The sequence below is a fragment of the Streptomyces durmitorensis genome, assembly GCF_023498005.1.
GTDB lineage: Bacteria > Actinomycetota > Actinomycetes > Streptomycetales > Streptomycetaceae > Streptomyces > Streptomyces durmitorensis.
The window spans coordinates 1,173,535-1,231,205 of the sequence record NZ_CP097289.1 but is presented as its reverse complement, the minus strand read 5'-3'; the positions used below and the strand labels follow the sequence as shown (position 1 = coordinate 1,231,205).

Below are 57,671 nucleotides of genomic sequence, written 5' to 3'. Positions count from 1 at the left end.
GGACAAGTACAACCCGCAGAACGAGCCCGACCTCATCGCCCCGTACACGTACCTGTCGACGGGTCAGCCGTGGAAGACCACCGACGTGGTGCACGCCGCGCTCACCCTCTTCACGGACACCCCGACCGGCATGACCGGGAACGACGACCTCGGCACCATGTCCGCCTGGAACGTCCTGTCCTCGATCGGCGTCTTCCCGGTCCAGCCCGGCACGGACACCTGGGGTCTGTCGACACCCGTCTTCGAGCGCGTCGACCTCACCCTCGACCGCCGCTACTACCCGAAGGGGCGCCTCACGGTGAAGGCGCCGGGCACGTCGGACACCGCCCGGTACATCCAGTCGGCGCGCGCGGACGGCGCCGACTACGGCAAGACGTATCTGACGACCGACGACATCCGTGACACCCGCGAGCTCTCCTTCACGGTGGGCGACAAGCCCTCGGAGTGGGGTACCTCGGAGCAGGCGGCGCCGCCCGCACTCAAGTGACGTACGCCGACCGACGGTGAAGTGACGTAGGACATACGCCACTTGCGCACCACAAGGCCCGCCCTTCCCAGAGGGGCGGGCCTTAATCTGTTGTTAACTGTGCGTAGCTTGATCGTACTTGACCGTAGTCGCGCAACGGCGATTGACTGCACGTTCACACCATCCCCCGCATCGTCCTCGACGCGAGAGCAGACCGTTGAAGCCGCTTAAGCCCGAGTCCTCCGACCTGCTCGCACCCCTCGACCTCGCCTTCTGGAACATCGAATCCGCCGAACACCCCATGCACCTGGGTGCCCTCGGCGTCTTCGACGCCGATTCGCCCGGCGCGGCCGAGCGAGCCGCCCAGCTCCTCGCCGCACGCGCTGCCTCCGTGCCCGGACTGCGGCTGCGGATCCGCTCGGTCTGGCTGCCGGTCGGCGGGGCCGTCCGCGCCGCCGCGTCCGCCTTCGACCCGCTGGACCACGTCCGCCTCGCCGAGCCCGTGCGGGACTTCCACGCGGCGGCGGGCGTGCTCATGCAGCGCCCTCTGGAGCGCGGCAGGCCGCCGTGGGAGGCGCATGTGCTGCCGGGCGACGACGGCACCTCCTTCGCCGTGCTGTTCAAGTTCCACCACGCGCTCGCCGACGGGCTGCGCGCCCTGATGCTCGCGGCGGCGGTCATGGACCCCATGGACCTGCCCGCCCCGCGTCCCGCGCCCGTGGGGCCCGAGGCCTCGGGGTGGTCCTGGCTGCCCGACCCGCGCAAGCTGCCGGGCCTTGTCCGCGCCACCGTCAGCGACGTGGGGCAGGCACTGGACATCGGCTCGTCGGTCGCCCGCGCCACCCTGGGCGTACGGTCGTCCGCCGCCCTCACGTCCCGGGCCACCGGCACGCGGCGCACCGCGGGGGTCCTGCTCGACCTGGACGACGTGCACCGCGTGCGCAAGACCGTGGGCGGCACCGTCAACGACGTACTGATCGCCGTGGTCGCCGGAGCCCTGCGCCGCTGGCTCGACGAGCGGGGCGACGGCAGTGAGGGCGTGGAGCCGCGCGCCCTGGTCCCCGTCTCCCGGCGCAGGCCGCGCGGCGCGCAGCCCCCGGGCAACCGGCTCTCCGGGTATCTGGTCCGGCTGCCCGTGGGCGAGCCCGACCCGGTCGCGCGGCTGCGGACGGTGCGGGCCGCCATGGACCGCAACAAGGACGCGGGCCCCAGCCGCGGCGCCGGCGCGGTCGCCCTGCTCGCCGATCACGTGCCGTCGCTGGGCCACCGCATCGGAGGACCCGTCGTCGCACAGGCCGCCCGGCTGCTCTTCGACATCCTCGTCACCAGCGTCCCGCTGCCCAGCCTCGGCCTGCGACTCGGGGGCTGCCCGCTCGCCGCCGTGTACCCCTTCGCGCCGCTCGCCCAGGGGCAGGCGCTCGCCGTCGCGGTGTCGACGTACCGGGGCCGGGTGCACTTCGGTCTGGTCGCGGACGCGGCCGCCGTACCCGATCTGGATGTTCTCGCGCGCAGCGTGCGGGAGGAGCTCGCGGGGCTCGTCGAGGCGTGCGTGAACCGTCCTCGTTTGGTAGAGGGGGCCCTCGCTACGTAAAGTTCTCTTCTTTGGAGCTTCCGCGGTCACCCAGACGAGCCGCGGCATGAGTGACGCGAGGACAGCGGCGATGACGGTGACAGAGGACAGCCTGGAGGCTGCCGGTTCTGCCGAGTATGGCCCCGGCATCGACCCCGACCGGCTCGCCGTCTGCCTCAGCGTGCTCGATGAACTGGACAAGCTCGACGTCGACCACCCCGACGCGATCGCGGTGCGCCGCGCCACGGCCGGGATCTACCGGACCGTGAAGCAGCGCCGCCGCCAGGAGCGGAGGGCCGCCAAGACTGCCCACGACAAAGCCGTCACTGAAGCCACCGCCACCGGCTCCGCCGAGCGGATCGACGACGAGACCGAGGGCCTGCTGCCCTCGTCGCAGACCGACGAGGGCCGGCTCGCGGGGATACTCCAGCGCCCGCGCTCCTGCTACACCTGCAAGACCCGGTACGTGGAAGTCGACTACTTCTACCACCAGCTCTGTCCGGACTGCGCCCGTCTGAACCGGTCCAAGCGCGACGCCCGCGCCGACCTCACGGGCAAGCGCGCGCTGCTCACCGGAGGCCGCGCCAAGATCGGCATGTACATCGCGCTGCGCCTGCTGCGCGACGGAGCCCACACCACCATCACGACGCGCTTCCCCAAGGACGCCATCCGCCGCTTCAAGGCGATGGACGACTCGGCGGACTGGCTGCACCGCCTTGAGGTCGTCGGCATCGACCTGCGCGACCCGGCCCAGTCCGTCGCGCTCGCCGAGCAGGTCGCCGCCGCGGGACCGCTCGACATCCTGATCAACAACGCGACGCAGACCGTGCGCCGCCTGCCCTCCGCGTACGCCGCCCTGGTCGAGGGCGAGAGCGCGCCGCTGCCTGCCGGGGAGCTGCCCGCGCACGCCGTCATCGGCGACTTCAACTCGGGAGCGGTGGGTGTTCTCGGCGAGAGCGCCGCGCTGCCCGCGGGCACCAGCGGCCTGGACGCGCAGCAGGTCGCCGACCTGGCCCTGGTCGCGGGCAACGCCAGCGTCGCCCGGCACCTGGACGGCACGGCCATCGACGCGGGCGGCCTGGTCCCGGACGTCGTCGACAGCAACACCTGGGTGCAGACCATCGAGCAGATCTCCCCGGTGGAGCTCCTCGAGACCCAGCTGTGCAACTACACCTCGCCGTTCATCCTCATCAGCGCGCTGCGCTCGGCGATGGCCGACGCCGCGAAGAAGGCGTCGAGCGGCCGTGCCTACGTCGTCAACGTCTCGGCGATGGAGGGCGTCTTCGGCCGCGGCTACAAGGGCGCGGGCCACCCGAACACGAACGCGGCCAAGGCCGCGATCAACATGGTGACGCGGACCAGCGCCCAGGAGATGTTCCAGACCGACGGCATCCTCATGACCTCGGTCGACACCGGCTGGATCACCGACGAGCGCCCGCACTACGACAAGCTGCGCCTCGCCGAGGAGGGCTTCCACGCCCCGCTCGACCTGATCGACGGCGCGGCCCGCGTCTACGACCCGGTCGTGTGCGGCGAGGCGGGCGAGGACCTGTACGGCGTCTTCATGAAGGACTACGCACCCGGCAAGTGGTAGCCGTCAGGCCTCGCCGGTCGCCGACGACCGCAGCCGGTCGTGCACGGCGTACGCGGCGGTGCCGGCCGCCGCGCGCACCCTGGTCCCGCCGTCGACGAGGAGATCGGCACCCGTCACCCATTCGGCCGCATCCGAGACCAGTCAGGTGACGGCCCGCGCGACGTCCTCCGGTGCGCCGATGCGGCCGAGCGGCAGGCTCGCGGCGAGCTGCTCCTCGGCGCCGTCCCACACGAAGCGGGCCATCTCGGTGCGGACGAGGCCGGGGGACACGGAGTTGACCCGCACCAAGGGTGCGAGTTCGCCCGCCAGTTGCGCGGTCAGGTGCAGGAGCGCCGCCTTGCTGGTGCCGTACGCGCCCACGTTCGGGCCCACATGGGATGCGCCCTCGGTGCAGATGTTCACCACCGCGCCGCCGTGCTCGCCCATCCAGGCCCGCCAGGCGAGCTGCGTCAGGTGCAGCGCGGCCTCGACGTTCACGGTGAAGGCGGCGCGCCACCGGGTGAGGTCGGCGTCCATCAGCGGGCCGTAAGGGGCGTTCGTCGCGGCGTTGTTCACCAGTACGTCGAGCCGCCCGAACGCGCTCATGGCGAGGGCCACGCTTGCCTCCGCCCGACCGGAATCGGCCACGCCGCCCGCGCATCCGAGGGCCTCGGCGCCGTCCGCGCGCAGTCCGGCCACCGCCGCCTGAAGGGCGCCAGGGTCGCGGGCGGTGATGACAAGGCGATGTCCGGACTCCGCGAGGGCCCGCGCGACGGCGAGCCCGATCCCTCGCGAGGCTCCGGTCACCAGAGCCACCGCGCCCTCCCGTGCCTGCGCAGAAGTCATCTCCGTACGGTCCCATGGAGGCCTGGAAAGGCCCATGGGCCCGACCCGTTGAGGAGATTCCGGCCCGTCGGCCACCCCCACACCGTCATCAACTGTCTGAAATCCACCCCTTCGGCGGAACCCATAGAGCGCGCGCCCGCTCATTTGGTTAATCTGAGGCCAACGGACGGCCTTCAGGGGATCCACAAGCGCCCCTCAGCCGCCCCGGGACAGGCTTGCAACCGTGGCCGCGATCCCGCCCGAACAACGGCGCCACCGCGACCGAAATGCCCTTGTCCTTCCGTTACGCGACACAAAGGAGTGCGCGGTGACACCAGATTTGACGAAGCAGGAAAAGCGACCGGCGGAACGAGGCGGCGAGCGGGCCGGCAGGCCACGCAAGCTCAGCAACCTGGACTCGTGGGCGAAGGCGGCACCGATCCGCCTTGCCGGCTACGAGGACGACCTCGCGGAGCCGCACATCCTCCCCGGTATCGACTGATCCCTCCGCTTCGCCGCGTGCCCCCTGCCGACCCCGGCAGGGGGCACGCGGCGTGTGCGGCGGTTGTGCGAGGAGTGGCGCGGGCCCGAACGCATGGCCGGGCGGATGCGGGTTACCCCGGGGAGTATGAACGGGACATCGGATGCCGAGCGCAGCGCGGACCGCGCGCCGGAAGAACTGACGCAATTGTCGAAGCGGTCCTGGCGGGCCGTGCTCACCGGCGTGATCCGCGAATTCCAGGACGACGAGCTGACCGACCGGGCTGCGGCGCTGACCTACTACGGCGTGCTGTCGCTGTTCCCGATGCTCCTGGTGCTGGTCTCCCTCCTCGGCGTCGTGGGGAAGTCCGCCATCGACTGGCTCCTCGAGACGCTAGAGGAGCTCGCGCCGGGTTCGGCCCGGGACATCATCGGCGACGCCGTGCGGCAGCTGGAGGGCCGGGGCGGCGTCGGCTCCCTCATGGCGGTGGTCGGCATCGTCCTCGCGGTGTGGGCGTCCTCCGGGTACGTGGGGGCGTTCATCCGCACCGCCAACGCCGTGTACGACATGCCCGAGGGGCGGCCGGTGTGGAAGGTGCTTCCGGTCCGGGTGGGCGTGACGCTGGTGCTCCTGACGCTGGCGGTCGTCAGCGCGCTCATCGTGGTGTTCACGGGCGGCATCGCCGAGACCGTGGGGTCGGCACTGGGCGTCGGGGACGCGGCACTGACCGCGTGGTCGATCGCGAAGTGGCCGGTGCTCGTCGTGCTGGTGACCTCCATGATCGCGCTGCTGTTCTGGGCGACGCCGAACGTGAAGGGCCGCGGTTTCAAGTGGATCACCCCCGGCAGCGTGGTCGCCTTGGTGATCTGGCTGATCGCGTCGGCCGGATTCGCCTTCTACGTGGGCAACTTCGGTTCCTACAACAAGACCTACGGCGCGCTGGCCGGAGTGATCGTCTTCCTCGTGTGGCTGTGGATCAGCAACATCGCGATCCTGCTCGGCCTGGAGTTCGACGCGGAGCTGTCGCGTCAGCGCGCCATCGCCGGTGGCCTTCCCCCTGAGGAGGAGCCCTACGTACCGCCCCGCGACACCAGCGCGTGGGACGAGCAGGACCGGCGGCGCATGGAGGAGTGAACACCGGCCGACACCGGCCGCCCCCGCCGTCCGGCAGGACCGCGCCCCTCGACCATGTGCCGATCCCGGAGATCGGGGTACCCGGCCGCAGAACAGACAGGAGGTTGATGACGATGGCCCAGACAGACCCGCACACCACAGGCCGCGACAGCGGCGGACGGACCGCCCCCGCCAGTGAGCCGGTGGGCGATCTCGTGCAGCGCGCGTCGCAGCAGCTGACGGAGCTGGTGCGCGGCGAGATGCGTCTGGCGCAGGCGGAGATGAAGGAGAAGACCAGGCGCTACGGCAAGGGCAGCGGGTTGTTCGGCGGAGCCGGTCTCGTCGGCTTCCTCACCCTGCAGGCTCTCGTCGCCACCGCGATCGCGGCGCTCGCCGTGCCGCTTCCGGTGTGGGCGGCGGGGCTGATCGTCACCGCCGTCCTCGGTCTGATCGCCGCGGTGCTTGCCATGACCGGCAAGAAGGAAGTCGGCCGGGCCGCCCCGCCGATCCCCGAGCAGGCCATCGACGGCGTGAAGGCCGACGTCGCAGAGATCAAGGAGAGTGCACAGCGATGAACCAGCCCGACAAGCACACGGCCGGCCCCGGGGAACTGCGCGCCAAGGTCGAGCAGACCCGCCAGGACCTGGGGGAGACGGTGGAGGCACTGGCGGCCAAGGCTGACGTCAAGGGCCGCGCGCAGGACAAGGCGGTCGCGATCAAGGGCCAGACGGCCACGAAGGCCGCGGAGCTCGGTGGGCAGGCGATGGCGAAGGCCACCGAGGCAGCCCATGTGCTGCAGGACAAGGTGCCCGACCAGGTCAAGGAGAAGGCGGCCGCCGCCACCGGGCAGGTGAAGGCCGCGGCAGGACAGGCGACGGAGGTGTGGCAGGACAAGGCACCGGAGCAGGTTCGCAGCCGCCGCACGGCCTTCCTCGCGGGTGGCGCGACGCTGGTGGTGGCGTACGTACTGGTGCGGCGCAGGCGCAAGCACGGGAGCGCGGTGTGAAGGCATCGAAGATCGCCTACAAGCCGGTCGGCATGGCGCTCGGCGCGCTGGCCGGTGTGGCCGCGGGCGGGCTGTTCAAACAGGCGTGGAAGGTGGCGGGACACGACGAGGACGCGCCCGACGCCACCGACGAGCACCGCAGCTGGGGCGAGATCCTGCTCGCGGCCACCTTGCAGGGCGCGATCTTCGCCGTGGTCAAGGCGGCCGTCGACCGCGGCGGCGCTGTCGCCACCCGTCGGCTGACGGGCACCTGGCCCGGCTGAGCGGCATTCGGCTCGACCGACAAGCGGCCCGGAATTCATCCGATGGGTCGGTGCGCGGCAGCGTAAATGTCCAAGTCTCTGCCGCGTGCAATGCATTGACACCCTCACGGGGCGCTTGAATCATCGGATGTCATGACTGACATGCGCATGACGCTCGCGCCCCGTGCGCGGCTCCGCAGGCTGAGAGGCGCCGCAGTGGCCCTGCTGCTGCTCGCGGCGCCCGTCCCGGCGGCTCAGGCCGCCGGGGCCCCGCAGCCCGCATCGGACCCGCCCCGCACCGTCCCCGCCCTCGCCGACTGGACGCCGGGCAAGGGGAGTTACACCTACGGGCCCGGCACCCGGCTCGTCGCACACGGGCAGGCGGCACGCGAGGTCGCCCGCACCCTCGCCGACGATCTGCGCGCCGCGGGCGAGGGCAGGGTGCCGGTCACCGGCGGCGCACCGCGCGACGGCGACATCGTGATCGACGTCGCTCCCGCGCGTAAACCCCTCGGCGCCGAAGGGTACGAACTGCGCGCGGGCGAACGCCTGGAGATCACCGGCGCGACGGAGACCGGAGCCTTCTACGGGACCCGTACCCTCCTCCAGCTCCTCGCCCGGAGCGACCGTATCCCGGCCGGACGCACGGTCGACGTGCCCCAGTACAAGGAGCGCGGGGTGGGCGTCTGCGCCTGCTACATCCACATCTCGACGCCCTGGCTGGAGAACCTCGTACGCGACATGGCGTACAACAAGCAGAACCAGCTGCTCCTCGAACTCAAGGTGAAGAGCGACAAGCACCCCGAGGCCAACAGCTGGGGCTACTACACCAAGAGCGAGATACGCCGTCTCGTCGCGCTCGGCGAGAAGTACCACGTCACGATCATCCCGGAGATCAACTCGCCCGGCCACATGGACCCTTGGCTGGAGAAGCGCACCGACCTCCAGCTCACCGACTCCGACGGCAAGTCGCAGCCCTCGCGCCTCGACGTCACCAAGGACGAGGCCTTCGCGTACTACACGAGCCTCATCGACGAGTACGCCGAGGTGTTCCCCGCGAAGTCGTGGCACATGGGCGCCGACGAGTACATGCTCGGCTCGGACTTCGCGAAGTACCCCCACGTCCTGGAGTACGCGAAGAAGAAGTACGGCGAGAAGGCGACGCCGCAGGACGCCTTCGTCGACTTCATCAACCGGGTGCACGCGTACGCGGCGGGCAAGGGCAAGCAGCTGCGCATCTGGAACGACGGTCTGACCGGCGCGAACACCGTGCCGGTCGCGGCGGGCACGAGCGTGGAGCACTGGCTCGACGTGAAGACGAAGCCCAGCCAACTCATCGGTCAGGGCTATCCGTTGCAGAACGCCGCCTACTCCCTCTACCTCGTCCGCGGCGGCTTCCACACCGACACCAAGGCGCTGTACGACAAGGCGTGGGACCCGCGCAGCTTCGAGGGCGAGAAGCTCGCGTCGTGGGACGGCATCACCGGGGCGAAGATCAGCCTGTGGCCGGACAACGGCAAGGGCGAGACCGAGAACGAGGTCGCCGCCTCCATGGCGATGCCGCTCAGCCATGTCGCCCAGGTCACCTGGGGATCGGCGCACCCGGACCCGACGTACGCCGACTTCAGCGCACGCGCCAAGTCCGTGGGACACGCCCCTGGTTGGCGGGACCTGACGAAGCCGTCGGTGGCGGACGGAACGTACACCCTGCGGGACACCAAGGGGCATGCGGAGCCCGCCGCCTACGAGGTGAAGCGCACCGCGGACGGCTACGTCACGCTGAAGTCCGCGGCGGACGGCACCTGCCTGGAGACCCGCAGCGGCAAGATCACGCTCAACGTTCCTCTGGAGCCCGGCAGTTCGGTCACGCGGGAGTCGTGCGACGCGGCCAACACCTTGCAGCGGTGGCAGCTGGAGAAGGCGGCGGGCGGATACCGGCTGACGAACGCGATCACGCGGATGTCCGTGCACGTCGCCGATGACGGGCGGCTCCAGCAGTACCCGGCGGATCAACGGACGCCGGCGACTTGGACCTTGACCAACGGCTGATCGGATCCCACACCCATGACTGTCAGCAGACGTCTCTTCGTGACCGCCGCCGTCACCACGGCGGTCGCCGCGTCGAGCAGTTCCCTCGCGCTCGCGGCACCCGGCCCCGCGGGCACGGCCGCCGCGGCCGCTCCTGAACCGCCCTACCGCATCCCGATCAGCTCCAAGGACTCCCCGGACGAGGTCGTCGCCAAGGCGTCCCAAGTCCGGCCGACGGAACGGCAGATCGCCTGGCAGCGCCTTGAGCAGACCGCGTTCCTGCACTTCGGGGTCAACACCTTCACCGGCCTCGAATGGGGCACGGGCGACGAGGACCCCGACGTCTTCCAGCCGTCGGGACTCGACACCGACCAGTGGGCGCGGGCCCTGCGCGACGGTGGCTTCAAGCTCGCCATCCTCACCGTCAAGCATCACGACGGCTTCGTGCTCTACCCCTCGCGCTACACCAGGCACAGTGTGGTGAGCAGCAGTTGGCGGAACGGAAAGGGCGACGTACTGCGCTCGTTCGCCGACTCGCTGCGCCGGTACGGCATCAAGGTGGGCGTCTACATCTCGCCCGCCGACGAGAACCAGTACCTGCACGGCGTCTACGCCAACGGCAGCGCGCGCTCGCCGCGCACCATTCCCACCCCGGTGGAGGGCGACGACCGGTCGGGCGCCGCCGCCGTGCGCTCCTTCACGCTCGACGCGACCGACTACGGCGCGCACATGCTCAACCAGCTCTACGAGGTGCTCACCGAGTACGGGCCGGTCGACGAGGTGTGGTTCGACGGGGCGCAGGGGCGCATCCCGCCGGAGAAGGTCGAGACGTACGACTGGGACAGCTGGTACGCGGTCATCCGCGCCCTGGCGCCGAACGCGACGGTCGCCGTGCGCGGGCCCGACGTGCGGTGGGTCGGCAACGAGGGCGGACTCGCGCGCGAGAACGAGTGGAGCGTCGTCCCCGTCAAGGACTCGGGGAACGGGAGCATCGACTACGCCCTGAAGTACGACGCGCCCGACCAGGGAAGCCGGGATGCGCTCGCCGATGCGCGAGCGGTCGCCCAGTACGTGCAGTGGTGGCCGGCGGAGTGCGACGTCTCGATCAGGCCCGGGTGGTTCCATCACGAGGACGAACAGCCCAAGTCCGTCGAGCAGTTGACGGACATCTGGTTCCGCTCGGTGGGCCGCAACTCCGTGCTGCTCCTGAACATCCCGCCGGACCGGCGGGGTCTGCTCCCGGATGCGGACGTCGCGCGGCTGCGGGAATTCCGTGAGCGGATCGGGCGTGAGCTGCCGGAGGACCTCGCGCGGGACGCGCGCGCCCGCGGTGACGGCCGCCGTCCGTCGTACGCGGTCGACGGCGACCCGGACACGGCATGGGCCTGCCCCGCGCCCTCCCGGGGGACGCTCACCGTCGACCTTGGCCGGGCGCGCGAGGTCGACCGGATCCGGCTCGGGGAGGACATCCGGCGGGGGCAGCAGCTGGAGCACGCGGTGATCGAGGCGCGGGTGACCGAAGGGGCCGGCTGGTCCGTCGTGACCGGGGTGGACACGGTGGGGGCGAGCCGGGTCCTGACGCTGGCCACGCCGGTACGCGCACGGGAGTGGCGGCTTCGGGTGACGGGGGCGCGCGGGGCGGTACGCCTCGCGGAGTTCGGCCTGTACCGGTCGCGGGTCTAGGGGCCCTCCGGGAGCCGCGCACGTCGACGACGGTCGCGGCTCCCGGCACCCCGGGGCTCCGAAGTCCCGTACACAGCAGCAGTGTTAGCGTCACGACCATGTCCAAGAGTGAGATCGACGCCGTGACCGCCGAGTTCTTCGGCGCCTTCGACAACGTGGGCGGCAAGGCAGCCGACGTGGCCCGCATCCGCCGCCTCGTCATCCCGGGTGGCGTGATCGTCATGACCGGCCCGCAGTTCACGGTCTACACGGTGGACGAGTTCATCGAACCCCGCCAACGGCTCCTGAGCGAGGGCCGGTTGGTGGAGTTCTCCGAGTGGGAGACCTCCGAACGGACCGAGATCGAGGGCGACATCGCCGCACGGTTCGGCGCGTACCGCAAGTCCGGGACTTTGGACGGCGAGCCGTTCGAGGGAGGCGGGACGAAAACCATTCAGTTCGTCCGCACCCCGGACGGCTGGCGGATCGCCGCGTTCTCCTGGTACGACACGCCCTGACCGCTGCCGCGACCGACACGGCTCCGTTTCCGCGGGTTCTCTAGGGCCACTCGACCTCGCCGTTCCGTACGGTCAGGGCGTCGGGCCGGTCCTCCTCGTGGAACCTGGTCCATCCGACGTGGACGGAACCGTCGAACCGCTCGTGGTGCCCCCGGGCCTCGGTCGCCAGCCAGGCGAGCAGCTCGCCGACGCGGTCGAAGCCGTCCGGGTGGATCTCCTGCCGAGCGGTCAGGGCCCAGCCCTCTTCGCGCCGGAGCAGCACGGAGGTGAGAGCGCCGCCCACCTTCAAGGCCGTGTCGTGACACCCCAGGAGCGGCCGAGATGCCACCGGAGTTCGGCGACCTCGTCCGCGGTGACGTCGTCACGCAGGTCCATCGCGATCGAGAGTTCGTAGATGTCCGCCATACCGGAACCCTACGGGCGGGGTACGACACTCGAGCCTGCCCACCGGACCGTGGCGGCTCAGGCCCCGGCGATCCGCCCGGTGCTCTCCCGTTCGATGAGTCTGGGCAGGGGTACCTGGACCGTGGCCGCGGGGCCGTCGTCCAGGAGGGACAGGAGTTCGCGGGCCGCGGTCCGGCCGAAGGATGTCGTGTCGCGTGAGAGTGCCGTCAGCCATGGGTGCACCATCCGGCAGAGCGCCGAGTCCTCCCACGCGATCACCGATACGTCCGCCGGCACGGTGAAGCCGAGCGAGGCCGCCGCTGCGACCCCGGCGACGGCCATCACGTCGTTGTCGTACACCAGAGCCGTCGGCGCTGACGCGGCACGGAGCACACGCCGTGTCACCGCGGCGCCCTCCGCGTCCGAGTAGTCCGTGGTCACCGAGCGGACCTCGGAGAGGTCGCGGCGCTGGGCCTCGGCCCGCAGCGTCCGGATCCGCCGCTCCGTGTGGGCGAGGCCGGGAAGGCCCGCGATGTGCACGATGCGGCGGTGCCCGAGGGCGTACAGATGGTCCACGATCGACGCCATCGCGCCCGCGTCGTCCGCCCAGACGGTGGAGAGGGCGGGGTGGTGCGCCTCCGGATCCGGCACGCCGCCCGTCACCACCGCGGGCAGGCCGAGATCGTCGAGGAGCGCGGGGCGGGGGTCGTCCGTGCGCGGGTCCACGACCAGGACGCCGTCCACCCGGTGCTCGGCCCACCACCGCTGGTAGACCGCGCACTCGGCGGTCACGTCCTCCACCACCTGGAAGAGCAGGCCCAGTTGACGCTCCGCCAGAACCTCCTGGATACCCGAGATCAGCTGGAGGAAGAAGGAGTCGACGCCCAGCGTCCCGGCGGGCCGGGCAAGGACCAGACCCACCGTCGCCGAGCCCTCACCGGACAGAGCGCGCGCCGCCGTGCTCGGGTGCCAGCCCAGCTGTTCGGCGACCCTGCGGACCCGGTCGCGGGTGACGTCGGAGACTCCGGGCCGGTCGTTGAGCGCGAAGGACACGGCGCTCTCGGAGACTCCGGCGCGGCGTGCGATGTCCTTCATGGTCGGCCTGCGTGCCGGGGACCGCTTGCCTTGCACCGGTGTTGCCCCTTTCCTGTGGTGCGCATACTAATGCGCTTGAGCCCGACCACTCTAAAGCGCATTAGTCGATCGCCGCAAGAAGTTCAACGTGCCGCTCTGACCTGCGCAGTTGATGGGGCCGATAGAGATTGTTCAACGAATCCATTGACTTTTTACCGGAGTTCCATGCAGGGTCTGCCTCACGCTGGGCCGAGCAAAGGAGCCGTTTCACCGTGCGCATCTCCCACCACCCCCGCATGCCCCGAAGGGCAGCCGCCGCTGCCGCCGTCCTCGCCGTGCTCCTGCCGCTGAGCGCCTGCGGCGACGGAGGTGACGGCGGCGGCTCGACCGACGCCTCAGGCAAGATCGAGGGCGAGATCACCTTCCAGACCTGGAACCTGAAGGCCAACTTCAAGTCGTACTTCGAGGACGTCGTCGACGGCTTCGAGAAGAAGTACCCGGGCACGAAGGTGAACTGGGTCGACCAGCCCGGCGAGGGCTACGCAGACAAGATCAGCGCCGACGCCGCGGCCGGCACCCTGCCCGACGTCGTGAACGTCTCGCCCGACCTGGTCGCCCCGCTCGCCAAGGCCGGTCTCGCGCTCGACCTCGACAAGGCCGCGGGCAAGTACGAGAAGGAGTACCTGCCGGGGGCGTGGAAGAGCCACCAGATACCGGGCACGGAGGGGACGTACGCCTTCCCCTGGTACCTGAACACCGGGCCGCTCTTCTACAACAAGCGGATCTTCAAGGACGCGGGTCTCGACGCCGACAAGCCCCCGACGACGTACGACCAACTCTTCGACGACGCGCTGACGTTGTCGAAGGAGAGCAAGGGCAGGACCGCCACGCTCGCGAACGTCCCCACCATCGAGGACTTCGGCCGCTACGGCGTCCCGCTGATGGACAAGGAGGGGACCAGGTTCACCTTCAACGGAGCCAAGGGCGTCGAACTCCTCACCAAGTACAAGAAGTTGTACGACGCGAAGGCCCTGGACCGGCAGGCCCTCACCGCGACGCCCGAGTCGACGGGGAAGAAGTTCCTCACCGAGGCCGTCGCCATGAACCCCGGAAGCGCCCTGGACCTCGGCAAGTTCAAGAAGGACGCGCCCGGTCTCTACAAGAACATCGGGATCACCCCGCAGATCACCAACACCGGCAAGGACAACATGTACGTGATGGGGGTGATGGTGAACACCCGCACCAAGCAGACGCCCGCCGCCGTGGCCTTCGCCCACTACGTGACGGACGCGCAGCACCAGATGTCCTTCGCCAAGAAGGTGGCGATCTTCCCCAGCACGCAGGGCTCGCTCGACGACCCGTACTTCACCAAGCAGGACGGCACCGATGACACGCGCGTGCGTGTCGCCGCCGCCAAGTCCATCAAGACCGCGGTGAATTACACGCCCGTGCTGTTCAGCGAGCAGATGAAGATCGAGCTGCGCAACGGCGTCGCGCGGGCGCTGCAGGGCAAGGAGAGCCCCAAGGAAGCGCTTGACAACGCTGTCAAGAACTGCGACCGGCTCCTGAAGCAGAGCTGAGAAGACGACACGGGACCACCGCCATGAAAAGCTCAAGCGCCGCCACCGTTCCCCGTGCCGCCGCCGAAGACGCCGCCGACGACCGCGGTCCTCGCCGCCGCATCCGGCGTCAACTGGCTTCCAGCCCCTGGCTGTTCGCCGCCCCCGGGCTGCTGGTCGTCGGCATCTTCATCCTCTATCCGTTCGTCAGCACGCTCATCAACTCCTTCACCGACAAGCGGACCCTGATACCGGGGGAGTACGTCGGCCTGGACAACTTCCGCGAGCTGCTGCACGACGACATGTTCTGGATCGGGCTCCGCAACTCGACGCTGTACGTCGTCGGGGTCGTCCCCGCGCTCGTCCTGCTGCCGCTGCTGCTCGCAATGCTCGTCCAGAAGCACATCCCCGGCATCACCTTCTTCCGGCCCGCCTTCTACACGCCGGTGGTCGCGTCCATCGTCGTGGTGGGCCTGATCTGGGTGTGGATGCTGGATGAACGGGGCCTGGTCAACGCGGTGCTTGAGGCGGTGGGGGTCGGCTCGGTCGGCTTCCTCAGCGATCAGTGGCTGCTCCTGTTGAGCGCCATGGCCGTCACGGTCTGGAAGGGCCTCGGCTACTACATGATCATTTACCTGGCGGCCCTGGCCAACGTGCCGCGCGAGCTGCACGAGGCCGCCTCGGTGGACGGCGCGGGCGCGGTGCGCCGCTTCTTCACGGTCACCGTCCCCGCCGTGCGCTCCACGATGGTCCTGGTCGCCGCACTCTCCTCGGTCGCCGCCTTCAAGGTGTTCTCCGAGGTCTACCTGATGGCCGGACCCAACGGCGGTCCGGCCGGCGAGGACACCACGCTCGTGATGCTGGTGCAACGCGTCGGCACCGGCCTGACCGGCCGCGTCGGGTACGCGTCGGCCATCTCGGTCGTCGTCTTCGTCGTCACCGTCGCGCTGATGCTGCTCGTGCTGCGCGCGGACCGGAAGGAGGACGCGTGAGCACCGCGACGGACACGCGCGAGACCGAGCAGACGGCCAAGTCGAAGGCGAAGGCGAAGGCGAAGGCGAAGGCGAAGGCGGAGGGCAAGGTCCGCAAGGCCGGGGCCCGCAAGCGGGGGCGGATCACCGACGAGAACGGCCGCCGGATGCCCGTGTGGGAGATCGTCCTGCGCTACGCACTCCTGCTCGGCGTACTGGCGCTGATGATCGGCCCCTTCCTGTGGCAGCTGTCCACCTCCCTGAAGGGCCCGCACGAGAACATCTTCAGCTCCCCGCCCAAGTTCCTGCCGGGCAGCCCGACCCTCCACAACTACGAGCGGGTCGCCGACACCATCCCCGTCTGGGACTACGCGCTGAACTCCCTGAAGGTGGCCGCCGCCAACGTGGTGACCAACTGCGTGGGCGCCACGCTCGCCGGCTACGCCCTGGCGCGCCTGCGCTACCGGGGCCGCAGGGCCGCCACGGTCGTCTTCGTCCTCGCCATGCTGGTGCCCGTCGAGGGCATCATCATCGCCCAGTTCACGACCATGCGGGAGCTCGGCCTGAACAACACCCTCATCGGTGTGCTGCTGCCCGGCTGCGTCTCGGCCCTGAACGTCCTGCTGATGCGCAACGCCTTCCTGAACCTGCCGTACGAGATCGAGGAAGCCGCGTTCGTCGACGGCGCGAACGTGTGGCAGCGGTTCCTGCGGATCGCCCTGCCCGCGGTCAAGGGCACGCTCGCCGTGGTGGCGATCTTCGCCTTCATGGGCGCCTGGGACGACTTCCTGTGGCCGCTGATCGTGCTGAGCGACCCGGACAGGTTCACCCTGACCATCGGCCTGAACTATCTGCACGGCACCTTCGCCAACGACGAACGGCTCGTCGCCGCGGGCACGGTCATCGCCGTGCTTCCGCTGATCGTGCTCTTCGCCTGTCTCCAGCGGTACTTCTTCCGTGGGGTGGGCGAGGGAGCGGTGAAGGGCTGACGCCGCCTTCCGCCGCCTCCCACCCGTCCCCGTACACACCCCCCGCACTCCCCCCGCCCCCCCCCGAGAACCAGGACTCGCATGCTTTCTGTGCCTTCCGTGCCTTCTGTGCCTTCCGAAGCGCCGCGCTTCGGCGCGAACTACACCCCCAGCCAGGGGTGGTTCCACCACTGGCTCGACTTCGACATCGACGCCGTGCGCGCCGATCTCGACGCGATCGCCGGGCTCGGCCTCGACCACATCCGGGTCTTCCCGATCTGGCCGTACTTCCAGCCCAACCGCACCCTCATCCGGCCGCGCGCCGTGGAGCAGCTCGTCGCCCTCGCGGACGCGGCGGCCGAGCGCGGGCTCGACGTCAACGTCGACGGACTGCAGGGGCATCTGTCGAGCTTCGACTTCCTGCCCGCGTGGACGCAGACCTGGCACCGGCGGAACATCTTCACCGACCCCGACGTGGTGGAGGGCGAGGTCGCCTACCTGAGGACGCTGGCATCGGCGCTCGCCGACCGGCCGAACTTCATCGGCATGACCATCGGCAACGAGGTCAACCAGTTCTCGGCGGGCCCGCATCCCGATCCGGACCGCATCACGCAGGAGCAGGCGGGGGAGTGGCTGCGGCGGGTGCTCGCCGCGTGCGAGGAGGGGGCGCCCGGCAAGCTGCATCTGCATGCCGAGTACGACGCCGCCTGGTACCAGGACGACCAGCCCTTCACCCCGGCCCAGGCCGCGCGGCTCGGTGGCGCGACCGCCGTGCACTCCTGGGTGTTCAACGGCACGGCACAGCGGCACGGGAGGGAGGGGGTCGCCACCGAGCACCATGCGGCGTACATGATCGAGCTGTCCAAGGCCTGGGCGGACGACCCGCACCGCCCGGTCTGGCTCCAGGAGGTGGGGGCGCCCGCTCCTCTCATCCCGGGGGAGCACGCGGCCTCCTTCACCGAGGCGACGGTGGCGGCGGCGCTGGACTGTGCGGATGTGTGGGGGGTGACGTGGTGGTGCTCGCACGATGTGTCGCGCGCGCTGTCGGACTTCCCTGAACTTGAGTACAGCCTGGGCCTGTTGACGAACGACGGGCGGGTCAAGCCGGGGGGTGAGGTGTTGGCTCGGCTCGCCAAGGAGTGGCGGGGGCGGGAGTACGCGCCTGCTGTGCGGACGAGTGCGGTGGTGGTCGGGGACTCGCCCTCGGAGCGGTCCGCGTGTGCTCCGGGGGGAGCGGTGTTCGAGGCGTTCTTCCGGCTGGTGGCGGACGGGGTGCGGCCCACTGCCGTGCTGGCGAGCCGGGCCGATGACTCGGGGCACTTGGCTGCGCGGGGCATTGTGGAGGTCGTGCGGCCGGGGGAGGTCGTCTAGGCCCAAGATCTGTCCCCAACCCCGCCCCTTCCCGAAAACTCGCTGGGCGCGAGGGCCTACCTGAGGCTCCGCCCCATACCCCGGACAAGATGTCCTCAATCGCCGGACGGGCTGAATCTTTCAGCCTGTCCGGCGATTGAGGACGAACTCGGCGGAGCCGGTGATGACGGCAACCAAGGCCCCCGCGCCGGAGCGGGTTTTCGGGAAGGGGCGGGGTCGGGGAAAGGAAACCGCCCATCCCGACCCGCACTCAACACACAAACGGAGAGCACCATGCACGACGACCGCACCCTCATCGAAGCCCGCCTCAAGCGCGTCCTCGACGAACGCATCCGCCCCGCCGTCTATCCGGAGTCCGTCCCCCTCGACGTCGCCGTCTGGACCGCTCCGGGTGAGCCCGTGCCCGTCGAAGAGGGGCTCGCGGCGCACCCCGAGCCGACGAAGGTCGGCGCCGCATGGGGCGCCCCCTGGGCCACCAGCTGGTTCCAGGTGACCGGCACCGTGCCCACGGAATGGGCGGGGAAGACCGTCGAGGCCATCCTCGACCTCGGCTTCGACGAGAACATGCCCGGCTTCCAGTGCGAGGGCCTGGTCTACCGCCCCGACGGCACCCCCGTGAAGGGCCTCAACCCCCGCAACCAGTGGGTGAGGATCGCCGCCCCGGCAACCGGCGGCGAAGACGTCCACCTGCACATCGAGGCCGCCTCCAACCCCGTCATCCTCGACTACCACCCCTTCCTGCCCACCCAGCTCGGCGACAAGGAGACGGCCGGCAGCGAGCCCCAGTACAAGCTCGCCCGCATGGACCTAGCCGTTTTCGACGAGAACGTGTGGCAGCTCGTCATCGATCTCGAAGTCCTCGGGGAGCTCATGCAGGAGCTCCCCGAGGACTCCGGACGCCGCTATGCCGTCGTCCGCGCCATCGGCCGCGCCCTGGACGCCGTCGACCTCCAGGACGTGAACGGCTCGGCGGCCGCGGCCCGCGCCGAGCTCGAAGGCGTGCTCGCCACCTCCGCCGAGCCCTCGGCCCACCGCATCAGCGCCGTCGGCCACGCACACATCGACTCCGCCTGGCTGTGGCCGCTGCGCGAGACGGTGCGCAAGGTCGCGCGTACGACGTCGAACATGACCGCGCTCATCGAGGACGAGCCGGACTTCGTCTTCGCCATGTCCCAGGCGCAGCAGTGGGCGTGGGTCAAGGAGCACCGGCCCGAGGTGTGGGCGAAGGTCAAGAAGGCGGTCGCCGACGGGCGGTTCGTGCCCGCGGGCGGCATGTGGGTCGAGTCGGACACGAACATGCCGGGGTCGGAGGCGATGGCCCGTCAGTTCGTGCACGGCAAGCGGTTCTTCCTTGATGAATTCGGTGTCGAGAACGACGAGGCCTGGCTGCCCGACACCTTCGGGTTCGCCGCCGGTCTGCCGCAGATCATCAAGGCGGCCGGCTCCAAGTGGCTGCTCACGCAGAAGATTTCGTGGTCGCAGACCAACCGATTCCCGCACCACACGTTCAACTGGGAAGGCATCGACGGCACCCGCATCTTCACGCACTTCCCGCCCGTCGACACCTACAACTGCTCGATGAAGGGCAGCGAGATCGCCCACGCGGCGAAGAACTTCAAGGACAAGGGAGTCGCCCGGCACTCCCTCGCACCGACCGGCTGGGGCGACGGAGGTGGCGGCACCACCCGCGAGATGATCGCGAAGGCGGGACGCCTGCGGAACCTGGAGGGCTCGGCGACCGTCGAGTGGGAGACCCCCGCGGCCTTCTTCGAGAAGGCCGAGGCGGAGTACCCGAACGCCCCTGTCTGGGTCGGCGAGTTGTACCTGGAGCTGCACCGCGCCACGCTCACCAGCCAGGCGGGCACCAAGCAGGGGAACCGCCGCAGCGAGCATCTGCTCCGTGAGGCGGAGCTGTGGGCGGCCACGGCTGCCGTGCGGTCGCCGGAATTCGCCTACCCCTACGAGGAGTTGGACCATATCTGGAAGACGGTCCTGCTCCACCAGTTCCACGACATCCTGCCCGGCTCGTCCATCGCCTGGGTGCACCGGGAAGCGCGCGCGACGTACGCGAAGGTCGCCGACGAGCTGAACGCGATCATCGACGCGGCCCAACGCGCGCTGGCGGGGGAGGGCGGCGGCACGGGCACCCTCGTCTTCAACTCCACCCCGCACACCCGTGACGGCGTCCCCGCGGGCGGCGCGCGGCCCGCTGCCATCGACGGCCAGTCGGCGATCGCCTCGCGCGCCGACGGCGGCTATGTCCTCGACAACGGCCTGCTGCGGGTCGAGATCGACGCGCGCGGTCTTGTCGTCTCGGCGTACGACATCGTGGCCGACCGGGAGACCGTCGCACCCGGCCAGGCGGCGAACCTGCCGCAGATCCACGCGGACTTCCCGAACATGTGGGACGCGTGGGACGTCGACGAGTTCTACCGGAACACGGTCACCGATCTCACGGAGGTGGATGCCCTTGAGCCGGGCGAGGACGGTGCCTCGGTCCGTGTCGTACGCAGTTTCGGTGACTCGCGGCTCACCCAGGTGCTGTCCCTGGCGCCCGGCTCCACGCGCCTGGACATCGACACGGAGGTCGACTGGCACGAGACGGAGAAGTTCCTGAAGCTGGCGTTCCCGCTGGACATCCACGCGGAGCGGTACGCGTCGGAGACGCAGTTCGGCCATTTCTACCGGGCCACGCACACCAACACGAGCTGGGAGGCCGCCAAGTTCGAGGCGTGCAACCACCGCTTCGTGCACATGGAGGAGCCGGGGTGGGGTGTCGCCCTGGTCAACGACTCGACGTACGGCCATGACGTGACACGCATGGTGCGCGCCTCGGACGCCGGTACGACCACGACGGTGCGCGCCTCGCTCCTTCGCGCCCCGCGCTTCCCCGACCCCGAGACCGACCAGGGCGTCCACCGCTTCCGGCACGCGCTGGTCCCTGGGGCCGGGATCGGCGACGCGGTGCGGGAGGGGTACCGGATCAACCTTCCCGAGCGGCGGATCACGGGCGGCGTAGAGGTGGCCCCGCTGGTGACGGTCGACAACGACGCCGTCGTCGTCACGGCGGTCAAGCTCGCCGACGACGGCAGCGGTGACGTGGTCGTCCGCTTCCACGAGTCGCGCGGCGGCCGTGCGAAGGCAACACTGGCCGCGGGCTTCCCGGTCGGCTCCGTCGAGGTGACGGATCTGCTGGAGCGGCCCCTGTCCGACGCGGCGGCGCCGGAGCGCTCGGGCGACACGGTCGCCCTGACGCTGCGGCCGTTCGAGCTGGTGACGCTGCGGCTGACGCGGGCGTGACGGCGATGTCCCGCTGAGCGGATGCCGTGCTCCCCGGTGAAGTGACGCCTGGTTTTGGACGGGTTGGAGGTCAGGGGGTGCCCCTGCCCGACCAGGTGTCACATGATGGGTCCCTGAGACTGCCGATCACCGGGGGGCACGGCATGGAGTCGACGGAACTCGCGGTCCTGGCGGTGGGGGTCGTCACGGCCGCGGCGGCGGGTGCGGCGACCGCGGTCGGCGAGGGAGCGGGCGCCGCGGTCGCCGAACTGGTGCGGGCCCGTCTGGCGGGGACCGAGCGGGGGCGCGTGGCGCTTGCGGGGCTCGACGGGGAAGGGGAGGGCGGGGCCGCCGAGGCGGAGGCGCGGACCGTGCTGCGGCAGGAGATCGACGCCGATCCGGAGCTGGGGCGCCGGTTGGCGCTGCATCTGGACGCACCGACGACGTACAACCGCGATTCGGTGATCATCACCGGCAGCCGCATCAATCGCAGCCCCATCGCGCTCGGACCTCTGACGGTCAACAACACCGCAGGTGGTCGGACCACCCTGGCCCTGGTCGGCGTACTGCTTCTGGCCCTGGTCGCGCTCGCCCTGTACGGCGGGACGCAGCTGATCACCGCCGACGACGACCCGAAGAGCGGCCAGTCGCAACAGTCGGAGGGCAAGGACGGCAAGGGCGGGGTGGACAGCGCTGCCGGGGAGGGCGACGAGGGGCGCAGCCGCACCCGTGCGCTGACGGTGGACGAGGCCCGCGAGACCCTGCCCACCCGGCAGGACATGCCGCTGGGCTGGACGCTCTACAACACCGCCGGGGCCAACAAGGCCGAGCCGGGCGCCTGCCACGAAGGGGGCACGGGGTTCGAGTCGAGGGACCCCGAGGCTGGAAACCTCAGGGCCGAGTTCCAGGTCTACGCCTGTACGTCGCCCGCCCAGGCCACCCGCTTGCACAAGGAGTTGGTCCGGCGACAGTCCGGCTACGACAAGACGACGCCGCTCTCCGCCCCGCCCCTCGGTGACCAGAGCACGGCCCTCACGTACTACAAGTCCCCCGAGGACAGCACCATGGCCTTCTCGGTGGTCCGCGTGGGCAGCACAGTGACCTGGCTCCGCCTCGGAGAGGTCAACGACCAGCCATCGTACGAAGCCCGCCTCGAAGACCTGACCCGCATCTTCGTCGAACGGACGGAGCGGATCCTGACCGGCTCATGAACCGGCCCCAGGCGGTGACGCCAACTGCCGGTCACACTGGTCCACATGCCTGCCTCCCTGCATCACATCGTCATCGACGCCCACGATCTGCCCGCCCTGGCCCGGTTCTGGTCCGAGGCCCTCGGCTGGCGGATCCTGTCCGAGCGGGAGCGGGAGGTCGTGATCGGCCCGGACGAGACCGCGCCGGTGGGGATCTGCTTCATGCCGGTGACGGACCGCAAGGCCGTCAAGAACCGGCTGCATCTCGATCTGACGTCCGCAGCCGAGGACCGGGACGCCGAGATCGAGCGCCTGCTCGCACTCGGCGCCCGCAGGGCGGCGGTCGGGCAGAGCGGTGCGGAGTCATGGACTGTGCTGGCCGACCCGGAGGGGAACGAATTCTGCGTGGTCCGTCCGAAGGAGACCCTCATCGGTTAGGGCCTGCGCCCAGGTGGGCCGCTCGGTGGTGGATGGACGCGTGCCTGATGGCCGAGCAGCCACCACCGCTACCCCTCCAACTGCCCCCGCAGCCACTCCTCCACCTCACCCACATGCGCCGCCGCCGCGGCCCTGGCCGCCTCCGGGTCCCTGGCCACCAGGGCCCGGTGGATGCGCGCGTGCTCGCGGCGGGTGCGTTCGAAGGCGCCCTCCTCCTGGTAGCCGCGCCATACCCGTGCGCGGAACGTGCGCGAGGACAGGCCCTCCAGGATCGCCGCCATCGTGTCGTTGCCCGCCGCGAAGGCGATCGTGCGGTGGAACGCCAGGTCGTGGGAGAGGATCTCCTCCGGATCCTCCGTGGCGTTCATCGCCTCCAAGTGCTTCTCGACGTCGGCCAGTTGGTCCGCCGAGATGCGCGCGGCCGCCAGCGCCGTCGCCGTGGACTCCAGGACCCGGCGCACCTCAAGGAGTTCCACGAGCCGCGGTCCGCGTGACAGGTCGGCCACGACGCCGAAGGTCTCCAGGAGGTCTCCGGCCTCCAACTGCGTGACGTAGATGCCCGAACCGTGCCGGGCCTCCAGGACCCCCATCACCGTGAGCGCGCGGATCGCCTCCCGCATGGAACTGCGCGAGATGCCGAGCTGGGTCGCCAAGTCCCGCTCCGTCGGCAGCCGTTCACCCGGTTCCAGACGGCCCTCGCCGATCATCGCCTTGATCTGCTCGATGGCCCGCCCGGTCACGGTGCCCTTCTGCGGGGCGGTCTGGTCCACGTAACGCTCCTCCACTAGCCGAGTGCGCCGCAGTCTAATCAGAGATGTGGTCGGACCACTACGGCTCAAAACAAGGAAAAATTGGCGACGAGGGGTGTTGTGAGCGCCAAGTGGTCTGATAAATATTCGCCCATCAGTCGCTGGGAACCGCTGGGAATCGCCAGAACTTCGTCCGATCACGCTCGATCCACGCTCGATCCATACTCGATTCACGCTCGATGAGGAGCCGTCAGATGGCCGGCAGTACAGTGCGCAACACGTCCAGCAGGGCGGGGATTTCGCGGGCGGCGCGGATCGCCGCCGCGGCGGCCTGCGCGTCCCTCGTGCTCACCGCATGCGGCAGTACGAAGGACAGCGCGGCGCCCGCGGGCGGCGAAGGCGGCGGAGAGGGCAAGGTCGGGGTGATCCTGCCCCTGCTGACCTCGCCCTTCTGGCAGTCGTACAACGACTACGTGCCGAAGATGGCGAAGTCCGAGGACGTCGACGCGCTCAAGACGGTCAACTCCAACAGCGACCCCTCGCAGCAGATCACCGACATCAACAACCAGCTCAACCAGGGGGTCAAGGGTCTCGTCGTCGCGCCCCTCGACAGCGCCGCCATCTCCGCCGGGCTCGACCAGGCCGAACGCAAGGGCGTCCCCGTGGTCGCCGTCGACGTGGCCCCCGAGAAGGGCAAGGTCGCGATGGTCGTGCGGGCCAACAACGTCGCGTACGGCGAGAAGGCCTGTGACTACCTCGGCAAGCAGGTCAAGACCGGCAAGGTCGTCCAGATCATGGGAGACCTCGCCTCCGTCAACGGCCGTGAGCGCTCCGAGGCGTTCCGCACCTGCGTGAAGAAGAAGTACCCCGAGCTCAAGGTCCTGGAGATCCCCGCCAAGTGGGAGTCCGACACGGCCGCGTCGAAGCTCGACACGCTGCTCAACTCCAACCCCGACATCAAGGGCATCTACATGCAGGCGGGCGGCGTCTACCTCGCGCCCACCCTGCAGACCCTGAAGTCCAAGAAGATGCTGAAGAAGACGGGCGAGAAGGGCCACATCACCGTCATCTCGAACGACGGCATCCCGCAGGAGTTCGACGCCATCCGCAAGGGCCAGATCGACGCGACCGTCTCGCAGCCCGCCGACGCGTACGCCAAGTACGGGATGTACTACATCAAGGCCGCGATGAACGGGAAGAAGTTCAAGCCGGGCCCGACCGACCACGACTCCACCATCGTGAAGCTGCCCAGCGGCATTCTCGAGGACCAGCTGCCCGCCCCGCTGGTCACCAAGCAGAACGTGGACGACTCCAAGCTGTGGGGCAACACGGTCAAATGAGTACGCCGATGACCAAGTCCCCTGCTCCGGGGCCGACGGCGCTCGTCGAAGCGACCGGCATAGCCAAGCGGTACGGACCCACCGTCGCGCTGCAGGACGGACAGCTGACCGTCCTGCCCGGTGAGTCCCACGCCCTCGTCGGCCGCAACGGCGCGGGCAAGTCCACCCTCGTCACCATCCTCACCGGCCTCCAGGCCCCGGACGCGGGCACCGTCCTCTTCGACGGCGAGCCCGCGCCGCCGCTCACCGACCGCGACGCCTGGCGCCGCAAGGTGGCCTGCGTCTATCAGAAGCCGACGGTCGTGCCCGATCTGACCGTCGCAGAGAACCTCTTCATCAACCGGCAGCCCGAGGGCCGCGGCGGCTTCATCAGCTGGCGCAAACTGCGCACGCAGGCCGCCGAGGTGCTCGACACCTGGGACGTGCGGGTCGACCCGGAAGCGCGTACCGCCGACCTCAAGGTCGAGGACCGCCAAATGGTCGAGATCGCACGGGCGTTGAGCTTCGGCGCGCGCTTCATCGTCCTGGACGAGCCCACCGCGCAGCTCGACAACCGCGAGATCGAGCGCCTCTTCACGCGCATGCGGGCGCTCCAGGAGTCCGGGGTCACCTTCCTCTTCATCTCGCACCACCTCCAGGAGGTGTACGAGGTGTGCCAGACCGTCACCGTCCTGCGCGACGCCCGCTGGATCACCACGGCCCCCGTGGCCGATCTGCCGCGCGCCGCCCTCGTCGAAGCGATGGCGGGCGAGGCCCTGCGGGAGAAGGAAGCCGCCGAGGAGTCCGTCGCGAGGGCCGAGGTCCCCGCCGACGCCCCGGTGATGCTCGACGTCACGGGCCTCACCAGCCAGTCGTACGAGGACATCGGCCTGACCGTCCGCAAGGGCGAGGTCGTCGGCCTCGCCGGATCCAGCGGCAGCGGCAAGATCAACCTCGCCGAGACCTTCGCGGGGCTGCACACACCGACCGGCGGAAGCGCCCGGCTCGACGGCAGGCAGCTCCCGTTCGGCGACGTGAGCGCCACGCTGCGGGCCGGCGTCGGCTGCGTCCCGCGCGACCGGCACGACCAGGGCCTGGTCTTCGGGATGACGATCGGCGACAACGCCACGATGACCGTGCTCGACCGGCTCGGGAAGTACGGCTTCGTCGGCACCGAGCGCAAGCGCGGCTTCGCCGAGGAGCTGATCGACCGCCTCGACATCCACGCCGAGGGGCCCGACCAGCCCGTGTCCGACCTCTCCGGCGGCAACGCGCAGAAGGTCGTCATGGCGCGAGCGCTCGCCTCCGACCCTCGGCTCCTCGTCCTCATCAATCCCACCGCCGGCGTGGACGTGAAGTCCAAGGAGTCGCTGCTCGCCCGGATGGACAACGCCCGCGAGGACGGCACCGCCGTCCTCGTCGTCTCCGACGAGCTGGACGACCTGCGGCGATGCGACCGCGTCCTGGTCCTCTTCCACGGCCGGATCGTCGCCGAGCACGCGGCGGGCTTCACCGACCACGACCTGATCGCATCGATCGAAGGGGTGGGCGAGACGGGCCCCGAACGGGGCAACGGCGCGACAAGCCCCCACCGGCCCGCAGCCAAAGAACAAGGAGACAGCCGTGGCTGACACGAAGGCCCCGTCGGCCTCGACCACACCGGACCTGACCGCGAAGACCGACAACGCCCGCGCCCAGGCGCGCTCGGTGCTGTTCCGCCGCGCCCGCGAACTCGCCCTAGTACCCGCCCTGTTGCTGCTCATGCTGCTCGGCGCCCTGGTGAACGACTCGTTCCTCACCGAACGCAACCTCATCTCCATCCTCGGCGCCTCCGCGGCCCTCGCGATGGTCGTGCTCGCCGAGTCGCTCGTCCTCATCACCGGCAAGTTCGACCTCTCCCTGGAGTCGGTCGTCGGCATCGCGCCCGCCGTCGGCGCGCTGCTCGTGCTGCCCGCCGCGCAGGCCGGATTCGGCACCGAGATGCCCGCCGTGGTGGCCCTGCTCGCGATCCTCGTCGTCGGCGCGGTCATCGGCGCCTTCAACGGCATCCTCGTGGTCAAGCTCAAGCTCAACGCGTTCATCGTCACGCTCGCCATGCTGATCGTGCTGCGCGGACTGCTCGTCGGCGCGACCGAGGGCAAGACGCTCTTCGGGATGCCCGGCGCCTTCTACACCCTCGCCACCTCGACGTTCCTGACCATCCCGCTCTCCGTGTGGCTCGCCGCCCTCGCCTTCGGCATCGCGGGCTTCGTCCTCAAGTACCACCGCGTGGGGCGCGCCCTGTACGCGATCGGCGGCAACCCGGACGCGGCACGCGCCGCAGGCATCCGCGTCGAGCGCGTGATGCTCGGGGTGTTCGTCGTCGCCGGTGTCCTCGCCGCCGTCGGCGGACTCATGCAGACCGGCTACGTCGGCGCGATCAACGCCAACCAGGGCCAGAACATGATCTTCACCGTGTTCGCGGCCGCGGTCATCGGCGGCATCAGCCTGGACGGCGGCAAGGGCACCATGTTCGGCGCCCTGACCGGCGTCCTGCTGCTCGGCGTCGTACAGAACCTGCTCACTCTCGCCCAGGTGCCTTCCTTCTGGATCCAGGCCATCTACGGCGGAATCATCCTGGTCGCCCTGATGATCGCGCGCGTCACCACCGGCCGTGCACAGGACTGACCCCGCTCCGGGTTCCCCGTCTCGTTGCCCCTTTCCGGAAAGGCCTCCTGTGTCCCCGACTCCCGCCCGCATCACCGCGGTCGACACCTTCGACGTACGGTTCCCGACCTCGCGGGAACTGGACGGATCCGACGCGATGAACCCGGACCCCGACTACTCCGCCGCCTATGTGGTCCTGCGCACCGACGCGGACGACGGCCTGGAGGGGCACGGCTTCACCTTCACCATCGGGCGCGGCAACGACGTCCAGGTCGCCGCGATCGAGGCGCTGCGCCATCACGTGCTCGGGCGGTCCGTCGAGGAACTCTGCGCCGATCCGGGGACGTTGAACCGCGACCTGATCGGGGACAGCCAACTGCGCTGGCTCGGGCCCGAGAAGGGCGTGATGCACATGGCCATCGGCGCCGTCGTCAACGCGCTGTGGGATCTGGCGGCCAAGCGGGCACGGAAGCCGCTGTGGCGGTTCCTGGCGGACGCCGAGCCCCAGTGGCTGGTATCCCAGGTCGACTTCCGCTACATCGCCGATGCCCTCACCCCGCAAGAGGCCCTGGCTATCCTCCAGTTGGGCAGGCGCGGAGCCGCCGAGCGCGAAGTCCTGTTGCGGGAGCGCGGCTACCCCGGCTACACGACGTCGCCGGGCTGGCTCGGCTACAGCGACGAGAAGCTGACCCGCCTCGCGCGCCAGGCCGTGGCCGACGGCTTCACCCAGATCAAGCTGAAGGTCGGCGCGGATCTGGCGGACGACGTACGCCGCTGCCGTACCGCCCGTGAGGCGATCGGCCCCGACATCCGGATGGCGATCGACGCCAACCAGCGCTGGAACGTCGGCGAAGCCGTCGAGTGGACGCGCGCGCTCGCGGAGTTCGACCCGTACTGGGTCGAGGAGCCCACGAGCCCCGACGACGTCCTCGGCCACGCGGCGATCCGCAAGGCGGTCGCGCCGGTCAAGGTCGCCACCGGCGAGCATGTGCAGAACCGCATCGTCTTCAAGCAGCTCCTCCAGGCGGGCGCCATCGACGTGCTGCAGATCGACGCGGCCCGCGTCGGCGGCGTCAACGAGAACCTCGCCATCCTGCTGCTCGCTGCCAAGTTCGGCGTCCCGGTCTGCCCGCACGCCGGTGGCGTGGGCCTGTGCGAACTCGTCCAGCACCTGTCGATGTTCGACTACGTGGCCCTGTCCGGGACCACCGAGAACCGCGTCATCGAGTACGTCGACCATCTCCACGACCACTTCATCGACCCGGTCGTGCTGCGCGACGGCCACTACACGGCCCCCACCGCGCCGGGCTTCTCGGCCGCGATGCGGGCCGAGTCGCTCGCCGAATTCACCTATCCGGACGGCGCCTTCTGGGCCGCCGACCTCGCTCAGGGCAAAGGAGCAGCCGCATGACGGACGCCCGCGACTTCCAGAACGTCCAGGACTTCGAGGGCCTGAAGGCCCTGGTCACCGGCGGAGCCTCCGGCATCGGGCGGGCCACGGCCGAACTGCTCGCCGCGCGCGGCGCCCGGGTCGCCGTGCTCGACCTCAATCCGGACGACGTCGAGAAGCCGCTCACCGGCTACCGCGCCGACGTCTCGGATGACGCGTCGGTGCGCGAAGCCGTCGCCGCCGCCGTGGCCGACCTCGGCGGACTCGACGTACTGATCAACAATGCGGGCATCGGCGCGCAGGGCACCGTCGAGGACAACGACGACGCCCAGTGGCACCAGGTGCTCGACGTGAACGTCCTCGGCATCGTGCGCACCACCCGAGCCGCCCTGCCCCACCTGCGCGCCTCCACCCGGGCGGCGATCGTCAACACCTGCTCCATCGCCGCGACCGCGGGCCTCCCGCAGCGCGCCCTGTACTCCGCGTCGAAGGGCGCGGTGCTCTCCCTGACGCTCGCCATGGCCGCGGACCACGTACGCGAAGGGGTGCGCGTCAACTGCGTCAACCCCGGCACCGTCGACACCCCGTGGGTCGGCCGCCTCCTGGACGCCGCGCCGGACCCGGCGGCCGAGCGTGCCGCACTCGCGGCCCGCCAGCCCACGGGACGCCTCGTCACGGCGGACGAAGTCGCGGGCGCGGTGGCCTACTTGGCGAGCCCGCTCTCCGGTGCCACCACCGGCACCGCGCTGGCCGTCGACGGCGGAATGCAGGGCCTGCGGCTCCGCCCGGTGGGCCAGTGAGCGGCATAGCCCGGCGCACCCTTGGACCCGGCGGCGTCGAGGTGACCGAGCTGTCCTTCGGCGCCGCCGGCCTCGGCAACCTCTACACGCCGATCGGCGACGAGGAGGCGGCCGGGGCGATCGACGCGGCATGGGACGCGGGCATCCGCTACTTCGACACGGCGCCGCACTACGGCATCGGCCTGTCCGAGCGCAGGCTGGGCGAGGCGCTGCGGGCCCGCCCCCGGGAGACGTACACGCTCTCGACCAAGGCGGGGCGCCTCCTCGAAGCGGTGGAGAGGCCGGAAGGCGACGACCTCGCCCACGGCTTCGCCGTGCCCGCCACGCACCGCCGTGTCTGGGACTTCAGCGCGGACGGCGTCCGCCGCTCCCTGGAGGCGAGCCTGACCCGCCTCGGCCTCGACCGCGTCGACATCGTCTACCTCCACGACCCGGACGACCACGCGGAACAGGCCTTCCGTGAGGGGTATCCGGCCCTGGAGCGGCTGCGCTCCGAGGGCGTCGTCGGCGCGATCGGCGCGGGCATGAACCAGACGCGGATGCTCACCCGCTTCGTCCGTGACACGGACGTAGACGCCGTGCTGTGCGCGGGCCGCTACACGCTCCTGGACCAGAGTGCCCTGGCCGATCTGCTGCCGGCGGCGCGGGAGCGCGGCAAGGCGGTGGTCATCGGCGGCGTCTTCAACTCGGGCCTCCTGGCCGACCCCAGGCCCGGCGCGACCTACGACTACACGACCGCACCCCGCGCCCTCGTGGACTGCGCGCTGCGGTTCAAGGCGATGGCGGAGCGGCACGGAACGACGCTGCGCGCTGCGGCCCTGGCCTTCCCTCTGGCCCACCCGGCGGTGGCCACCGTCCTGGTCGGCGCCCGATCGTCGCACGAAGTCCGGGACGCGGCAGCGCAGTTCGCCTCCGCCGTCCCCGCCGGCTTCTGGAAGGAAGCACGCGCCGAAGGGCTGCTGCCCGCCGGTGCACCCGTCCCCGGAGAAGACCGAGAGGACCCCGCGTGAGAGTCGCCCTGCACACCAAGGTCCACGCCGACCGCGTCGCCGAGTACGACGCCGCGCACCGCGAGGTGCCCGCCGAGCTCGTCGCCGCCATCCGCGCGGCGGGCGCCACCTCCTGGACGATCTGGCGCAGCGGCACCGATCTCTTCCACGTCCTGGAGTGCGAGGACTACGCCCGCATGCTCGCCGAGCTGGACAGGCTGCCGGTCAACATCGCCTGGCAGGCCCGCATGGCCGAGCTCCTCGACGTCGTCCACGACTACTCGGCCGAGGGCTCCGATGCCGGGCTGCCCGTCGTGTGGGAGCTGCCGTGACGCCGCCGGGAGCCGCCGTGACAGCGCCGGGAGCCGCGGTGACACCGCACCTCGTCGACTCCCACCACCACGTGTGGGACCTCTCCGTACGCGACCAGGAATGGATCACCGGCGATGCGCTCGCCCCGATCCGCCGGAACTTCTCCCACGCCGACCTCCTGCCCGAGGCCCGCGCCGCCGGTGTCACCGCGACCGTCCTGGTCCAGACGGTCACCGTCGCCGAGGAGACCCCCGAGTTCCTCGCCCTGGCGGCGGACAGCGACCTGGTGGCAGGCGTCGTCGGATGGACCGACCTCACCCGCCCGGACGCCGCCGACGTACTCGCCGAGCTGGGTCAACTCCCGGGCGGACAACACCTCGTGGGCATCCGCCACCAGGTCCAGGGCGAGCCCGACCCGCAGTGGCTGCTGCGGCCCGACGTGCGCCGTGGCCTGGCGGCGGTCGGCGCGGCGGGTCTGGCCTACGACCTCGTCGTCCTGCCCCACCAGCTCCCCGTCTGCGTCAAGGCCGCCCAGGAGCACCCCGAACTCACCTTCGTGCTCGACCACTTGGGTAAGCCGCCCATCGCCTCCGGCGCCCTCGAACCCTGGGCGGCGGCGGTCCGGGCGCTCGCCGCGCTGCCCAACACCGTCTGCAAACTCTCCGGCCTGGTGACCGAGGCCGACCCGAAGGCCTGGACGGTCGACGACCTGCGCCCGTACGCGGACACCGTCCTGGACGCCTTCGGCCCCGACCGGCTGATGTTCGGCTCCGACTGGCCCGTCAGCACCCTGGCCGCCACGTACGGCGAAGTCGTCGAAGCAGCCCGGCAGTTGACCTCATCACTGAGCGAAGGCGAGCGCGCCGCCCTCTTCGCCGGGACCGCGACCCGCGTCTACCGCCTCTGATCCACCCGTGTCGGCGGCAGGAACTCCCGCACGAACGTCCGCTCCCAGCAGGCGCCCGTCTCGCGCAGCTCACGCCAGGTCGTGTAGCGGTAGCGGAAGAGGCGGGCGCGGATGTACGCGGGCGGGGCCTGTGGCGGGAACGGGACGTGGCGCAGCAGCCGCAGCGTGTCACGGTCGCCGTCCAGGAGGCGCTCCACCAGCGGGCCGAACCATGGCCTCGCGTACGCGGGGGAGAGCGCGGCGAACCACATCATCCAGTCGAGCCGCAGATGGTACGGCGCGAACTGCCGCGGCCAGCGGCGCACATCGCCCGGCTTGCCCTTGAACTCGTACTCACGCCACTCGGAGTCCTGGCGGGGCGTCAGGTCCGACGTGCCCTCGACGATCACCTCCTGGCGGACGCGGCTGACGCTGCCGAACGCCCCGTAGGCGTTGACGAGATGGAGCGGGTCGAAGGAGTAGTTCATGATCTGCCGCCGCGAGAACAGATTGCGCGCGGGACGGTAACTCAGGCCGAGGATCAGCGCCGTCACCGCGATGACCGCCACCTCGTACCAGAGCGGGGGAGCGGGTGGCTGCGACGGCGCTCCTGCGCCGCCGAAGTCCACGACGGAGACGGCGAGCACGATCGTCAGCCAGTTCAGCCAGGCGAAGTTCCCCGAAAGGACCAGCCACAGCTGGGTGGCGATCATCAGACAGGCCGCGGCCGTCGCGATCGGCTGCGGTGTGAACAGCAGGACGGGCACGACGAGTTGGGTGAAGTGGTTCGCCGCGACCTCCACCCGGTGGACCGGCCCCGGAAGATGGTGGAAGAACCAGCTCAGCGGCCCCGGCATCGGCTGGGTCTCGTGGTGGAAGTCCAGGCAGGTCAGCTTGCGCCAGCAGGCGTCGCCGCGCATTTTGATCAGCCCGGCCCCGAACTCGACGCGGAACAGCACCCAGCGGAGCAGGAAGAGCACGAGGACCGGCGGCGCCGTCTCGTCGTTGCCGAGGAAGACGGCGAGGAAGCCCACCTCCAGGAGCAGCGACTCCCAGCCGAAGCCGTACCAGGTCTGCCCCACGTTCACGATCGAGAGGTACAGGGCCCACGGCACGGCCCACAGCAGCATGCCGCCCCACAGAGGGAGGAGACCGTCGGCGCCCGCGAGCAGCGCGAGGGCGCAGGCGCAGCCCGTCCACGCGACGAGGGCGAAGAAGCGGTCCGAGTAGTGGAGCTGGAAGAGGCTCGGCGCCCTGCGGAACGGCACGCCCTCGACATGGCGCGGCACCGGCAGCATGCCGCGCTCCCCGATCAGCGCCCGGAACTGCAGCGCAGCCCCCAGGAACGCGAAGAGGTAGACGGCGGCGAGCGCCCGCTGGAACACGAGGCGGCCGAGCCAGTACTGATCTGCGGTGAACCACTCCACAAGGCCATCTTGCGCCCAAAGCGGCCCGGCCCCCTCCCGGCCCGCGGACACGCTCCGGCTTGCGCACCGGCTCCGGCTGCCCCAGAGAATGGGGGCAAAGTGCCCGATAACAGGCGGGAGAGCACGGTGCGTGTGCCCACCAGGCCCACCAGGACCCATGCGATGGCCTTCGCGATATCCGCGGCCATCGTTGTCGCAGGATGCTCCGGCGGAGGCGACAAGAACTCCGCCGACGGCGGCTCCGAGCTGTTCATGCAGCCGGTCGCCGCCCAGGGCCCCGATCCGTTCACCGACTCCACCGCGACGTCCACGGCGACCCCCTCGCCCGTCACCCGTTCGCCGCAGCCCTCGCCGACCGGAACCTCGTCGCCCACGGCCCAGGGCGTGCGCTCCCTGTCGGGCGGTACGCCGGGTCTGTACGGCGGCACGCAGTCCGTGGGCAGCTGCGACGTCGACGCCCAGGTCCGCTTCCTCACCGCCGACCAGGGCAAGGCGCGGGCCTTCGCCCAGGCCGAGGGCATCTCCCAGGCCGACATCCCGGGCTTCCTGCGCGGCCTGACGCCGGTCGTGCTGCGGGCCGACACCCGCGTCACCAACCACGGCTACCGCGACGGCGGTGCCACCAGCTTCCAGTCCGTGCTCCAGACGGGCACCGCGGTCCTCGTCGACAACCGGGGACTGCCGCGCGTGCGGTGCGCCTGCGGGAACCCGCTGAAGCCGCCGGTCGCCTTCAAGGGCACCCCGAGCCACCAGGGCAAGCCGTGGTCCGGCTACCGCCCGGCGCAGGTGATCGTCGTGACGCCGGCGCCGAAGATCATCGTGAACATCACCATCGTGAACATCACCAACAACACGTGGATCGAGCGGAAGACGGGCGACCACCACGGCGACAAGGACCGGGTGGTGCCGCCACCGCCCCCGACCCCCACACCGACCCCTACGCCCACGCCGACGAGCCCAAGCCCGAGCGAATCGGACGAGGAGAGCGGCACCCCCAGCGAATCGGGCACCACCTCCACGGACTGCCCGACGCCCGCCCCCGACGCGGGCACGGAACCGCCCACCGGCACCCCCTCCGAGATCCCTCCCGGCTGCCCCACGCCCACCTCCAGCGCGCCGACCTCGCCCCCGGACGAGCCGAGCACGCCGGACGACGACACGGTGCAGCCCCCGTCCCAGGAGGACCCCGGCGACGAAACCGGCCCCGAGAGCATTCCCGACACCCCTGACCAGCCCGAAGACAGCGGTCTCGTCCCGGACGACCCCTCCCTGGGCGACTCCCCTCTGACCAGCGATCCCGGCACTTTCCAGAGCTGAGCGTGCGCGCTCGGGCCCGACAGCGAAGAATCATGAAGTGTCATGAAGCCCACGCCACTGCCGGACGACTGGCCAGCGGATCCACGGTCGATCCTGGCGTTCAACCGCACAGGCTGCTTCGACTGGGACCTCGACAGCGGCCTGATGCACCTGGACGCCGCGGGCCACGAGGTCTTCGACGTACGGGCCGACGAGTACGACGGAAACCCGACGAGCCTCGGCGTACGCGTTCCGCCGGTCGAGGCGCACCGTCTCGACGCCTACGTCTCGCACGCGCTCAAGGACGGCAGCCGGACCTATGGCATCTACTTCCGCATCCGGCTGCGCTCCGGGGGTCTGCGCTGGACCCATACCCAGGGGTTCATCGAGCGTGACGAGACGGGCCGCCCGCGCCGGATCGTGGGCATCGTCCGCGACGCCACGCAGGAGCTGGGCGACAGTACGGCCCGGCACCAGCGTGCCGACGAGGAGGAGGACCGGCGCCGCCGCACGAGCATCGTGCAGGGCACCACGGCGGCCCTCGCGCACGCCCGTACCGTCCGCGACGTCATCGACGTGCTCAAGGACACCCACGGCCTCGCGCACCTGGGCGCGTCGAACCTGGTCATGGCCCTGGTCGAGGCGGGGCGGATCCGGCTGGTCGCGGAGGGGCCCGCGGGGAGCTTCGTGCCGGGCACCAAGTTCACGCGGATCGACGAGCGGTACCCGATGAGCGACGCCGTGCGCACGCTCTCGCCGCGCTTCATCGAGACGGCCGCGGAGTTCGCGGCCTCGTACCCGGAGCTGTGGCCGCACATAGACAAGCTGGGCATCACATCGGCCGCGTATCTGCCGCTGATCGCGCAGGCCAAGCCGATCGGCGTGCTCGGCCTCCTCTACCAGGACAAGACCGGCTTCACCGAGGAGGAGCGCAACGTCCTGGTCGCGCTGAGCAGCGGCATCGCGCAGAGCCTCCAGCGCGCCATGTTCTACGAGCAGGAGAAGGACCTCGCCCAGGGCCTCCAGCAGGCGATGCTGCCGCGCACCATCCCCGGTGTGCCCGGCGCCGACGTCGCGGTCCGCTACCGTTCCGCGGCGCTCGGCCGGGACATCGGCGGCGACTGGTACGACGTGATCCCGCTGCCCGGCGGCCGTGTCGGGGCGGTCATCGGCGACGTACAGGGCCACGACACGCACGCGGCGGCCGTCATGGGCCAGCTGCGCATCGTGCTGCGCGCCTACGCCGCCGAGGGGCACCCGCCCGCCACCGTCATGGCCCGTGCGTCGGGCTTCCTGCACGAGCTGGACACCGAACGCTTCGCCACCTGCCTCTACGCGGAGGCCGACCTGTCGACGGGCGTGGTCCAGCTGGTGCGGGCAGGCCACATCGATCCGCTCGTCCAGCAGACCGACGGGAGCTGCCGCCGGGTGCCGGTCGACGGCGGTCTCCCGCTGGGTCTCTCGGCCGAGTTCGGCGGCCTCGAATACCCGGTCACCACCTTCGAGCTCGACGCGGGCCAGACCCTGATCCTCTTCACCGACGGCCTCATCGAGGAGCCGGGCTCCGACCTGGACGACGGGCTGCGGGCCCTGGGCGAGCTCGCCTGCTCGGGCCCGCGCGACCTCCAGCCCCTGGCCGACCGGCTCTGCGGGATCGTGGACGACCGGGGCGGTGAGGACGACGCGGCGCTGCTGCTCCTGCGCCGCCGGATGATCGACGCGCCCCGGTCCGGCGGCCGTCTCCAGCAGCATGTCGGACCCGGCGATCCGGAGGCTCTGGCCGAGGCCCGGCACATGATCCGTGCCGCGGTGCGTGCCTGGGGCGCCGGGGCGGGTGCCGACGAGATCGAGCTGGTGGCCGACGAGGTGATCACCAACGCCCTGATGCACACCGACGGCGCGGCGATCGTGACCCTGCGGGTCATCAGCGGCACCGAACGGCGCCTGCGCGTCGAGGTCGAGGACTCCTCCAGCGCACTGCCGCGCCGCCGTGAGGCGGGGGAATCGGGGGTGTCGGGGCGCGGGTTGCTCCTGGTGGACATGCTCACGGACGAGTGGGGCGTCGAATCGCGCGGCAGCGGCAAGTGCGTCTGGTGCGAGTTCGTCGTTCCCGCGCGGGAGAACCAGGCGCAGGGCGAGCGGACGGCGCCGCCGGAACAGGGTCAGGAGTGAACGGATGCCGGAACTCCCCGAGGTCGAAGCGCTGCGCGCCTTCCTCACCGAACACCTCGTCGGCCACGAGATCATCCGGGTGCTGCCCGTGGCGGTCAGCGTCCTCAAGACGTACGACCCGCCGCTCACCGCCCTGGAGGGCCGCACCGTCACGGCCGTCGCGCGCCACGGCAAGTTCCTCGACCTCGACGCGGACGGCCTGCACCTGGTCACCCACCTCGCCCGCGCGGGCTGGCTGCACTGGAAGGACCGCCTCCCCGACGGCCCGCCCCGCCCCGGCAAGGGCCCCCTGGCGCTGCGCGTCGCGCTGGAGACGGGTGAGGGCTTCGACCTGACGGAGGCGGGCACGCAAAAACGCCTCGCGGTGTACGTGACCGACGACCCCACGGCGATCCCGGGCATCGCCCGGCTCGGTCCCGACCCGCTGGCCCCGGACTTCGACGAGGAGCGCTTCGCCGGTCTCCTGGCGGGTGAACGACGCCAGATCAAGGGCGCGTTGAGGGACCAGACCCTGATCGCGGGCGTCGGGAACGCGTACAGCGACGAGATCCTGCACGTGGCCCGCATGTCTCCGTTCAAGCTCACGTCGAGCCTTACGAAGGAGGAAGTCCATGGGCTGTATGTGGCGTTGCGGACCACGCTGAACGAGGCGGTGGAGCGCTCGCGCGGCGTCGCGGCGGGCCGCCTCAAGGCGGAGAAGAAGAGCGGCCTGCGCGTCCACGGCCGCACCGGCGAACCGTGCCCTGTGTGCGGCGACACCATCCGCGAGGTCTCCTTCAGCGACTCGTCGCTCCAGTACTGCCCCACGTGCCAGACGGGCGGGAAGCGGCTGGCGGACCGGAGGATGTCGCGGCTCCTGAAGTAGCCGTGCGCGAGGGGCGGTTCAGGGGCGCCGCAGCGTCAGCAGGCGCTGCCCGTCCGTCGTACGCACTTCGTAGCGGGCTATGTCCTCGCGGGCCATGGCCGCGCCGCCCCGGGTCGAGAGAGCGGCCGGTGGCTCTGCCGCGGGCCCGTCGGCGTGCTCGGCGGCGGGCACCTTCCACGTCGTCACCGTCTGCTCGGAGCCGTCGGTGCCGACGGCCACGAGTTCGCAGACGCGGGCGCCGCCGTGCACATCGCGGATGCGGAGCCCGATGTCCGTGCCCCAGTCGCGGCCCCGCGCGGTCAGCGTCGCCGACACGCCGGTGCGGCCGTCGCGGGCCGTGATCTGTTCCGGTCCCGGCCCGCCGGATCTGAGGACCGCCGTCGCGGGGGCCGCGAGGGCCAGCACGACGCTCGCCGCGACCGCGCACAGCCACCGCCTGCGCCCGGCCCTGCGCAGCCGCCCGGACTCGGCGAGCAGCCGGTCGACGAGGCCGGGACCGGGCACGGCCAGCGGTTCGACGTGCGGCGGGGTGACGCGGTCGTAGGCGGCCAACTGCTGTGCTGCCGGGCCGAGTTCCTCGACCAGGGCCCGGCATGCGGGGCAGTCCATGAGGTGGTCGTCGAAGCGGAAGGTGTCCGCCGCGTCGAGGACACCGAGCGCGTAGGCGCCGGCGTCGCGATGCCGCTCCAGGGACCTCATGGCGTTCCTTGCGTGACGAGTCGGGTAGGGGGTGCGTTCTGCCCTCCCGTACGCAGGGGACCGACGAATCACTCAAGACACGCGAAGAGAACACTCGCGCGAGGGCCAGAACCTCTCTGCCGTGGCGTCAGAACCTCTCTGTCGTGGTGCCGGTACGCCTCTGCCGCGGCGTCAGAACAGATGGATCGCCAGATGCCCGAGGGGCAGCCCCAGGCGCCACGCCGGCGTCCACACCTTGGGCCCGTCGTCCTCGCCGCCCGGCGACCCGCCGCCGGGCACCGCGTCCAGATCGGGCGCGAGCAGCTCCGTCTCCTCCAGCCAGCGCCACGCCAGGTCGGCGAGCTCCAGATCGGGCGCGGGCTCACCGGAGGTGAGCGCGTCCGCCGTGAGCACGGCCATCCGCTCACCGACCCAGTCGAGCCACGGCTGGTCGTAGGCCGTCAGGGACAGCCAGGTCTCCAACTGGGAGACCACGCGGATGCCCGACAGTTCTCCCTGCGTGTCCGAGAGGAAAATAGTCAGGGCCAGAGCATCACGCCCCGCGCGGTATTCGAAAGATGTCGGCGGCATCAAATCGCCGGTACGCAGTAATTCGTCCGCGATGTACTCGGCGTACAACCACGCCATCGGCACGGCCAGTTCGCCGTCACTCGGGCCCTCCGTGTTTCCTCGGCTCTCGTGCAGCATCCCGTCTCGCCTTCCTCCGATCCGTGCGCGTCGCCGGCCTCTGGCCCCCAATCCGGAACACGGATGAGGACAGCCGATTACCCGAAGGGGGCTCTGAGCAAGGCGCTTTACGGAGCTTTGACCCGGGCCCCGGTTTCGTCGCAGGTCGGAGGCTGTGTGTTCTTCGTGTCACATGGCCGGATGATTTAAGTCCGTTTCGGGGACTATGACGGCATTGCTGCTTGACTCGGCCATGTGTCCGAATGTGGATTCGTTTCGCCGAATATCCCCCATTCACGGAGCCTGGTCGATGACGCAGCGCACACCGCAGGGAACAGCCGTTCTGGCAGCGGTAATGATCGGAGCCACTCTCGCCGCGACCGCCGCCTGCACGGCAAATGAAGGGCCCGCGCAGGAGCGGAATCCGAAGCAGCAGAGCGAAAAGCAACCGGGCGGCGCCCGGGACGGAAATCGGGACGCTCCGCCTCCCGCACCGTCGGCGGCCGGCGGCGGCCCGGACGCACCGCGCGCCTTCACGCTCGTCGCCTCCGGGGACGTGCTCCCGCACTCCTCGATCATCAGCAGGGCCAACGCCGACGCGGGCGGCGAAGGCTACGACTTCGTGCCGATGCTCAGGGGCGTCAAACCCGTCGTGTCCAAGGCCGATCTGGCGATCTGTCACATGGAGACGGTCTACGGCGAGAACGGCGACTACACCGGCTACCCCAGCTTCAAGTCCCCGCCCCAGATCGCCCACGCCCTGAAGGCCACCGGCTACGACGCCTGCTCCACGGCCTCCAACCACACGCTCGACGACGGCGCCGCGGGGGTGCGCAGGACGCTCGGCGCGCTCGACAAGGCGGGCGTCAAGCACGCGGGCTCGGGCCGCACGGCCGCCGAGGGCAGGTCCCCCGCCTGGATGCGGGCGGGCGGCGCGAAGGTGGCCCAGCTCGCGTACACGTACGGCACGAACGGATATCCGCTGCCCAAGGGCAAGCCCTGGACGGTCAACCTCATGGAGCGCGACCGGATCGTCGCGGACGCGCGCGCCGCGCGGAAGGCGGGCGCGGACGTGGTCGTCGTCTCGGTCCACTGGGGCACGGAGTGGCAGGACGCCCCCGACCGCCGCCAGCTGAGCCTCGGCAAGCAGCTCACTGCGTCCAGCACCCGGGGCCGCCCCGACATCGACCTGATCCTGGGCACCCACGCGCACGTCCCCCAGGCCTACGAGAAGGTCAACAAGACCTGGGTCATCTACGGCATGGGCGACCAGATCGCCGGCGACATGATCAACCACGAGGGCGCGAACGACCCGCGCGGCAACCAGGGAACCCTCGGCCGCTTCACGTTCGCCCCGCCCGCGGCCCCCGGCGGACGCTGGGAGGTCAAGAAGGCCGAGTTCATCCCCCAGTGGTTCAACACGGGCACGGGACGCGTGACCGACCTGAACGCGGCGCTGGCCCGCGGCGCGGACGTCGCCGACATCCGCGACCGGATCCGCCGGATCGTCCTGAGCCGTGGCGCGGCGAAGGACGGTCTGGTGATGGGCAAGTAGCAGCCGATGACTTCGCCGTCCCAGGTGCGGGCCGCACCTTCGGCCCGCACCTTCGGCCCGCACCTTCGGCCCGCACCTGTGACGCGTCCTCACCCCAGCCGCACCAGCCAGCCCCGCCCCGGCTCCACCCGCAGCGCCTCACCCGCGGCGAACCTCCGCTCCGGCTGGAACCCCTCGATCGCGGGAGCGTAGGCGGCGACGGGACCCGAAGCCGTGTCGAGCACGACGTCCACCGGCTCCCCGGCCCAGGAGGCGAGCGCCGTCACGGTCCCTCCCGGCCCCTCCCAGGTGGTGGCGAGCACGTCGTCCCGCCCGGTCCGCACCGGATGCGCACCCGCACCGGTGGCCCACCACCCCGTCATCTCCGCCTCCGGAAGCCGGAGTTGGTCGAAGGCCCGCCACAAGGGCCGTACGTCCGTCATGGGCGCCCGCGCCGTCATCCCGAAGACGAGCCCGCGCCAGGGATTCCCGCCGCCCTCCAGCATCTCGCCCATCAGGCCGAAGGGAATGCCCGAGATCTCGACGAGCCAGTACGCCGGATCACCCCCGGCGTCACCGGCGGGGCCATCGGAGCCTTCGTAGTCGAAGAGCTCTCCCAGCCAGAGCCGGTCGACGTACGGCAGCAGCTCCGCGTACAGATTGGCGCTGGAGGCGAACCCGTCCGGCTCGCGGAACTGGTTGCAGGAGTGCAGGTCGACCAGCGGCGGCCTCTCGCCGGACGCGGCAAGGACCTTCCGAACCCGCTTCATGGTCGTCCGGTCGTACGCCACGTCGTCGAGGTAGAGCCCGTCGACCCCGACGACCCGCCGCAGCCGCTCGATCCCGCTCACATAGGAGTTGTGCCACCGCGAGTCGCCGGACGTGACGACGGCGACATCCCCGACATCGGGCGCCACCCACCCGGGTACGTAGTCCCCGCCCAGATGTTCCCGCAGCCAGGCGTGCCCGCCGCCGGGCCCCGGCGCGAAGATCTCGTCGCCCAGCGACGCGAGCACCGGCAACTCCGGTGTATGGCGCGTCAGTTCGCGCACCGTGTCGTACACCTTGACCTGGATCCCGAGCCGGTGCGCCTCCTCGGTGTAGGAGTGCAGGGCGTCCGCGCCCAGGAGCGGGTCGTTGATGTACGGATTGGGCGGCGTCGCATGGTGCAGATTGGCGACGTTCGCGCCGTACTCGGCGATCTCCGTGGGGGACGCGTACGCGTGGAAGTAGCGCTCGGAGAGCTGGCGTGCCGGTTCGAGCGGCTTGAAGGGGGTCAGGAGCAGCCGGAACTCGAAGCACCGGCTCTCGCCCGCGCGCAGCGCCAGCGGCCCGCTGAAGGCACAGAGGCCGCGCACCCCCTCGCTCGTGCGCAGCCGCACCCCGCCCGCCCCGTCGCCCGCCCAGGAGCGCGGGGTGCGCAGGGGCTTCTCGCGGTAGTAGTTGGTGTTGAGCGGCCGTGCGTAGTGCTCGTCGCGCAGGCTGAGCTGGAGCCCGGCGGCCGGGTCCCCGAGCCAGAACGCGTCCTGGTTGCGGGTGGGCGTGTCCCAGCTCCAGTCGTACGCCGCCGGGCACGCCCGGCCGGTCAGGCCGAGCCCCATCGCGTACCGCGCGATCTCCTCGCGCACCGGCACGTCCAGTGTCACGTCGAGCTCTGTGTCGGCGGTGGCCTCGACCGTGGCCCGCACCACGAGGAAGCCGTCGGCCTCCAACTCGCCCTCGGTGCGCAGGACTACGTCCCGTCCGGCGGCCCGCGCCGACCAGCCGACCCGCGCCGGGCCGAGCCGGTCGAGGCTGAGCGGTCCATGCTCCAGGGGGCGGCCGATGTCCAGCGTGACGGGCGCGGCGAGCAGGTCGCGCGGCGGTCCGTCGGCGCGCGTGACGCTCGGCGTGAAGGTGGAGACGATCCGCCGGGGGAGTCCCTGCGGGCCGAGCTCGACCGTGCGGCCGAGCAGCGACAGGCGCTGTCCGCCGTCCTCGGCGACCGCCTCGATCGGCGTGAACGGCGCCACCGGCTCGTCGTCCTGCGCGAGCGCCGAGTCCAGCCATCCGAGCCGCGCGAGCCGCCAGGGCTCACCGGCACCGCCGTCGGCGACGACGTCCCGGCCGACGGTGAGGCGCAGCGGCAGGACTCTCTCCGGGACACCGGGAGCACCGACGGCGATCTCCCCTTCGTAGAGGCCGGGTTGAGCGTCTTCGGGAACCTCGACGCCGAACCACAGAGCGCCCGCGCGCCCCGCGCCGACCGTCACGCGTCGCTCGAAGGCCCTGCCGCGCGCGTCGATGCCGCCCGTGCTGACGCACCGTACGGAGAACGGAAGCCCGCGGATCTCGGCGCGCACCTCGGTCAGCTCCTGGAGCGCGTACACGCCGACCTGCACCGCGTGGAACTCCCCGCGGTCCGCCGTGACGTCGAGCGGTGCGAAGGGTGTGGCCAGGGCCCAGCGTGCTGGAAGCCGTGTGTAGCGGCCGAGCGGATGGGCGCGGTCCTCGCCGAAGAGGAGGAACTGCTCGCCCTCGTGGGTCTGTTGGAGTCGTGCGCGCTCTTCCTCGGTGGCCGCGAAGCCGAGCGGCGCGAAGGAGTCGACCGCGCTCGCCGCCTCGTACGCGACGGCCTCGGCGCGCGGCAGTTTCTCCCATCCGGTCGCGTCGTGCAGGCCGCAGCGGTGCACCCAGCCGGGGTCGGCCGTCCGCGTCGGGGGCCGGTAGGCGGCCTGCGGATAGTAGGGCTTGCCCGTGTGCGCGTACGGGAGGTAGTGCACGGCGTAGGTGCCGGTGCCGTCCGTCGGCTCGAAGGCGATGCGTCCGGCCTCGTCGGTCACCTCCACGGCCACGGTGTTGCGCACGCGTTCCCCGGAAGGCCCGATGACGATCACGTCCACCGCCCCGGGGTCCGGATCCTGGCGGCGCCACGGCAGTTCGGCCGCGACGGCCGGGGCCGTCCTTTCGGTGGTGGCGGCGCGTACGAGAATCCGGTGGTTACCGTAGACGTCGCTGTCCCAGGAGCCGATCCCGCATGCCAGCTCCGGATGACCAGTCTCACCCATCTGTGCTCCCCCAAGGGCGCTATTTATTAGGTAAGTTTCTCAATCGCTCCGGGTCACCCTGGAGATCAACCGATCACGCTGTCAAGGGGGCGCCTTGAATCGGGGAGACCGGGAGGGGGAGTCCATGAAGAAGGAACCCGTGAATTCCGTGAGTGCCATGAGCGGGGACCCGTCGCTGCTGCGCCGCCTGAACGCGGCCGCCGCCCTGCGGGTGCTGCGCGAGCGGGACGAGATCACCGTGCCCGAACTGGCCACGCTCATCGGCGTGTCGCGGCCCACCGCCCAGGACCTCACGGCCCAGCTCCTGCGCGAGGGCCGCCTGGTGGAGCTGACGCCGGGCAGCGGCAGTGTGGGCAGGCCGGCCCGCAGGTTCCGCTTCCGGGCCGAGGCCGCGCACGTCCTGGGCGTCGACATCGGCGCGCACAAGATCCTGGTGCACGCCGCCGACCTGCTCGGCCGCACCGTGGCCACCCAGCGGGTCGCCGTCACGCCCGAACTCCCCGCGGCCCTGCGCCTGGACGCCGTCCGCGAGGCGATCGCGGGCTGCCTGGCCCAGCCCGCGGCGGCACACGTGCGCCCGCTGGCGACCGGCGTCGGCACCAGCGGCATGGTGGACGCGGCGGGCCGCGTGGTGGAGAGCGACTCGCTGCCCCAGTGGACGGGCCTCGACCTCACCCGTGAACTCGCCGGCCCGGCCCACGGCCCCGTCGTCGTGGGCAACGACATCCAGCTCGCGACCCTCGCCGAGTGCACCGGGGGAGTGTCGGTGGGCACCGGCGACTGCGTGTACCTGTACGTCGGAAACCGGCTCGGCATCGGCCTGTGGCTCCGTGGCGAGCTGCACCGCGGACACCGTGGCGCGGCGGGCGAGATGGTCGCGGGGGACGGCTGGGAGCGGTGCTACCAGCGGCTCCTGGACTGGTTCGCGGGGCACGAGGGCGCCGACAGGCCCACCCGGGAGAACGCCGCACGCGCGGTGGTGACCGCGGCGGCCGCGGGCGACGGCGGGGCCAGGTACACCCTGCGTGCCTTCGCCGAGGCGCTCGCCGACAGCCTGGCCCGCCACGTCGCCGTGCTCGACCCGCAGTCCGTGGTGCTCGGCGGCGGCATCTCCCGGGCGGGCGCCCTGCTCAGCGAACCTTTCGCGGCGCGGCTCGGGGCGCTCTGCCCCTACCGGCCGACGGTGCAAACCTCCGTACTCGGCGAGGAATCCACCGCAATCGGGGCAGCCCGCCTCGCACTGGAACACATCGATCACGCCGCGCAGAAAAGTCCAACTCTCTAGGACCGGAAGGTGGTTGACGGGCGGGAGTCACGCTTCGATGATGTGGCTCTCTTTCGGCAAGTTGGCTTCTTAATTGGCCGACTCTCGACGGTCGTCCCGGCTGTCGGCTGCCATTTTTCTGTTCCGTCGTGCCGCCAGGCCAGGGAGTACGTGTGACATCCCCAGCAACGCAACGCAGGCCACGAGCCGCGTCGCCGCCACCACCCGTGTCGGACCCGAAGGCCCCGAACCCGCCGCGCCACCGCCGCGTCCCGCTCCGCGTCCGACTGCGGAACAACTGGGTGATGCTCGCCCTGATGGCCCCGGGCCTGCTCTTCTTCCTGTTCTTCTTCTACGTGCCGATGCTCGGCAACGTCATCGCCTTCCAGGACTACCAGCCCTTCATCGGCTTCAAGGACAGCCCCCTGGTGGGCCTCGCCAACTTCCAGGAGCTCTTCGCCGACCCGGCGTTCTGGGAGGCGGTACGCAACACCCTGGCGTTCGCCGCGCTCCAGCTGATCTTCTTCTTCCCGGCGCCGCTGGCCCTCGCCCTGCTCATCAACAGCCTGGTCAGCCCGCGCATCAAGAAGTTCGTGCAGAGCGTCGTCTATCTGCCGCACTTCATATCCTGGGTCCTGGTCGTCGCGCTCTTCCAGCAAGTACTCGGCGGCGCGGGCCTCTTCAGCAACTACCTGCGCGACCACGGCATGTCCGCCCTGGACGTGATGACCGACCCCGACACCTTCTCCCTCCTCATCACCGGCCAGGTGATCTGGAAGGACATCGGCTGGGGCATGATCATTTACCTGGCGGCGCTCGCGAGCGTAGACCAGAGCCTGTACGAGTCGGCCGCCGTCGACGGCGCCGGACGCTGGCGCCGCATGTGGCACGTCACCCTGCCCGCCGTACGCGGCGTCACGATCATGCTGCTCGTGCTGCGCCTCGGTGACGTCCTGTCCGTCGGCTTCGAGCAGTTCCTGCTCCAGCGCGATGCGGTCGGCGCCCGCGCGTCGGAAGTCCTCGACACGTACATCTACTACCACGGCGTCGTCTACGGCGACTGGGGCGTCGGCGCCGCGGCGGGCCTGGTCAAGGGCGTCGTCGGAGCCTTGATGATCTACGGCGCCAACAAGGTCGCCCACGCCTTCGGAGAGCACGGGGTGTACAGCAAATGAGCAGCTTCGGATTCCCCCTGCGATCGCCGCGGACGCGCGAGGAGCGGCCCGCCTGGGAAGAGCCGCCGACGAAGATCGGCTCGGCGGCCAAGGCCGTCGTCATCACGGTCACCTGCGCCGTGATGATCCTGCCCTTCCTCACGGTCCTCTCCACCAGCCTGGCCTCCCGCGAGGAGATCACCGAAGCGGGCGGCTTCGTCCTCTTCCCCACGGACCCGACCCTGGAGGCGTACCGCACGATCCTCTCCGGAGGCATCGTCTCCCGCGCCGTCGTCGTCAGCGTCCTGATCACCCTCGTCGGCACGGCCCTCTCCCTCCTGACGACGATCGCGCTCGCCTACGGCCTCAGCAAGCGCGGCGTCCCCGGCAGCAAGCCGATCCTCCTGATGGTGCTCTTCACGCTGCTCTTCGTGCCGGGCATGGTGCCGATGTACGTGGTGGTCAAGGAGCTCGGACTCCTCGATTCCTACTGGTCGTTGATCCTCCCGGTCATGATCAACGCCTTCAACCTGGTCGTCCTGCGGGCGTTCTTCATGAACATCCCCGAGGAGCTCTACCAGGCGGCGCGGATCGACGGCGCGGGCGACTGGCGGATCCTGACCCGCATCGTCCTTCCGCTCTCCAAGGGAGTTGTCGCCGTCGTCGGCCTCTTCTACGCGGTGACGTACTGGAACGCCTTCTTCAACGCGATGCTCTACCTCAACGACTCGGGCAAGTGGCCCATCCAGCTGGTCCTGCGGACGTACGTGGTCCAGGGCAAGTCCATCTCGGGCGACCAGCTCGGCGTCAGCCACATGCCGCCCCAGCAGTCGATCTCCATGGCCGTCGTCATGATCGCCCTCGTCCCGATCCTGCTGCTCTTCCCGTTCCTGCAGAAGTACTTCACCAAGGGCGTGCTCACCGGCGCCATCAAGGGCTGAACCTCCCTCCCCCCGAAACGTCCTGCCCCGACACCCTTTGCGGAGATTCCCATGACAGGCATGTCCCGACGCACCTTCCTCAGCCTCTCCACGGCCGTCGTGGCGGGCGCGGCCGCCACCTCGCTGACGGGCTGCGGCTCGGGTGCGAAGAAGACGGGCGAGGCGGCATCGGCGAAGGTGAAGCTGCCTTCGTACGTTCCCTTCAGCAAGGTCAAGCCCGATCTGCCGCCGAACGCGAAGGGCCTCTCGGCCGGGTTCCTCTCGTACCCCAAGGAGTTGGTGCGCAGCGTCCCCAAGACCCCCGGCGACGGGTCGAAGATCACGATGCTGACCGAGATCTGGACGCAGCCGCCGGCCCCGGCGGGCTCCAACGCGCACTGGAAGAAGGTGAACAAGGAGCTCGGCGTAGACCTGGAAGCGATCCTTGGCACCGACCCCGGTTACGAAGAGAAGTTCTCCGCCGTCATCGCGGGCGGCGACCTTCCCGACCTCATGTGGATACCGCCGAACCAGGGAATCCAGCACATCGCCGAACTCCTCGAAGCCAAGTGCGCGGACATCACGGAGTACGTGTCCGGGGACGCGGTGAAGGACTATCCGAACCTCGCCGCGATGACCCCCGCGCACTGGAAGACCGCCGTCGTCAACGGCAAGATCTGGGGCGCGCCCAGCCCGTATCCCGCCTTCGGCCAGGTCTACGGCGGCAATCCGAAGGTCTGGGAGAAGGCGGACGGCCTCTCGGCATCCAGCCCCGAGGAATTCCTCGCCAAGTGCAAGGAGGTCACGGGCGGCAAGACCTGGGCCCTTGAGCCGATTTACGTCAACGCGGCCAGCGTGATGAGCCAGTGTTTCGGCGCCCCCAACAAGTGGCGGCAGAACAAGGACGGTTCGCTCACCTGGTTCCAGGAGACCGACGAGTACACCGAAGCGCTGAACTTCGTCCTGAAGCTGAAGAAGGCCGGGGTCTTCTATCCGGGCAACCCCAAGATGGCCGACGCGTACACCAAGATGGCGCAGGGGGCGATCGGGGCCTGTGTGTTCGCGAATCCGTTCAACGCGCGGAAGGACTCCCGCGTCCAGGACCCCGGGCAGGCCGCCGAGATCCTGATCCCCTTCGGCGTGGGCGGCAACAAGCCCAAGCACCACTACCACCTGGGCACGATCGGCTACACCGCCGTCAAGAAGGGCGACGAGAAGCGCGTGCGCATGCTGCTCGGCGTGCTCAATTACCTGGCCGCGCCGTTTGGGACCACCGAGCGCGAGTTCCTCGAATTCGGCACCGAGGGCACGGACTTCACGTACGACAAGAACGGCTTCCCGGAGCGCTCGAAGCAGGGCAAGCAGCAGGTCGAGGGCCTCTTCAGCGGACTGACCACGGCGACCACGTCGCCCTTCGCGCTCGTCGCCTCGACCTTCCCGGGCACGGAGCGTGCCCAGGACGTCAAGGACGTCTACGCGGCAGAGCAGAAGCTCATCGAGACCGCCATTCAGAACCCGGTCGTCGGCCACTACTCGGACGCGTACACCCAGCACTACGGCCGTATGTCGACCGAGGCGACCGACCTGGTCAACGACATCGTCAGCGGCCGCAAGAAGCTGAGTGAATGGAAGCCGTTCTGGGCCGAGTGGAAGAACAAGGGCCTGGAGCAGATGGCACGCGAGTTCCAGAAGTCCATCGAGAGCGCCTGAGCGGCCCCACCGGGGGCTAAGGAACGCGGTCGGTCTTCGCCAGCTCCGACTTCCGGTACGAGTACGCGAAGTAGATGACAAGGCCGACCGCGAACCACACCGCGAACCGCACCCACGTCTGCCACTGCAGGAACGTGATCAGCCAGATGGAGAAGACGACCCCGATGGCGGGCACGACCGGCATCCCGGGGCAGCGGAACGTGCGCGGCAGGTCGGGCTGCTTGTAGCGCAGCACGATCACCGCGATGCAGACCACCACGAACGCCAGCAGGATGCCGATGTTGGTCAGCTCGGCCGCCTCGCCGATCGGCAGGAACCCGGCGATGGCGGCCGACGCGAACCCGACGATCCACGTCACGCGCGTCGGCACGTGCCGGGTCTTGTGGGTCTTGGCGAACCACTTCGGCAGCAGCCCGTCGCGCGACATGCTGAACCACACGCGGGTGACGCCGAGCATGAAGGTGAACATCACGGTGAGGATGCCGATGATCGCGCCGACCGCGATGACGTCGGCGAGACCGCCGAGGCCCACCGACTTGAAGGCGGTGGAGAATCCGCTCTCCGGGTCGATGTCCTTGTAGCTCTGCATGCCGGTGAGGACGAGACAGGCCAGGACGTACAGGACCATCGAGATCCCGAGCGAGTAGAGGATCGCTTTGGGCATGTGGCGCTGCGCGTCCTTGGACTCCTCGGCGGCGGTGCTCATGGCGTCGTAACCGAACACGGCGAAGAATACGGTCGCCGCGCCCGTGAACGCGCCGCTGACGCCGAAGGGGAAGAACGGCTCGTAGTTCCCGGTGTTGATGTGGAAGAAGCCGACCGCGATCACCACGATCACGACGATGACCTTCAGGACGACCACGACCATCTCGAAGCGCGCCGCGTTCTTGATGCCGAGGGTCAGCAGATAGGCGATGAGCAGGCACAGGACCGCGGCGAACAGGTCGACCTTGTGACCGTCGCCCGTGCCGGGCGCTCCCAGCATCCAGGTGGGCAGCTGGGCGCCCATGTCGTTGATCAGGAAGTTGAAGTAGCCCGAGATGCCGATCGCGACCACCGCCACGATCGCCGTGTACTCGAGCAGCAGGTCCCAGCCGATGAACCAGCCGGTGAGTTCGCCGAGGACGACATAGCCGTAGGTGTACGCCGATCCAGCCTTCGGGATGAGGCCCGCGAACTCCGCGTACGAGAAGGCCGCCGCGGCGCTCGCGACACCGGCGATGAGGAAGGAGATGAGGACGGCGGGTCCGGCCGTGCCGTTGGCCACCGTCCCGGCGAGGGTGAAGATGCCGGCGCCGATGATGCCGCCGACGCCGATCGCGGTGAGCTGCCAGAGGCCGAGGGAGCGGGAGAGCCCGCCACCTGCCCCGCCTTCGGTCTCTTCGATGTGTTCGATGGGCTTGCGGCGCATGACGCCGTGCCCCATCCGGAGTCCCGCCATGAGCTCCACCTTTTCGCAGACGGCAGTCGGCTGATGGCGGATCATGATGGCCCAGGCATGCGCATGACGGAAGACGCCACACCCCTCACACCTGTGAGGGTTCAGCACTCTGGCGGGTGCGGGTTACGGCACCACGGTGACGGGCCAGCGGCCCGCCTTGACCAGGCGTACCGCGACCGAGCCGACGATCCGGTGGCCCGCCTGCTCGGAGGCGCCGACGACCACGGCGTCGGCCTTGAGGTCGTCCGCCGCGGTGACCAGACCGCTGAAGGGGTCGCCGCGGAAGGTGTGGAACTCCCAGCGCACGTCGAATATGTCCTTCACCCGCTCGGCCGCGTCCCTGATCTCGGTGATGAGGGACTCGGCGATCTCGTCGGTCGTGTCGGCCACCGGGGCCCCGAGGGCGGCGCCCGCGGCCATCACCGGCTGGACGTAGACGACGGCGAGCAACGCGTGCTGCCGACGCGCCAGGCCTCCGGCATATGCCGCGGCCCGGAGCGAGGAGTCCGACCCGTCGACACCGACGACGATCACCTTCGGGCCGTCGGTACCGCGTTCGAACTGGTGGGAGTGGTGTTCAGTCACAGCCGAGAGGTTAACGGAGAGCGCCGTTCCTGTTGAGGGCGCCCATGCGCGGGACGGCGTCCACCGTCTCGACGAGCGACCCGGGCCGAGCCTTCCTAGGGTCGGTCCATGAGCACCAGCGTGGAGAGGCCCGGCACCGAGCCGCAGCGCGGACGACACCGCTTCCTGAAACGCGTGCCGGAGGGATTCGCCACCTTCTTCGGTGTTCTGGGCCTCTTCTGCGCGATCCTCGCGATCATCGCCCCGCTGCGCCACCTGCTGCGCCCGGTGGTCCGCGTCCTGGACCTCCTCACGGTCCCGGTGAGCCCCAACCTGGCGTACGCCGTCTTCCTCTTCCTCCTCGCGGCGGCGACAGCGGCCCGCAAGAAGGTCGCCTGGTGGCTCGTCATCGTCTACCTGGGCCTCCTTCTCGCCTTCGACGTGCTCGGCATCGCCCTCGGCTTCTGGGCGGACTCGCTCCCCTCGCTCATCGTCTGCGCCATCGCCTTCGTGCTCCTGGTCCTGGCCCGCAAGGAGTTCTCCGCGGACTCCCGCCGCGGCGCCGTCCGGCGGGCCGTCCTGGTGCTCGTCGCGGGCCTCGCCGTGGCGATCCTGGTCGGCTGGGGACTCGTCGCGCTCTTCCCGGGTACGCTCCCGCGCGGCGAGGCCCTGCCCTGGGCGGCCAACCGCGTCTGCGGCGGGCTCTTCACCGGCCACGACTACTTCGACGGCAGGCCCCCGCGCGCCCTGCACTTCTGGCTCGGCCTCTTCGGCGCACTCGCCCTCCTGAACGCCGCCGCGGCCCTCTTCCGCTCCCAGCGCATGGAAGCCGCCCTGCACGGCGACGAGGAACCCCGCATCCGCGCTCTGCTCGGCACGTACGGCGCCCAGGACTCGCTCGGCTACTTCGCCACCCGGCGCGACAAGGCCGTCGTCTTCTCGCCCAGCGGCAAGGCCGCCGTCACCTACCGCGTCGAGGCCGGCGTCTGCCTGGCCAGCGGCGACCCCGTCGGCGACCGCGAGGCCTGGACGCACGCGATCGGCGCCTGGCTGGACGTGGCCCGGCAGTACGCCTGGGCGCCCGCCGTGATGGGCGCGTCCGAGGAGGGCGCCACCGCGTACGCACGCTCCGGGCTCGGCGCGCTCCAGCTCGGTGACGAGGCCATCCTGCACGTCGCGGACTTCGACCTGGACGGCCGCGACATGCGGGTCACACGACAGGCGGTGAACCGCGTCCGCCGCACCGGCGCCACCACCCGCATCCGCCGCCACTCCACCCTCACCGACGAGGAGATGGAGGAGACCATCGACAAGGCGGACGCCTGGCGGGACACCGAGACCGAGCGCGGCTTCTCGATGGCCCTCGACCGGCTCGGCGACCCCGAGGACGGCGACTGCCTGCTCGTGGAGGCCCTGGACGCCGACGGCAGACTCATCGCCCTGCTCTCCCTCGTCCCCTGGGGCAAGGACGGCATCTCCCTCGACCTGATGCGCCGCGACCGGGCGACCGCGCCCAACGGCGTCATGGAGTTCATGGTCGCCGAACTCTGCGCGGGCGCAGGCAAGTTCGGCGTGCGCCGCATCTCCCTGAACTTCGCCGTCTTCCGCTCGGTCTTCGAGGAGGGCGCCCGCATCGGGGCCGGTCCCGTCCTGCGGCTGTGGCGGAAGCTGCTCCTCTTCTTCTCCAAATGGTGGCAGCTCGAAGCGCTCTACCGCTCCAACGCCAAGTACCACCCCGAGTGGTATCCCCGCTTCATCTGTTACGGCGACGCGGGAGCCCTCGCCCGGATCAGCCTCGCCTCGGGCATCGCGGAGGGCTTCGTCTCCGTGCCCTCGCTGCGCAAGCTCTGGGGCAAGGGACGCGGGGCCAAGGGAGTCACCAAGCCCACCAGCACGGCGGGCCTCCCGCCGATCTCCGCCCTCGGCCTCGCCGACCAGGGGGAGGCGGCCGACGCCGACCCGCTGGCGGCGCTGCCCGACCAGGTCCGCATCCGCCACCGCAAGCTGGAGCGGCTGCGCGCCGACGGCGTCGACCCCTACCCCGTGGGCCTCCCGCCCCGCACCCACACCCTCGCCGACGTGACGCCCGCCCTGACGGGGGAGCAGGTCACGGTCGCGGGCCGCGTCATGCTCGTACGCGACTTCGGCGGGGTCGTCTTCGCCGTCCTGCGCGACTGGTCAGGCGACCGCCAACTCGCCCTGACCCGCGACCGGTCGGGCCCCGACGTCCTTGACCGCTTCACCTCCGGCACCGACATCGGCGACCACGTCACCGCCACCGGCACGGTCGGTACCAGCGACAAGGGCGAGCTCACCGTCTTCGTCACCGGCTGGCAGCTCACCGGCAAGTGCCTGCGCCCGCTGCCCGACAAGCGCCGCGGGCTCGCCGACCCCGAGGCCAAGGTCCGGCGCCGCTACCTCGACCTGGTCGCGAGCCCCGGCGCACGCGACGTCGTCCGGGCCCGCTCCACCGCCGTACAGGCCCTGCGCCAGGGCCTGTTGGACCGCGGCTATCTCGAGGTCGAGACCCCGATGCTCCAGCAGATCCACGGCGGCGCCAACGCCCGCCCCTTCACCACCCATATCAACGCCTACGACCTCGACCTGTATCTGCGCATCGCGCCCGAGCTGTATCTGAAGCGGCTCTGCGTCGGCGGCATGGAGAAGGTCTTCGAGATGGGCCGCACCTTCCGCAACGAAGGCGTGAGCTACAAGCACAACCCCGAGTTCACGATGCTGGAGGCCTACCAGGCCTTCGCCGACTACGACGTGATGCTCGACCTCACCCGCGAACTCATCCAGGGCGCCGCCACCGCCGCCTTCGGCGCACCCGTCGCCCGCAAGGCCGACGCGGACGGACGGCTCACCGAGCACGACATCTCCGGCTCCTGGCCGGTCAAGACGGTCTACGGAGCGATCTCCGAAGCACTCGGCGACGAGGTCGACGCGGACACCCCGCTGCCGCGGCTGCACCGGCTCTGCGACCGCGCCGACGTCCCGTACCGGCCGGACGACGGTCGCGGTGACGTCGTACTGGAGATGTACGAGCGGCTCGTCGAGGAGAAGACGAAGCTGCCCACCTTCTACAAGGACTTCCCGACCGACGTCTCCCCGCTGACCCGGCAGCACCGCACCGACCCGCGCCTCGCCGAGCGCTGGGACCTGGTCGCCTTCGGCACCGAACTGGGCACCGCCTACTCGGAGTTGACCGACCCCGTCGAGCAGCGCCGCCGCCTCACCGCCCAGTCGCTGCTCGCCGCCGGGGGAGACCCGGAGGCCATGGAACTGGACGAGGACTTCCTCGACGCCCTGGAGTACGCCATGCCGCCCACCGGCGGGCTCGGCATCGGCGTCGACCGGCTCGTCATGTTCCTCACCGGCCTGACGATCCGGGAGACGCTGCCCTTTCCGCTCGTACGCCGTCGCTGACCTCTCTCGACCGATCTCTCCCGTCATTCTGCTGGTCCCATCGGGTGCTTTCGCAGCCCGCCCTGGTGTTGGTGGTCCGCGCCGGCCTTCGGCCATGCGACGGATTAGTCATGAAAAAAGATCAGATGACTCCAGGGCGTCGCGCACTCCTGCGCGGCGCCGCTGTCTTCGGTCTGGCCGCGACCGCCGGCTGCGCGGGTACGGAGCGGCCGAGCGCGCCAGGACCCACGGCTCCCGGCGGTGCGGCGGCCGGCGGCCCGCCCGCCGCACGTGCCCTCAAGCCCTCGGCCTACCGCCTGCAGCCCATGACGGGCCACGGCCCGCCGCATGCCGCGCGCGCCGTGCCCCGCGTCCGCACCAAGCCGATCCTGCGCATGGACGGAGAGGGCCGCACCATGGTGCTGACCTTCGACGACGGACCTGACCCCCGCTACACGCCGGGCATCTTGCGCACCCTGCGCCGGTACGACGTCCGCGCGATGTTCTTCGTCTGCGGAGAGATGGCCGTCGGCAACTTGGACCTGCTGCGCGAGATGGCCGACGACGGACACCTGATCGGCAACCACACCTGGACGCATCCGCTGCTCCCGAAGATGACGCGGAGCGCGATGCGCGAGGAGATCGAGCGCACCTGCGAGGTCGTCGAGGAGGCCGTGGGCGAACCCCCGGCCTGGTTCCGCGCCCCCTACGGAGCCTGGAACCGCAATGCCTTCCAGCTCGGCGCCGACCTGGGCATGGAACCGCTCGCCTGGACCGTCGACACCCTGGACTGGACCGAGCCGGGCACCGGAACGATCATCCGGCGCGTACGGGCGGGGGCGGCCCCAGGAGTCGTCGTGCTCTCGCACGACGCGGGCGGCAACCGCTCCCAGAGCGTCGAAGCCCTGCGGACGTATCTCCCCGAACTCATCGATTCGGGATACCGCATCACCGTGCCGAGCCGCTACGAGATGTAACCGGAATTCAGCACGGGAATGGTCGCCCGCCCGGTGCCGTGTTCCGCCGACGCATTCGCCGTCAGCGCACGTCCACCAGGCGGGCGAAAACGACGACGTTCCCGTCGTATCCGGCCTGCTTGGAGAATCCGCCGCCACAGGTGATCACGCGGAGTTCCGGAGCTCCCTTGTCGCTGTAGACGCGGCTTCCCGGGAAATTGTTCTTCTCGAACACTTCGATCCCGTAGATCTCGAATACCGCGGTCTTGCGGTCCCTGCGCATGACCTCGACGCGATTTCCCTTCTTCAGCGAGCCCAGGCCGTAGAAGACGGCGGGCCCCTGCTGATTGTCCACATGGCCGACGATCACGGACGTGCCCTTCTGGCCCGGCGAGACGGCCCCGGTGAACCAGCCGGCGAGGTTCGGGTCCTCCGGCGGCGGCGCGTCCACCCAGCCCTCCGCGTCGAGCCCGACGGGCATGACCGGCGCGTCCACCCGGATCCCCTTGATCCCCACGCGCGCGGCGGGGGAGAAGGTCAGCGGTTCGACGCCCTGTCCCGCCGCGTCGGGCGCCTGGTCCGCCGCGGCGGCCGACGCCGGCTGCGGCGGACCTACGTCGAATTCCCCTGAGCCATTCCGGATCAGCGCGAGGCCGGTCAGCAGAACAAGCGCCATCACGCCCCAGGGCGCGCGCTTCTTCTGCTGTTCCTCCTCATCGGCCGGCTGAGACGAAGACATTCTCTGATCCCCTCTCAACGCGGCATTCGAACCGCGTCCGTTGCGCTTACGAGCACGCTAAGCGGGGTGCGCGCGACGGGCGACAGAGCGGGAGCGAACGGGTGGCGCCCATACCGGGTATGCGCCATCCGAGTCGCGGTCGGCAGGAAATTTCTGACGGTCCGTGACCTGCGGCAATATCGGCTTGTGCGTTCACGCTTCGGCGTGTCGCCTCACCAGGACGGCCGATCGCCGAAATGCGGGTCTGTGCACGGCATCTGAGGGTCAGTCTGGGAGGCGCTCTCGCCGATCGACCGGGGACGGTTACCCCGGGGCGTCTTCCGCGGAGGATTCACATGCGTACTTCTCGTATGCGCACCACTCGTGCCCTCGCGGTCGCAGTCACCGCGGGTGCCGTCGTCGGCCTCGCCGCCCCGACGGCATCGGCCTGGGCCGACCCGTCCAACATCGTCGCCATGCCGAGCGTGATCCCCCGAGGGGGACAGCTGACGGTCACGGTCGACGGCAAGTCCTGCCAGGCTGTCGGCAGCAAGATCACGTCGGATGCCTTCCCCGACACGCACCTGAAGCACATGGGCAGCGGTACGGCCAGCGCGAACACCACGATCTATCAGCACGCCACCCCGGGTGCCCACAGCATCACCGTCCACTGCGGCGGCAAGACGCTCACCAAGCCCGACGCGTTCACCGTCATCCACGGCGGTGTCCGTGGTGGTCTCGGCGGCAGCAGCGACACGGGGGCGACCAGCACCGACATGGCGATCGGCGGTGTGCTCGTGGCAGCAGCCGTGGTCGGCGGCGGGGTGTTCTGGATGCGCCGCCGCGCGGAGAACGCAGGGCGCGGCTTCTAGACGCACACCCCGCACCGGCAGGCCCGTCACTCGCACGTCGGGTCTTCGTACGCCGGTGTCCACACGTCGGGTGTGAACCGTTCCGCCCTCCTGACCGGCGCGTCCCCCTTCCGCGCCGGTCACGGGGCGGTCCGTGCCCACCCGCATGCCGCCGCCCGGTCGCCCGCTGAGCTCAGCGGGCGACCGGGCGGCGGTGTGTCGTAAGCCGTGCGGTGGGCCGGTCAGGAGTTGCTGTCCCCGGTGCGGCGACGCGTCCAGTAGTACGCGGTGCCGAGTGTGCCCACGATCAGGGCGCTGCCGAGGGCGATCTCATGCAGGTCGAGCCCGCCGAGACTGCCGCCGACACCGGCCCGCACTCCGTGGCGGACCGGGGCCGTGGGGTGATGGGTGGGGTGATGAGTGGGGCGGCCCGTGGCGATGGTCAGGTCCGTGGTCCCCTTCTCGCCCTTGCAGTCGAAGGTCACCTCGTACATCGCGCCGGGTTTGGCGTCCTCGAAGACCGTCGCGGTGGTCGACTGCTGCCCCTTGGGGATCTGGGCGTCGTCGAAGACACCCGAGGTGACCGTCGTGTTCCCCTCGCAGCCGTCCACGCTGAGCGTGACCTGGCCGCCCGCGGCGATCGTCGAGGGGGTGACACGGAAGCCGAACGAGGTGATGTTGTTGTTCGTGTCGGTGTCGTCCGCGACGGCAGCGGAAGCGGTCGGTGCGGTGAGGGTCAGGGCGGTGGCGGCGAGCAGAGTGGCCGAGGCGACGCGTATCGCGCGCATGATCATTCCTCCGGGTCTCCGAGGAGCAGCCGCGGACCTTCTTCCGCTTTCACCTGTTATGCACCTCGATGCGGGAAACGCTAGGCAGGGAGCCGGGCGGCCGCGATCTCAGCCGCGCGAACGGGGCAACGGTGTGGGCCGGACAGGGGAACGGGGCGGGGCGGTGACGGGGGTTCAGGGGGTGGGGCGTGTAGAGGGGTGGGGCCGCCGTCTCGTGCACGGTCGGGCGTCGTGCGGGGACAGCCGGTCGGCACCGTGGGGCCTGGGTGCCGGATGATTCAGGAGCCGCTCACCCAGGTCGCCGCACGGCAGGCTGCCGTCGGCCCGGCATCGGGGACGGGCGACTGCTTTCCGGGCGCCCTCGCCGTACGAGGCGACAAGG

General features: G+C 70.4%; 48 protein-coding genes and 1 pseudogene (1 of these 49 running past the window's edge). 37 read left to right on the top strand and 12 right to left on the bottom strand.

Annotated elements, in window-relative coordinates; genetic code table 11:
* From M4V62_RS05835 to M4V62_RS05825, 3 genes are all read left to right on the top strand, one after another.
* Positions 1-487: the 3' end of a GH92 family glycosyl hydrolase gene (locus M4V62_RS05835; RefSeq protein ID WP_249586145.1), read on the top strand. Its footprint begins 1,856 nt before the window's first position; 487 of the gene's 2,343 nt are visible here — the last part of the coding sequence; the start codon falls outside the window, past its left edge; its stop codon occupies positions 485-487.
* Between the two features lie 196 nt (positions 488-683).
* Positions 684-2,057: a wax ester/triacylglycerol synthase family O-acyltransferase gene (locus M4V62_RS05830; RefSeq protein ID WP_249586144.1), complete on the top strand. Its 1,374-nt coding sequence runs from the start codon at positions 684-686 to the stop codon at positions 2,055-2,057.
* A 70-nt stretch (positions 2,058-2,127) separates the two neighbouring features.
* On the top strand, positions 2,128-3,630 hold the full coding sequence (locus M4V62_RS05825) for an SDR family NAD(P)-dependent oxidoreductase (RefSeq protein WP_249586143.1): 1,503 nt from the start codon (positions 2,128-2,130) through the stop codon (positions 3,628-3,630).
* A 3-nt stretch (positions 3,631-3,633) separates the two neighbouring features.
* Here M4V62_RS05825 and M4V62_RS05820 read toward each other — a convergent pair.
* Positions 3,634-4,455, bottom strand: a pseudogene (locus M4V62_RS05820) (SDR family oxidoreductase).
* A gap of 307 nt (positions 4,456-4,762) precedes the next feature.
* Here M4V62_RS05820 and M4V62_RS05815 point away from each other — a divergent pair.
* The 8 genes from M4V62_RS05815 (at position 4,763) to M4V62_RS05780 (ending at position 11,484) form a co-directional block, all read left to right on the top strand.
* The gene (locus M4V62_RS05815) at positions 4,763-4,936 is read left to right on the top strand and encodes a hypothetical protein (RefSeq protein WP_167828876.1); all 174 of its coding nucleotides are present in this window, start codon (positions 4,763-4,765) and stop codon (positions 4,934-4,936) included.
* A gap of 126 nt (positions 4,937-5,062) precedes the next feature.
* On the top strand, positions 5,063-6,049 hold the full coding sequence (locus M4V62_RS05810; RefSeq protein WP_249586142.1) for a YihY/virulence factor BrkB family protein: 987 nt from the start codon (positions 5,063-5,065) through the stop codon (positions 6,047-6,049).
* 113 nt (positions 6,050-6,162) lie between these two features.
* On the top strand, positions 6,163-6,603 hold the full coding sequence (locus M4V62_RS05805; RefSeq protein WP_425574964.1) for a phage holin family protein: 441 nt from the start codon (positions 6,163-6,165) through the stop codon (positions 6,601-6,603).
* The gene (locus M4V62_RS05800) at positions 6,600-7,034 is read left to right on the top strand and encodes a DUF3618 domain-containing protein (RefSeq protein ID WP_249586141.1); all 435 of its coding nucleotides are present in this window, start codon (positions 6,600-6,602) and stop codon (positions 7,032-7,034) included. The genes M4V62_RS05805 and M4V62_RS05800 overlap by 4 nt, the downstream gene beginning before the upstream one ends.
* Positions 7,031-7,297, top strand: a complete 267-nt coding sequence (locus tag M4V62_RS05795; RefSeq protein ID WP_249586140.1) for a DUF4235 domain-containing protein — start codon at positions 7,031-7,033, stop codon at positions 7,295-7,297. Before M4V62_RS05800 ends, M4V62_RS05795 begins: the two co-directional genes overlap by 4 nt.
* 141 nt (positions 7,298-7,438) lie before the next feature.
* Complete coding sequence (locus M4V62_RS05790) at positions 7,439-9,325, top strand: glycoside hydrolase family 20 protein (RefSeq protein WP_249592705.1); 1,887 nt, start codon at positions 7,439-7,441, stop codon at positions 9,323-9,325.
* Between the two features lie 15 nt (positions 9,326-9,340).
* Complete coding sequence (locus tag M4V62_RS05785) at positions 9,341-10,987, top strand: alpha-L-fucosidase (protein ID WP_249586139.1); 1,647 nt, start codon at positions 9,341-9,343, stop codon at positions 10,985-10,987.
* 98 nt (positions 10,988-11,085) lie between these two features.
* A complete protein-coding gene (locus tag M4V62_RS05780; protein WP_249586138.1) occupies positions 11,086-11,484 on the top strand; it encodes a Cif family virulence factor in 399 nt (132 codons plus the stop codon).
* A 40-nt stretch (positions 11,485-11,524) separates the two neighbouring features.
* Here M4V62_RS05780 and M4V62_RS05775 read toward each other — a convergent pair whose 3' ends face one another.
* Positions 11,525-11,767 carry a hypothetical protein gene (locus M4V62_RS05775; RefSeq protein WP_249586137.1) on the bottom strand — a complete coding sequence of 81 codons (243 nt, stop codon included), beginning with the start codon at positions 11,765-11,767 and terminating at the stop codon, positions 11,525-11,527.
* Positions 11,768-11,946: 179 nt separating this feature from the next.
* Entirely contained in the window at positions 11,947-12,963 is a 1,017-nt protein-coding gene (locus M4V62_RS05770) for a LacI family DNA-binding transcriptional regulator (RefSeq protein ID WP_249586136.1), read from the bottom strand.
* 275 nt (positions 12,964-13,238) lie between these two features.
* On the opposite strand from M4V62_RS05770, the gene M4V62_RS05765 reads away from it, so the two are divergent.
* The 7 genes from M4V62_RS05765 to M4V62_RS05735 all read left to right on the top strand — a co-directional run bounded on the left by M4V62_RS05765 (position 13,239) and on the right by M4V62_RS05735 (position 22,718).
* The gene (locus M4V62_RS05765; protein WP_249592704.1) at positions 13,239-14,522 is read left to right on the top strand and encodes an extracellular solute-binding protein; all 1,284 of its coding nucleotides are present in this window, start codon (positions 13,239-13,241) and stop codon (positions 14,520-14,522) included.
* Positions 14,523-14,545: 23 nt separating this feature from the next.
* Positions 14,546-15,493, top strand: coding sequence for a carbohydrate ABC transporter permease (locus tag M4V62_RS05760; RefSeq protein ID WP_249586135.1), 948 nt, complete (start codon positions 14,546-14,548; stop codon positions 15,491-15,493).
* 122 nt (positions 15,494-15,615) lie between these two features.
* Positions 15,616-16,461, top strand: coding sequence for a carbohydrate ABC transporter permease (locus M4V62_RS05755; RefSeq protein ID WP_249592703.1), 846 nt, complete (start codon positions 15,616-15,618; stop codon positions 16,459-16,461).
* Positions 16,462-16,542: 81 nt separating this feature from the next.
* Complete coding sequence (locus M4V62_RS05750) at positions 16,543-17,811, top strand: glycoside hydrolase 5 family protein (RefSeq protein ID WP_425574965.1); 1,269 nt, start codon at positions 16,543-16,545, stop codon at positions 17,809-17,811.
* A 273-nt stretch (positions 17,812-18,084) separates the two neighbouring features.
* Positions 18,085-21,111, top strand: coding sequence for an alpha-mannosidase (locus tag M4V62_RS05745; RefSeq protein WP_249586133.1), 3,027 nt, complete (start codon positions 18,085-18,087; stop codon positions 21,109-21,111).
* Between the two features lie 143 nt (positions 21,112-21,254).
* Positions 21,255-22,301: a hypothetical protein gene (locus M4V62_RS05740; protein ID WP_249586132.1), complete on the top strand. Its 1,047-nt coding sequence runs from the start codon at positions 21,255-21,257 to the stop codon at positions 22,299-22,301.
* 45 nt (positions 22,302-22,346) lie between these two features.
* Entirely contained in the window at positions 22,347-22,718 is a 372-nt protein-coding gene (locus tag M4V62_RS05735; RefSeq protein WP_249586131.1) for a VOC family protein, read from the top strand.
* Positions 22,719-22,786: 68 nt separating this feature from the next.
* Here M4V62_RS05735 and M4V62_RS05730 read toward each other — a convergent pair whose 3' ends face one another.
* Positions 22,787-23,488, bottom strand: coding sequence for a FadR/GntR family transcriptional regulator (locus tag M4V62_RS05730; protein WP_249586130.1), 702 nt, complete (start codon positions 23,486-23,488; stop codon positions 22,787-22,789).
* Between the two features lie 233 nt (positions 23,489-23,721).
* On the opposite strand from M4V62_RS05730, the gene M4V62_RS05725 reads away from it, so the two are divergent.
* The 8 genes from M4V62_RS05725 to M4V62_RS05690 are packed head-to-tail and all read left to right on the top strand — an operon-like array spanning position 23,722 to position 31,830.
* Complete coding sequence (locus M4V62_RS05725) at positions 23,722-24,807, top strand: sugar ABC transporter substrate-binding protein (RefSeq protein WP_249586129.1); 1,086 nt, start codon at positions 23,722-23,724, stop codon at positions 24,805-24,807.
* Between the two features lie 8 nt (positions 24,808-24,815).
* A complete protein-coding gene (locus M4V62_RS05720; protein ID WP_249586128.1) occupies positions 24,816-26,417 on the top strand; it encodes a sugar ABC transporter ATP-binding protein in 1,602 nt (533 codons plus the stop codon).
* Positions 26,410-27,453, top strand: coding sequence for an ABC transporter permease (locus M4V62_RS05715; protein ID WP_249586127.1), 1,044 nt, complete (start codon positions 26,410-26,412; stop codon positions 27,451-27,453). The genes M4V62_RS05720 and M4V62_RS05715 overlap by 8 nt, the downstream gene beginning before the upstream one ends.
* Before the next feature lie 49 nt (positions 27,454-27,502).
* Positions 27,503-28,843 (top strand): L-fuconate dehydratase, encoded by a 1,341-nt coding sequence (locus M4V62_RS05710; protein ID WP_249586126.1) that lies wholly within the window; start codon positions 27,503-27,505, stop codon positions 28,841-28,843.
* Positions 28,840-29,622: an SDR family NAD(P)-dependent oxidoreductase gene (locus M4V62_RS05705; RefSeq protein ID WP_249586125.1), complete on the top strand. Its 783-nt coding sequence runs from the start codon at positions 28,840-28,842 to the stop codon at positions 29,620-29,622. Before M4V62_RS05710 ends, M4V62_RS05705 begins: the two co-directional genes overlap by 4 nt.
* The gene (locus M4V62_RS05700) at positions 29,619-30,632 is read left to right on the top strand and encodes an aldo/keto reductase (RefSeq protein WP_249586124.1); all 1,014 of its coding nucleotides are present in this window, start codon (positions 29,619-29,621) and stop codon (positions 30,630-30,632) included. Before M4V62_RS05705 ends, M4V62_RS05700 begins: the two co-directional genes overlap by 4 nt.
* Positions 30,629-30,943 (top strand): L-rhamnose mutarotase, encoded by a 315-nt coding sequence (locus M4V62_RS05695; RefSeq protein ID WP_249586123.1) that lies wholly within the window; start codon positions 30,629-30,631, stop codon positions 30,941-30,943. Before M4V62_RS05700 ends, M4V62_RS05695 begins: the two co-directional genes overlap by 4 nt.
* A 17-nt stretch (positions 30,944-30,960) precedes the next feature.
* Positions 30,961-31,830 (top strand): amidohydrolase family protein, encoded by an 870-nt coding sequence (locus tag M4V62_RS05690; protein WP_249586122.1) that lies wholly within the window; start codon positions 30,961-30,963, stop codon positions 31,828-31,830.
* Here the strand turns inward: M4V62_RS05690 and M4V62_RS05685 are convergent.
* Positions 31,818-33,236, bottom strand: a complete 1,419-nt coding sequence (locus M4V62_RS05685) for a lipase maturation factor family protein (protein WP_249586121.1) — start codon at positions 33,234-33,236, stop codon at positions 31,818-31,820. The genes M4V62_RS05690 and M4V62_RS05685 overlap by 13 nt on opposite strands.
* Positions 33,237-33,398: 162 nt before the next feature.
* Between M4V62_RS05685 and M4V62_RS05680 the strand changes: the two genes are divergently transcribed.
* From M4V62_RS05680 to M4V62_RS05670, 3 genes are read left to right on the top strand one after another with little or no spacing between them, the layout of a single operon-like run.
* A complete protein-coding gene (locus tag M4V62_RS05680; RefSeq protein ID WP_249586120.1) occupies positions 33,399-34,553 on the top strand; it encodes a DUF6777 domain-containing protein in 1,155 nt (384 codons plus the stop codon).
* 42 nt (positions 34,554-34,595) lie between these two features.
* Positions 34,596-36,704: a SpoIIE family protein phosphatase gene (locus tag M4V62_RS05675; RefSeq protein ID WP_249586119.1), complete on the top strand. Its 2,109-nt coding sequence runs from the start codon at positions 34,596-34,598 to the stop codon at positions 36,702-36,704.
* A 4-nt stretch (positions 36,705-36,708) separates the two neighbouring features.
* The gene (locus M4V62_RS05670) at positions 36,709-37,569 is read left to right on the top strand and encodes an Fpg/Nei family DNA glycosylase (protein WP_249586118.1); all 861 of its coding nucleotides are present in this window, start codon (positions 36,709-36,711) and stop codon (positions 37,567-37,569) included.
* Between the two features lie 18 nt (positions 37,570-37,587).
* Here the strand turns inward: M4V62_RS05670 and M4V62_RS05665 are convergent, their stop codons facing one another.
* Together M4V62_RS05665 and M4V62_RS05660 are read right to left on the bottom strand one after the other, a co-directional pair.
* Entirely contained in the window at positions 37,588-38,268 is a 681-nt protein-coding gene (locus M4V62_RS05665; protein WP_249586117.1) for a zf-HC2 domain-containing protein, read from the bottom strand.
* Positions 38,269-38,439: 171 nt separating this feature from the next.
* Complete coding sequence (locus M4V62_RS05660) at positions 38,440-38,955, bottom strand: hypothetical protein (protein WP_249586116.1); 516 nt, start codon at positions 38,953-38,955, stop codon at positions 38,440-38,442.
* 289 nt (positions 38,956-39,244) lie between these two features.
* Here M4V62_RS05660 and M4V62_RS05655 point away from each other — a divergent pair, with 289 nt between their 5' ends.
* Entirely contained in the window at positions 39,245-40,489 is a 1,245-nt protein-coding gene (locus M4V62_RS05655) for a CapA family protein (RefSeq protein ID WP_249586115.1), read from the top strand.
* Between the two features lie 89 nt (positions 40,490-40,578).
* Here the strand turns inward: M4V62_RS05655 and M4V62_RS05650 are convergent, their stop codons facing one another.
* Positions 40,579-43,515: a glycoside hydrolase domain-containing protein gene (locus tag M4V62_RS05650; RefSeq protein WP_249586114.1), complete on the bottom strand. Its 2,937-nt coding sequence runs from the start codon at positions 43,513-43,515 to the stop codon at positions 40,579-40,581.
* A gap of 124 nt (positions 43,516-43,639) precedes the next feature.
* Between M4V62_RS05650 and M4V62_RS05645 the strand changes: the two genes are divergently transcribed.
* From M4V62_RS05645 to M4V62_RS05630, 4 genes are all read left to right on the top strand, one after another.
* On the top strand, positions 43,640-44,800 hold the full coding sequence (locus M4V62_RS05645) for an ROK family protein (protein WP_249586113.1): 1,161 nt from the start codon (positions 43,640-43,642) through the stop codon (positions 44,798-44,800).
* A 152-nt stretch (positions 44,801-44,952) separates the two neighbouring features.
* Complete coding sequence (locus tag M4V62_RS05640; RefSeq protein WP_425574966.1) at positions 44,953-45,954, top strand: ABC transporter permease; 1,002 nt, start codon at positions 44,953-44,955, stop codon at positions 45,952-45,954.
* A complete protein-coding gene (locus M4V62_RS05635; protein WP_249586112.1) occupies positions 45,951-46,874 on the top strand; it encodes a carbohydrate ABC transporter permease in 924 nt (307 codons plus the stop codon). The genes M4V62_RS05640 and M4V62_RS05635 overlap by 4 nt, the downstream gene beginning before the upstream one ends.
* Before the next feature lie 60 nt (positions 46,875-46,934).
* Positions 46,935-48,563, top strand: coding sequence for an extracellular solute-binding protein (locus M4V62_RS05630; protein ID WP_249586111.1), 1,629 nt, complete (start codon positions 46,935-46,937; stop codon positions 48,561-48,563).
* 16 nt (positions 48,564-48,579) lie between these two features.
* Here the strand turns inward: M4V62_RS05630 and M4V62_RS05625 are convergent, their stop codons facing one another.
* Both M4V62_RS05625 and M4V62_RS05620 read right to left on the bottom strand, forming a co-directional pair.
* Complete coding sequence (locus tag M4V62_RS05625; protein WP_249586110.1) at positions 48,580-50,004, bottom strand: amino acid permease; 1,425 nt, start codon at positions 50,002-50,004, stop codon at positions 48,580-48,582.
* A 123-nt stretch (positions 50,005-50,127) separates the two neighbouring features.
* Complete coding sequence (locus M4V62_RS05620; RefSeq protein ID WP_249586109.1) at positions 50,128-50,589, bottom strand: universal stress protein; 462 nt, start codon at positions 50,587-50,589, stop codon at positions 50,128-50,130.
* Positions 50,590-50,697: 108 nt separating this feature from the next.
* On the opposite strand from M4V62_RS05620, the gene lysX reads away from it, so the two are divergent.
* Both lysX and M4V62_RS05610 read left to right on the top strand, forming a co-directional pair.
* Positions 50,698-53,997: a bifunctional lysylphosphatidylglycerol synthetase/lysine--tRNA ligase LysX gene (gene lysX, locus M4V62_RS05615; RefSeq protein ID WP_249586108.1), complete on the top strand. Its 3,300-nt coding sequence runs from the start codon at positions 50,698-50,700 to the stop codon at positions 53,995-53,997.
* A gap of 110 nt (positions 53,998-54,107) precedes the next feature.
* Positions 54,108-54,953 (top strand): polysaccharide deacetylase family protein, encoded by an 846-nt coding sequence (locus M4V62_RS05610; RefSeq protein ID WP_249586107.1) that lies wholly within the window; start codon positions 54,108-54,110, stop codon positions 54,951-54,953.
* 61 nt (positions 54,954-55,014) lie between these two features.
* On the opposite strand, the gene M4V62_RS05605 is transcribed toward M4V62_RS05610, so the two are convergent.
* Positions 55,015-55,671 carry a class F sortase gene (locus M4V62_RS05605; RefSeq protein WP_249586106.1) on the bottom strand — a complete coding sequence of 219 codons (657 nt, stop codon included), beginning with the start codon at positions 55,669-55,671 and terminating at the stop codon, positions 55,015-55,017.
* Positions 55,672-56,021: 350 nt separating this feature from the next.
* On the opposite strand from M4V62_RS05605, the gene M4V62_RS05600 reads away from it, so the two are divergent.
* The gene (locus M4V62_RS05600) at positions 56,022-56,522 is read left to right on the top strand and encodes a hypothetical protein (protein ID WP_249586105.1); all 501 of its coding nucleotides are present in this window, start codon (positions 56,022-56,024) and stop codon (positions 56,520-56,522) included.
* A 221-nt stretch (positions 56,523-56,743) separates the two neighbouring features.
* Here the strand turns inward: M4V62_RS05600 and M4V62_RS05595 are convergent, their stop codons facing one another.
* Complete coding sequence (locus M4V62_RS05595; RefSeq protein WP_249586104.1) at positions 56,744-57,289, bottom strand: hypothetical protein; 546 nt, start codon at positions 57,287-57,289, stop codon at positions 56,744-56,746.
* Between the last annotated feature and the right edge of the window lie 382 nt (positions 57,290-57,671).

Bases quoted from the DNA above. Each gene is read 5' to 3' on its own strand.
- M4V62_RS05665 (WP_249586117.1), bottom strand. From the start codon at position 38,268: ATGAGGTCCCTGGAGCGGCATCGCGACGCCGGCGCCTACGCGCTCGGT.
- M4V62_RS05645 (WP_249586113.1), top strand. From the start codon at position 43,640: ATGAAGAAGGAACCCGTGAATTCCGTGAGTGCCATGAGCGGGGACCCG.
- M4V62_RS05760 (WP_249586135.1), top strand. From the start codon at position 14,546: ATGAAAAGCTCAAGCGCCGCCACCGTTCCCCGTGCCGCCGCCGAAGAC.
- M4V62_RS05610 (WP_249586107.1), top strand. From the start codon at position 54,108: ATGAAAAAAGATCAGATGACTCCAGGGCGTCGCGCACTCCTGCGCGGC.
- M4V62_RS05625 (WP_249586110.1), bottom strand. From the start codon at position 50,004: ATGGCGGGACTCCGGATGGGGCACGGCGTCATGCGCCGCAAGCCCATC.
- M4V62_RS05785 (WP_249586139.1), top strand. From the start codon at position 9,341: ATGACTGTCAGCAGACGTCTCTTCGTGACCGCCGCCGTCACCACGGCG.
- M4V62_RS05725 (WP_249586129.1), top strand. From the start codon at position 23,722: ATGGCCGGCAGTACAGTGCGCAACACGTCCAGCAGGGCGGGGATTTCG.
- M4V62_RS05635 (WP_249586112.1), top strand. From the start codon at position 45,951: ATGAGCAGCTTCGGATTCCCCCTGCGATCGCCGCGGACGCGCGAGGAG.
- M4V62_RS05720 (WP_249586128.1), top strand. From the start codon at position 24,816: ATGACCAAGTCCCCTGCTCCGGGGCCGACGGCGCTCGTCGAAGCGACC.
- M4V62_RS05800 (WP_249586141.1), top strand. From the start codon at position 6,600: ATGAACCAGCCCGACAAGCACACGGCCGGCCCCGGGGAACTGCGCGCC.
- M4V62_RS05810 (WP_249586142.1), top strand. From the start codon at position 5,063: ATGAACGGGACATCGGATGCCGAGCGCAGCGCGGACCGCGCGCCGGAA.
- M4V62_RS05675 (WP_249586119.1), top strand. From the start codon at position 34,596: ATGAAGCCCACGCCACTGCCGGACGACTGGCCAGCGGATCCACGGTCG.
- M4V62_RS05605 (WP_249586106.1), bottom strand. From the start codon at position 55,671: ATGTCTTCGTCTCAGCCGGCCGATGAGGAGGAACAGCAGAAGAAGCGC.
- M4V62_RS05780 (WP_249586138.1), top strand. From the start codon at position 11,086: ATGTCCAAGAGTGAGATCGACGCCGTGACCGCCGAGTTCTTCGGCGCC.
- M4V62_RS05765 (WP_249592704.1), top strand. From the start codon at position 13,239: ATGCCCCGAAGGGCAGCCGCCGCTGCCGCCGTCCTCGCCGTGCTCCTG.
- M4V62_RS05655 (WP_249586115.1), top strand. From the start codon at position 39,245: ATGACGCAGCGCACACCGCAGGGAACAGCCGTTCTGGCAGCGGTAATG.
- M4V62_RS05630 (WP_249586111.1), top strand. From the start codon at position 46,935: ATGTCCCGACGCACCTTCCTCAGCCTCTCCACGGCCGTCGTGGCGGGC.
- M4V62_RS05650 (WP_249586114.1), bottom strand. From the start codon at position 43,515: ATGGGTGAGACTGGTCATCCGGAGCTGGCATGCGGGATCGGCTCCTGG.
- M4V62_RS05770 (WP_249586136.1), bottom strand. From the start codon at position 12,963: ATGAAGGACATCGCACGCCGCGCCGGAGTCTCCGAGAGCGCCGTGTCC.
- M4V62_RS05750 (WP_425574965.1), top strand. From the start codon at position 16,543: ATGCTTTCTGTGCCTTCCGTGCCTTCTGTGCCTTCCGAAGCGCCGCGC.
- M4V62_RS05805 (WP_425574964.1), top strand. From the start codon at position 6,163: ATGGCCCAGACAGACCCGCACACCACAGGCCGCGACAGCGGCGGACGG.
- M4V62_RS05600 (WP_249586105.1), top strand. From the start codon at position 56,022: ATGCGCACCACTCGTGCCCTCGCGGTCGCAGTCACCGCGGGTGCCGTC.
- M4V62_RS05595 (WP_249586104.1), bottom strand. From the start codon at position 57,289: ATGCGCGCGATACGCGTCGCCTCGGCCACTCTGCTCGCCGCCACCGCC.
- M4V62_RS05735 (WP_249586131.1), top strand. From the start codon at position 22,347: ATGCCTGCCTCCCTGCATCACATCGTCATCGACGCCCACGATCTGCCC.
- M4V62_RS05790 (WP_249592705.1), top strand. From the start codon at position 7,439: ATGCGCATGACGCTCGCGCCCCGTGCGCGGCTCCGCAGGCTGAGAGGC.
- M4V62_RS05680 (WP_249586120.1), top strand. From the start codon at position 33,399: ATGGCCTTCGCGATATCCGCGGCCATCGTTGTCGCAGGATGCTCCGGC.
- M4V62_RS05660 (WP_249586116.1), bottom strand. From the start codon at position 38,955: ATGCTGCACGAGAGCCGAGGAAACACGGAGGGCCCGAGTGACGGCGAA.
- M4V62_RS05745 (WP_249586133.1), top strand. From the start codon at position 18,085: ATGCACGACGACCGCACCCTCATCGAAGCCCGCCTCAAGCGCGTCCTC.
- lysX (WP_249586108.1), top strand. From the start codon at position 50,698: ATGAGCACCAGCGTGGAGAGGCCCGGCACCGAGCCGCAGCGCGGACGA.
- M4V62_RS05705 (WP_249586125.1), top strand. From the start codon at position 28,840: ATGACGGACGCCCGCGACTTCCAGAACGTCCAGGACTTCGAGGGCCTG.
- M4V62_RS05740 (WP_249586132.1), top strand. From the start codon at position 21,255: ATGGAGTCGACGGAACTCGCGGTCCTGGCGGTGGGGGTCGTCACGGCC.
- M4V62_RS05825 (WP_249586143.1), top strand. From the start codon at position 2,128: ATGACGGTGACAGAGGACAGCCTGGAGGCTGCCGGTTCTGCCGAGTAT.
- M4V62_RS05670 (WP_249586118.1), top strand. From the start codon at position 36,709: ATGCCGGAACTCCCCGAGGTCGAAGCGCTGCGCGCCTTCCTCACCGAA.